Raw genomic sequence first — 51,335 nt, 5'->3', positions numbered from 1 at the left:
TCTTCATCTTTAAAACCAACTGCCCGCAGCATAGCTCGATTTGGCGATCGCTGCACCCCTTGCGTCACAACTTGGCTTCTTAAATTCTCCGACATAGTTACATCATCCTCTGACTTCCATGTATGAGTATCATAGATAGCAATTTTTGACATGTCCAATATATATTTATGAGTATTTGAGACTTATAAAATATCAAAACTATGGAACTGCGACACCTGCGCTACTTCATTGCTGTAGCTGAGGAACTACACTTTACTAGAGCCTCAGAGCGACTTCACATCGCTCAACCGCCCTTAAGCCAACAAATTCAGCAGCTAGAAGCATCCCTTGGGGTAGAACTTTTTCAACGCAAAACCAAACGCCAGGTACAGCTAACGGAAGCCGGACAAGTATTTTTGCAAGAAGCTTATCAATTGTTCGCTCAACTATCTAAGGCAATTGATCTGACTCAACGGACAGGTAGGGGTGAGAAAGGACAACTACGAGTAGGTTTCACCAGCTTAGTAACTTACGATTTGCTGCCTGTGATTTTGCGGCGGTTTCGAGAACAGTTTCCAGAGGTAGAGCTAGTATTGCAAGAATTAACGACAACTCAGCAAGAACAAGCGCTATTCAATCGCCGCATCCATGTAGGTTTTGCCCATCCACCTTTAGAAGACAATACTTTCAATCAAGAATGCATTCAGCAAGAAGGACTAATTGTAGCTTTGCTAGAAACTCATTTCTTAGCCAGACAAGAAAATATTTCAGTGCGATCGCTCTTGAGAGAAAATTTTATTATGTTCCCTCGCCATTTGGGCCCCGGACTTTACGATCAAATTCTGAGTCTTTGTCAGCAAGGGAGTTTCAGCCCAAAAGTGACTCAAGAAGCAATCCAAATGCAGACAATTGTCGGGCTAGTGTCAGCAGGAATGGGGATTGCGATCGTACCGTCTTCTTTGCAAAATCTTCAAAGGGCTGGTGTAGTTTATCGCACTTTAGAAGAAAAAACACCATTAGTAAAAACGGCTGTAGTGTGGCGACAAGAGGATATGACACCTGTTTTACGGGAGTTTTTACAAATCGTGAGAAGTGTCTGTGGTTAATTAATCAGTTAAAAAAGCGATCGCCTAACGCTTACAAGAATATGGTAAATATTTTTGTCCAACTACTTATAGAAGCATTGCGATCGTGTTTAATAACTAACTCTTGGATTCCTTGCAGTTTCCATCAGCACAGTATCCCGATTCATAAGTACTAGAACGCTTACCAAATATGGCGTAACGATTATCGCGGATTTGTTCGTAAAAGCGATCGCCTGCCCATTTCATCCCCGGTAAGGCTCGATAAGCATCTACAAATATACTTCCTACTGGCAATAACCGCCCAATTTCTTCTGCGGCATTACTGCCTTGCCAACGTCTTTGAGGTTCATTGCCATCAATTAAAATTATTCCCTGTTCGCAATCTTGGGCTGTAATTCCCCACTGTAAAAGTGTCTGTTCATCTTGCATGGGAGTGTAGCGAAATAACTTTCCCTTGTCTAAGGTTTCTAGCAATTGCACTAAAGGAACGCAGAGATTACAATTTCCGTCGTAGATTACGTAGTAGTTCATGGAAATAACAGCTTTTTGGCAATTGAGTTGTCGGATCTGTTTAAACACAACTTTGGTATTCTAGCTTAGAAAACCGTAGCGATCGCTCTTGCCTCACTAAAGTAATACGATTCATCTTCATATACTTAAGATTTTTGAAAGTGTCTGTAGGGTTCGTTAGACGGAACGTCGTAACGCACCATCAGCTTGGGATGGTGCGTTAGCGTAGTGTACCTGGCATAAAGTTGTGGATTAGCGACAAAGCAGAAAATACTGATTTATAGCACAAGCCTTGGTGGTTAGGACATCAACAGATGATGAAATTTAGACACAAAAAGACTTTTCACCCAGTCCCCAGTCCCTTGCCATATCTCAATTTTCTCTAAAATCTATTGCAACATTTTACCCTTACCGCGCCACTACACATATTTCAAAAATCAAATACTAGTCCTAATTCTGAAGTGTTAAATTTTCTAACTACCTTCTCGTGCTAAATTATTAAAGCTTGGAGTTGGGAAACTCCGGTGAAATTCCGGGACTGTGCCGCAGCTGTGATGGGATCGCCCAAGTCAGAATGCCAACTTTCAAGATGTCATCAAGACACAATCACCGTCTACTCCCTGCGTCGCACGGGGAAGGAGTTCTAAATTTGCTTTCTGGATTTGCCACTTGTCCTGGCTTGTTTTATACTACACCCGCCGCCGATGGGATATTATCTCGCATTAGAATACCAGGTGGAATTATTAGTACTCAGCAGTGCCATGCGATCGCAGACATAGCAGAACAGTCCGGTGGCGGCTATGTGGATGTGACTAATCGAGCTAACCTACAAGTCCGCGAAATCCGCACGGGGATAAATGCCGAGGTTTTGAAGCACTTACAGCTTATGGGATTGGGTTCTCACAATTCTGTTGTAGACCATATCCGTAATATTATGACCAGCCCAACTGCTGGTATCGATCCGCAAGAATTAATCGACACTCGCCCTTTTGTCGAAGATTGGGATAATTATATTACCGCACATCCAGCGCTTTCAGGACTATCGGCAAAATTTAGCGTTTGCTTTGATGGTGGTGGAATAATTCGCGTGTGCGATCGCTTAAATGATATTCTATTTGCTGCTGTCTTAGTCAATGCTGATGTTTACTTCCGCCTTTATCTCAGTGTCGGCGCAAAGGGCCAACCGCCTAGCGATATGGGAATTTTGTTAACACCACAGCAATGTTTACCTGTCTTGGCAGCTTTGGCAGAGGTCTATCTAGTTTATACTAATACTACAAATAAGCGTCGGCTACGTCTCTTAGAGTTATTAAACACTTTGGGTTGTGAAAATTATCTCCAAGAAGTTCAGCAACGTTTACCTTTCCCGCTTTTGGACGGTGAAACGGGAAAATACTTAACCCCCCAACCCCTAAAGGAATTCTCTACTATTTTGCAAGGAGAGGGCAAGTATCAGCATATTGGTATCCATCCCCAACGTCAGCGAGGCTTATTTTATATTGGTATCGTATTACCTCTGGGACGATTGGAAAGTACACAAATGAAGGGTTTAGCAGATTTGGCAGCAAAATATGGTAGCGGCACTCTTCGGTTAACTCCCTGGCAAAATTTGCTGATTGCAGACATTCCTCAGCAATGGGTTGATGATGTCCAAAGTGAAATTGCTTTTTTAGGATTAGATTTCTCTGCAACTAACATCAAGAGTGCATTGGTTGCCTGTTCGGGAAACAGGGGTTGTGCTTCTTCTGCTACGGACACTAAAAGTCATGCGTTGGCATTAGCTGAGTATCTGGAAACTCGCCTTACTCTGGATTGCCCAGTTAATATCCACTTCAGTGGCTGCGAAAAATCCTGCGCCCACCATAGCAAGAGTGATATTACTCTGCTCGGTGTCAACTTTGAGGCTGACGGTGGAATTGTAGAAGGCTATCACGTTTATGTTGGTGACGGCAAGCAGAAATTTGGACGGGAAATATATCAATATGTGACTTTTACCGAACTACCTGCATTAATAGAGCGGATGCTATATGTATATAAAATTCAACGTTTAAATCCCAATGAATCTTTTGGGGAATTTAGCAATAGATGTGCGATCGCTCAATTACAACTCTGATTCAATAAACACTTAGGTTCCCTTCTCAAGTCAATCCAAAATCTAAAATCCCAAATCGAATGCCCGACTACATCCGAGATGCCAACGAAATTTACCGTAATTCTTTTGCAATCATCCGGTCAGAAGCGAATTTAGATGTACTGCCACCAGATGTAGCGAAAGTTGCTGTGCGTCTCATTCATGCCTGTGGGATGACGGATATTGTTACTGACTTGGGATATTCACCAACAGCAGTACAATCTGCAAGGGCAGCCCTAGCAGAGGGAGCGCCAATTCTATGCGATTGCCGGATGGTTGCCGATGGCGTTACCAGACGACGGTTATCTGCAAACAATCAAGTTATCTGTACCCTCAACGAGCCGGAAGTGCCAGAAATTGCTAAAAAGATGGGTACTACAAGGTCGGCGGCAGCTTTGGAATTATGGCGATCGCACCTGGAGGGATCGGTAATCGCAATTGGGAATGCACCCACAGCACTATTTAGACTGTTAGAAATGCTCGATGAAGGAGCTACTAAACCTGCGATTATTTTAGGCTTCCCAGTTGGATTTGTCGGTGCAGCCGAATCGAAAGCAGCATTGGCGGCAGATAGCAGAAATGTACCATTTTTAACCTTACATGGTCGGCGCGGTGGAAGTGCGATCGCAGCAGCAGCAGTTAACGCCCTGGCAACGGAGGAAGAATGAATATGAAACCTAAAGGTCGTCTCTATGGAATAGGTGTTGGCCCAGGCGATCCAGAACTATTAACTTTGAAAGCGCTGCGGCTGTTACGTGCGGCTCCTGTAGTAGCTTATCAATCAGCCATAGGTAAAGAAAGTATTGCTAGAGCGATCGTGGCGCAATATCTTCCTGGTAATCAAATCGAGGTGTTATTTCATCTCCCCCGCGCTTTGGAACCAGAAAAGGCCAAGTCTATTTACGATAAAGAAATTGAACCAATCGCCGAACATTTAGCAGCAGGTCGAGATGTGGTGGTGTTGTGCGAGGGCGATCCATTTTTCTATGGCTCGTTCATGTACCTGTTCACACGATTATCTGACCAGTACCAAACAGAAGTTGTCCCCGGAGTTTCCTCGCTGATGGCTTGTCCGGGAGCTTTGGGTGTACCTTTCACTTACTACACCGATATTCTCACAGTCTTACCCGCCCCATTGCCAGCAGAAGAACTAACTACACATCTGTTGATAACTGATGCAGCAGCAATTATGAAACTAGGTCGTCACTTTACCAAAGTACGGGATATTCTGCATAAATTAGGGCTAGCATCACGAGCAAGATATATTGAGCGGGCATCAACGTCACAGCAACGAATTATACCCCTGGATGAAGTCGATCCAGATAAAGTACCCTATTTCTCAATGATTGTAATCCCAACTAAGAATCGATTGTAAAATTTTCTGCTCCCCTGCTCCCTCATACCCGGATTTCTCACCACATCTCTTAAAACCTTGTGCAGGGGAGGCAGGGGAGCAGGGGAGCAGGGGAGGCAGGGGAGGCAGGGGAGGCAGGGGGAGCAGGGGGAGCAGGGGGAGCAGAGGAGCAGAGGAGCAGAGGAGCAGAGGAGAGTTCAAATACCAAGTTCTTTCCCCTCTGCCCATCCTTCCCCTCAAGCTTGTGAGAAATGCGAGTATTAGTTTTTTCTTCCCTTGCTTCCCCTGCTTCCCCTGCCTCCCCTGCCCCTCTGCCCATCCTTCGCCTCAAGCTTGTGAGAAATGCGAGTATTAGTTTTTTCTTCCCCTGCCTCCCCTGCCTCCCCTGCTTCCCCTGCCTCCCCTGCTTCCCCTGCCTCCCCTGCCTCCCCTGCCCCTCTGCCCATCCTTCCCCTCAAGCTTGTGAGAAATGCGGGTCATAGCCCTGCAAACCACTCATATCCTTGATCCTCCCAATAACCTTTAAGAGGTAACAAATTGCTGACAAATGTAATTTGAGTTACCCACTTGCTTTGTTTGTAGCCCAGTTTAACTGGGGATGCTAGACGCATAGGCGCACCATTATCAACTGATAAAGGTTGTCCATTCTTTTGATAAGCCATCAGGGTTTGCGGATGGACAGCAGAGGCAAGATCCCAGCTTTCATAATAGCCATCAGCAGATTTAAAGTAGACATAGCGGACATTTGACTTAGGCTGTACCAGCGCTACCAAGTCTCGCAATCGCACACCTCCCCATTGAACGATCGCAGCCCAGCCTTCAACACAGACATGGCGAATTACCATTGAAGTTAAGGGAAGTTTTTCAATATCTGCCATACTCAATTGCATCGGGTTGCTAACCTCGCCATCAATCTTCAGGCGAAACTGTGCCGGATCGATTTGCGGCGTGAAGTCAAAGGTATTAACCAGCAATTTGTCTGTTTCTATGGCACTTACAGCAAATTCTGGAACTGGTTTCTGACTTAACAGGAGTGCTTCCAGACGTTGGTTTATTGGCTCAGATATTTGCCGCAGATTATCTGAGAACAAATTTGTCCCACAACCACCTAAAAGAAAGCCTACCCCTGAAAGTCCAGATACTTGCAGTAATCGACGACGGGATAGGGTGCGTTTGGGAAGAATCAGACTCATAAGACCTCTACAGGAACATAGACTTAACTAGACGGATGCTTCCTACCTTCAGGGCAAGTAAGGAATGAGCAATTGTAAACAGTATGACTGTAGGAACAGTAATAAAGTGAACAGTGCGGAGAGTTTGCCAACTACCAAACAGCCCCGAAAGCCAATGCAGTTGGGCAGGTTTGTACATCGCCAGACCACTCAAGATTGCCAGCAGCAACACGGGAATGATAGCAGTATAAACTAGCCGATGCCATGCGTAATTTTTGCGCTTTGGGTTCTGGCTGACTTGCAATGCTTTTAAATCACCGCCATCGGCAAAGCGACGCTGCCAACGACGAGTTACAAAGATATAGATTCCATACCAAAGTAAGTTTAGCGAAAATAGCCACATAGCAGCAAAATGCCAGTTTCTGCCACCCCCTAGCCAACCTCCCAGCAAGAAAAAGTCAGGAAATTGCCAACCTGCACGCCCACCAAATACTGGATTAGCATTATATATTTGCAATCCGCTACTAATCATCAAGATGAGACTGATGATATTAATCCAGTGAAAGGTCTTTGAGAGGAAAGTCTGATTTGGTGTTGAGCGGGATTTACGTTTAGATGAGATCATAATAATTCATAATTCGTAATTCGTAGTTAAAACTGCATGGATAAATCTATTTTGTATAAAATAAAGATGGTACGCATTTTTTGTTTTCTATAACTAAAACTATTTCCTCTGTCCTTCAATTACGAATTACGAATTATATCGGTTGAGTAGGAAAGAATGGAGCCAACCAAAGTTGTATCTGAACATCCCAACCGAGAAGTATAGCAATTGCTGTCGCTGCGATCGCAACACCACCTACACGCTGCAACACGGTACTATGGGGGCGGAGATTGAGCATTTGTTTACTAAGTGCTCGCCCACCGTAGGCGATCGCTAATAAAGGCAAACCTGCTCCGATTCCATAAACAACCAGCAGCCAAAATGCACCTGCGACTTGATGATTAACTGCCGCTAAGACTAAAATTCCTCCCAAAACTGGCCCAGCACAGGGAGTCCATAAAAGCCCCAACTGAGTCCCTAACCAGAACTCTCCCATAAGTCCGATTCGTGGGGGTTTCTTAGCCCAACTACCGACCGGAATATAAGTAAATATTCGGTAACTCCAGGTAGGGAAAATTGCGAGTAATCCTAAAAATAAAAGAAGTGCGATCGCGCCATTCCGTAATAAATTAGCCAAACCTGTAAACCAGGCTGATGTTACACCGATTAAACTACCTGCCAGTGCAAAACCAGCGATTAATCCCCCCACCAGCGCGACTGGGCCGTAAGTATGGGATTGGAGCGAGCGGCCTAATAACACAGGCAAAATCGGTAAAACACAGGGTGAAAGGACATTCAAAACTCCCCCCAGTAAAGCCAGACTAATTGATAAAGTAGAAGTCGTCATCATTGCTTCTACCCCAATAGCTGGCGGATAGTTTGCTCTATTTTTTCGTATGCCCCTTCACCAATATGGTCATATTGTATTAAACCTTGGCGATCGGCTAAAAACATATGGGGCCAATACTGATTTTCGTAGGCGTTCCAAGTTTTATATTCGTTATCCACTGGAACCGGATAAGTTATTTGGTGTTTTTGTAACGCCTTTTTTATATTGTTTGGATCTCGCTCAAAAGCAAACTCTGGTGTGTGGATACCAATCACCTTGAGTCCCTGCGCCTCATACTGCCGATGCCATTTAGTAATGTAGGGCAGGGTACGCTGACAGTTAATACAAGCAAAAGTCCAAAACTGGATCAAAACAACACTGCCTTTGAGATCGGCGATCGCCAAAGGAGTAGAATTAAGCCACTGACTAATACCCTGAAATTCTGGAAAACTCTTACCTGCGGGAGTTTTCACTGCAATAGTTTCCGAGTCTTGCGTATTATTACTTGTTGCCGGATATATAGAAGGGGCATTCACTTTTCTGAAGTTGGAAAGTGTTGTAGCCGCACCGATTCCGACAACCCCTAAGCCAATATAAAAAAGTAACTGACGACGGTGAAGCAGGTTGTGATTCATCAGAATTTATCCTGTTGATGTCAAAGCGCCAAAGTATAGGGATTGGCTTAAGATTTTCCTGGTAATACCAATTCTCTGTGAAGCTGCACATTATTTTTACCCCTCCCAGCCTCCCCGATGTCTTGGGGAGGTGCCGCAGGCGGTGGGGTTCTTTCTATGCGTGCTTTATATAGAAATGGTATAAGCAGCCCCTAATCTTACAAGAAAAGTGAGATGCAAGGCTGTGGCTAGGGCTTGGTGGAAGCCGGGGATTGCTTCATAGCATCGCCAGCTTTGTCTTTGCTCATCGCACCACCAGCCTTATCTTTACCCATCGCATCTTTACCCATCGCACCGCCAGCTTTATCTTTCCCCATCGCATCTTTGCCCATAGCACCGCCAGCTTTGTCTTTCCCCATCGCATCTTTACCCATCGCACCGCCAGCTTTGTCTTTCCCCATCGCATCTTTGCCCATTGCATCTTTGCCCATTGCATCGCCAGCTTTATCTTTGCTCATCGCAGGAGAGGCTTCAGGGGCAATTTGATTGTTGCTTGCAGGACTGCTAGAGCAAGCAGTGAGACTGGCGGTTAAACTTAAACCAGCAATTAAACAAAGTATTTTCCAGTTCATATTTTTCGTCCTTTGGATAGTTCTTTTTGTATTGATTGACTCAAGGAAATTAAGCTATAGCACATTATTAAAGGCTGTTGAGGTAAAAAAGATGCTTTTTTTATAGAGGATTTCATCAAACTTTTGGTACTGACATTTGATTTATCCCGAACATCCAAAGTATCTCTATGAGGACTGAGAGCTTATTGAAACTAAGCCATGATTTTCATAAATTTATCCCTTGAGAAAATTCAGTTAATTCTCAGCATTTTCTCAGGTATTTATGGTAGTTCAAAGCAGAACCTAATTTAGGTATGTATTATTTCAGCAAAACCTCATGCTGAAGTGCATGAGCTATCTGAATTTTAGAACATGCAAAAATTGGCGCTTAAGACTTGATATAAAATATCTACGGCAGCAAGCTACACAACCAAATTTTCTTTTGTAATATTTTGTTAGTGAAGAATATCTGCGCTTTAAATCCTAATACTAATTTATGGGCAACAGAGAAACAAAGCGACTTTTAGAAAATTTTAGAAATCTATATAAATCTGACCATCATGCCAGCGCTAACTAGCGATTAGGGTGGGTAACATTGCCCACCCTTACACTCTAACTTGCTACTGCTTCAGCAGGGGCTGCCTCAACAGCAGTTATAGGTAAATAAACACTAACTTTTTTACGGGTTTTGCCTTTTCTTTCAAACATTACAACACCGTCGATTAAGGCAAACAGAGTATCATCGCTACCAATACCGACGTTATTACCAGGGTGGAATTTAGTACCGCGCTGACGCACGAGAATGTTTCCTGCACGCACAACTTGACCGCCATAACGCTTGACACCCAAACGTTGAGCGTTAGAATCACGACCGTTACGTGTACTACCTGTTCCTTTCTTATGAGCCATGATTTCCTCTTTTTCTTTTGTATCTACTTCTTTTTATTATTCAGCAGCGACTTCAACTTCTTCAGCAGGAGTGTCATTTGCAACGGGAACTTCCTTCTCCGTTTCTCCTTGGGCAACAAACACTTCACCGTTAAGGGTGATGGAGTCAATCATCAGTCTGGTAATTTCTTGACGATGCCCCCGCTTTTTGCGGGTTTTCTTTTTCGGCTTCATCTTGTATACCAAGACTTTACGACCTCTGTAATGTCGCATTACAGTCCCTTCTACAGTCGCACCTGTCACTAGTGGCTGGCCAATGCTGACTTCGCCATCGTGCTGTACGAGTAATACGGAGTCTATTGTAACTTTTTCATCGGGTTCGGTAGGAAGCAGTTCAATATCATAAAACCGCCCTGGCTCTACTCGTATTTGTTTGCCGCCAGTTTCAATAATTGCGTAGGTCATTAAATTGTCCTTGAGGTTGCCGTACAGGTAGCTGGTTTTTATCTCCTGTAGAGAGGCTTTTGCCAGCTTTTGTAATATGTCTACCTGATCCGAGCAGGAATTAGACAGACAACCTAATATCCTATTTTATTCACAGGTGGTTAGTCAAGCTTTTATTTACCAAAATTCGTGATGGCGATCGCTTACCAAAAATCAGAATTCATGCTTATTGGTTCAATAATGCTTCCATCTTAGGGCTGACTTTTATAAACTAGTAGAAATATTTTAGATTCAAACTTATAGTTTCTTGTCAATATCCACACATTTTTCTGCTTTGTTTTAAGATTAAATTTACAGGCTTAATCTAATAGTTCTTTACAGAATTTAGTGAATAGACAAAAATCAAATTCATACATTCAAACCTGATATTCAAGACAGGAGATGGATTCTCATGACACAGCAAAATGCCACCCGACTTTTTCAAGCCGTAAAACAAGATCAAGCATTACAGCAAAGACTCAAAGCAACAGCCGATCCAGAAGCCTTCGTTAAGATTGCTAAAGAGCGTGGCTATGACTTTACAGTTGATGAACTAGAAAATGAAATCAACAATTTATCTGAAGAAGATTTAGCTGCGATCGTTAATCCAGGATGGGGAACTAGACGGCACCTTAATCCTAGATAATTTCTATTTTAGGAAACTGAAAGTATCGGAACAACTGAATTAACAAGTTTTGCTCCTCAAGGGATACCGTTGCATCATCTCCTTGAGGAGTATTTATTAAACTAAGCAACTCTGCTTCCCATCTTCTCACCTACTTAACTCATGAGTTAGGATGGCTATATTTTAATCAGGTGATATGGAAAGAATAGAAGTTGAGCAAAGAACCATTTTAATTGGTTTGGTGGGTAGCCACGGCTATGGCTTAAATCGCCCTGATTCAGACTTTGATCATCGGGGAGTATTTATCGCCCCCAAAAGATACTACTTGGGATTCGATCGCATAGAGCAAAAAGACACTGGTTGGGATGAACCAGGAATATTTCCATTCATTGATGGAAACAAAGACACAGTTATATATGAATTAAGAAAAATCCTCCAGTTATTAGCGGGTGCAAATCCCAATGTTTTAGAATTGCTCTGGTTAAATAACTATCCTTTTGTCAACGCAGTTGGACAGCATTTAATTAATCATAAGCAGGTATTTTTGAGCAAAAAGGTAAAACATACTTACACTGGTTATGCCTTTGCTCAAATCAAAAAGATGGAAACTCATCGTAAATGGTTATTAAAGCCACCGCAAAAAAAACCAATACCATCTGACTTTGCCATAGAAGACGAAGCACCTCTGGGCAAAGATGAGCTAAATGCTTTTCTGGAGTATCTTTATAACTTAATCAGAGGACGGATTGAGTTTTTAGAACAAGCAGAGCAATTATACCAATTGTTAACAGCAGATATTGATTTTAAAGGAGTGTTAAAACAATATGCTTTGCCTGATGAAACTTTAGAATATACTCAAAATTTAACTAATAGCCGTAAAGATTTTATCCGTCTGCTTCAGAAAAGCCAAAGTTATCAAATAGCTTTAAGAGAATGGAAAGCTTACTTATCTTGGCAGGAAAATAGAAATCCAGCTAGGGCACAAATGGAAAGACAGTCGGGTTTTGACCTTAAACATGGGATGCACTGCATTAGATTGTTACGCAGTGGAGTAGAAATATTGCGGCAAGGTGAAGTGATTGTAGATAGAAGAATAGCTGGTGATGTTGAGGATTTAAAAGCTATTTTAAAAGGTGAGTATTCTTATGAGCAAGTGATGAAAATGGCAGAAGATTTAGTTGCTGAAATGGAAGTTGTTTACGAACAGTCTGCTCTACCTCATAAACCTGAATTAGAGCAAATTAATGAGTTGTGTATGGAATTGGTAGAAATGCAGAATTGGTAAATTAAAAAGTGAGAGGATGTTTGAAAAGTCTTCTTGTCGGTATCAAAAGTTCTAGATCCCCCTAAATCCACGCCACATGCTCCACTTGGGGGTTTCCCCCATGAGCGACTGGCGTGGGTTAGGGGGGATCTAAAAGTGTCTAAAGTCACAGTGAAAAACTTGTTCATTCAACCTCTGAAGTGTTGGGAATTAGGAGTCTTTGATTCTGACATTTTTTAACCTGAAAATTAGGAAAGGGAAAATAATTCCCAATTCTCTCCCTTTCCTTAAAAGCTACTTCCTTTCTGGATGCGCTGCATTCTCTGGTGAAGGATTACCCTTCTGATTAATTGTGGCAATCATCTGATACAAGCGCCCCAAGTCGCGTTGATTGAAGTACAAAATGAGGCGAGGTAGTTCAGCAGTTTCATCTTGTGCTTCTTGAGGTAAAGCCTGACTTTTTTCAATCTGTCCTTTAATAATAATGTCACTGAAATCTTCATTGAGTTGCTTTACAAGAGCATCTGATATATCTGTCTTCAAGCGAATAACTAACTGATTGCTGACATAGCGACAGGAGTGATAAACCTGGTAAAAACGAGTAATGGCATCACAAGCGACATCCAGGTTATCTGTTACCGTGTAAAGGCTGGGGTCTTCACGACTGACAAGACCATTTTGCATTAATTGTTTATCAATATATTCGCTCCAAGAGCGCCAATAATCACCACCAGGGCGATCAATTAAAACCAGAGGTACTGGGCCAAATTTACCATTCTGGGTTAATGTCATACATTCAAAAGCTTCATCTTGAGTACCAAAGCCTCCCGGAAATAAGGCTATAGCATCACTTTCTTTGAGGAGAAACAGTTTGCGGGTAAAGAAATATTTGAAGTTAATTAGCTTGGGATCGCCCTCTATGAAAGGGTTTGCTTCCTGTTCAAAGGGTAACTGAATGTTTAATCCAAAGGAATTTTCTCGCCCAGCGCCTTCGTTACCCGCCTGCATAATCCCACCGCCGCCGCCGGTCATCACCATAAATCCTAATTGAGAAATAGTACGAGCAAACTCAAGGGCCATTTGGTACTCTGGTGTATCTGGTGCTAGACGAGCAGAACCGAAGATGGTGACTTTGCGAACGTGTCGGTAATCATAAAACAACTGGAAACCGCGTTCCATATCTGCTAATGCAGCCGACAAGATTTTCCAGTCAAGACGCTCAATCTCGGTATCAGCTAGACGAATAATAGTGGCAAGTGCTTGCTGAATAAGTTGCCGATTTTTTAATGTCGGTAAACGAGCGATCAATTCAGCGATATCCGCCTGTAAAGACTCTAATGTGTCAAATGACGCAGATGAAGTCATGAGAACTGCTGCAACAATGGCATTATATTCTACGTGAATGGCTCACACTCTAGCAAGCGGGATATAACCCTGTGATGTAGAGTTAGAACTCTCCGAACTTAGCGCTTTAAGCTCTTCTCTCTATGTTCTCTGTGTCTGGAGTGGTTTGTTTATTTGGATATTTGATAAGCTTTAACAAAATAACAGTTAAAAAATCTAACAATTTTAGTAAACATACTCACTACATTTGCCACCCTTGTATTTTTAGGTGAATGTAGTTTTTTAGGTATTTGTAAAGTGTTGGGGAGTCTAGCAGATGAAGATATTGGTACTGAGTTGGGAGTTTCCGCCCAGGATTGTTGGGGGAATTGCACGGCATGTAGCGGAGTTGTACCCAGAACTGGTAAAGCTAGGGCATGAAGTCCACCTGATTACAGCTGAATTTGGTGAGGCATCAATGTATGAGGTGGTTGAGGGAGTAAAGGTACATCGCGTGCCAGTGGCACATAGTAACGACTTTTTCCACTGGGTAGTCAATCTCAACCTGAGTATGGGAGATCACGGTGGTAAGTTGATTTTAGAGGAAGGGCCGTTTGATTTAATTCATGCCCATGATTGGTTAGTAGGAGATGCTGCGATCGCTCTCAAGCATAGTCTCAAAATACCACTAGTTGCTACAATTCACGCTACAGAATACGGACGTTATAACGGTATTCACACAGACATCCAAGGCTATATAAATGGTAAAGAAAACTTCCTGGCTTTCAACGCTTGGCGGATTATCGTTTGTAGCGATTATATGCGCCAAGAAATAGAACGAGCATTACACAGTCCTTGGGATAAAATCGATGTCATTTATAACGGTATCCGAGCCGAAAAGAAACAGCATCACGTAGATTTTCATGCATTGGATTTTCGCCGCCAATTTGCTACAGATAATGAGAAAATCGTTTATTACCTTGGTCGCATGACCTACGAAAAGGGTGTACCGATATTACTCAATGCTGCACCCAAGATCCTTTACCAAATGGGAGGTAATGTTAAATTTGTCGTCGTTGGTGGCGGGAATACTGACCATCTCAAGCGCCAAGCCTGGAATTTGGGAATTTGGGATCATTGCTATTTTACCGGTTTTCTCTCCGATGATTACTTAGATAAATTCCAAACTGTCGCTGATTGTGCCGTGTTTCCCAGCCTTTACGAACCCTTTGGGATTGTCGCTTTAGAAAGCTTTGCTTCCCGTGTCCCTGTAGTGGTTTCTGATACTGGTGGTTTTCCAGAAGTGGTGCAACATACCAAAACAGGTATTGTGACTTGGGCGAACAATCCCGATTCTTTAGCTTGGGGAATTTTGGAAGTTTTGAAAAATCCAGGTTATCGGCAATGGCTTGTGGATAACGCTTATGAGGATTTAGAGCGCCGCTTTAGTTGGCCGAAATTAGCTAGGCAAACTGAAAAAGTGTATGAGCGAGTTGTGCAGGAGCGATCGCAAATTCTTTGGTAATCAATCAAGTATACTGTTTATATCTGACATTATGTATCCCCAATGTCAGTGAATAAACGTAAATTTGGGTTAAACTTGCATAAAATCCTAATTAACTGTTGATAAATCCACAATGGGCACTGCTGTAATTTCTTCAACAGTGCAAATTTAGTCTGGTTTTGGCGTTGCTTAATTGCAGTATGTATCAATCCAGATGATAGAGACAGGATAGTTCACACCTCTACAAAGGTTTTGAAATCAAACTGAATCAGCAACGCCAAACTTTACTATTCAGTCATCTCCTAGAGATAAATTTAATTTATGGCGATCTCAACCGAACTAAGTGTTAACTCAGGTACGTCTCCGATCAAAGCCTCTACCCGTACTGGAATGGGGGCTATTCCCTACGAAGGAGGAACAACCTTTCGGGTTTGGGCGCCATTTGCTTCAGCAGTTTACGTGGCTGGAGATTTTAATAACAACTCTACAACCGAAAATCCCCTAGCCTCTGAAAACAATGGACACTGGTCTGTGGATGTTCTTGAAGCTAAAGAAGGTCAAAAGTACCGCTATGTGATTCAAGGCGATTTCATTCCTGCTGATTCTGTGTGGTGGCGTACCGATCCCTACTGCAAACATGTCCTCGACAATGACGGTGCAGATGGTGTAATTGTCGCAGATAAGTTTGACTGGGGAAGCGATACCTTCAAGATGCCACCCTGGAATGAATTGGTAATTTATGAGTTGCATGTAGCTTCTTTTAATAGAACCGAGAAGAAGCCCGGAGATTTCGGTTCAATTATCGAAAAACTAGGCATTTTAAAAGACTTAGGCATCAATGCCATTGAACTGATGCCGATTTTTGGTTTCCCAGGAGAATACTCTCTTGGCTATAACCCTGCTTTCCCCTTTGATATAGAAAGTAATTATGGCGATCCTGGTGAATTTAAAAACTTTGTCAAAAAAGCCCATGAATTTGGCATAGCCGTCATTCTCGATGTAGTTTATAACCATTTTGGTGATAAAGAACTAGATTACTCTCTACGACGGTTTGATGGTTGGAATCAAAATAACGGAGATGGTATCTATTTCTACAACGATCAACGTGTACAAACTGGTTTTGGCCCTCGCCCAGACTACGGCCGGACTGAAGTGCGGCAATATATCCGTGATAATGCTTTGATGTGGCTGGAAGAATATCACATAGACGGTTTACGGTTTGATTCCACTGTCAATATTCGTAATATTTACGGCAAAAACAACGAGCCGGCAAATGATATTCCTGAAGGTTGGAGTTTGATGCAACGGATCAACAATGAAATAAATAGCAAGATGCCGTGGAAGATTACCATTGCCGAAGACTTGCAAAATAACGAATGGATTAACCGTAGTACAGGAGCCGGGGGAGCCGGATTTGATTCTCAGTGGGGTAGTTTCTTTTATTATCCGATTTTTGAAGCGGTGGTGGCTCCCAGTGATAGCGCCCGTAATATGTACAGCGTTCGGGACGCAATTTTGCAAAGGTTTGACACTGATGCTTGGAAGCGAGTTATCTACAGCGAAAACCATGATGAAGTAGCGGATATTAACCACAAAGTCCGTCTCCCGGAAGCAATTTGGCGTGGGAATGCAGATAGTTGGTTTGCCCGCAAACGTTCTACCTTAGCAGCAGCTCTGGTTTTTACATCTCCTGGAATCCCGATGATTTTTCAAGGTCAGGAATTTCTGGAATGGGGAAGTTGGAAAGATTCTGGCACTTTAGATTGGAGCAAGAAAGATAAATTTAGTGGTATTTGGAATCTTTATCAGTCGCTAATTCGTTTACGCCGCAACTGGAATAACAATACCAGAGGTTTGCAGGGACAGCATGTAAATGTACATCATGTCAATAATAACGACAAAGTTATTGCTTTCCATCGTTGGGACAACGGCGGGATAGGGGATGATGTAGTTGTGATTGTGAATATGGGCGATCGCTCCTACGATAGCTATAGTCTGGGCTTTCCTCGTGGCGGAACTTGGAAGGTAAGATTTAATAGCGACTGGAATGGCTACAGCCCAGATTTTGGCAACCATCTTGGTTATGACACCTTTGCCGATCGCAATGACTCTGATGGAATGCCCTTCCGTGCCAATATTGGTATTGGCCCTTACAGCGTCTTGATTCTCTCTCAATAACAAGACTTACACAAAACTACATACGCTCTGGGGCAATTCTTAAACAATTCGTAATTCATAATTTGTAATTACGAATTACGAATTACAAATTACGAATTACGATAAATTGTCCCTACTTGAGAATAGGGGTTCTGGCTAAAGTTTTGCGTAAGTTCTGTGAGGAATACAGTCATGAAAGCGATCGTCATCCATGAAAGAGGAGATGCAGAAGTCCTGCACTACGAAACCTTTCCGACACCGAAACCGATCGCCAATGAGGTTTTAGTCAAGGTTCATGCTGCTACGGTAAATCACACAGATATATTTCACCGTTCAGGAAGGTTTTTTATTCAAAAAAGTTTGCCCCATATTTTGGGTATGGATGTAGCGGGGGAAATCGTAGAATTGGGTGCAGGGGTAAGAGATTGGCAAATAGGCGATCGCATAGTTGCCACTTTTGAAGCCTTGGGAAGAGAAAGAAATGGTGCTTATGCCGAATACACCACCCTCCCAACCAACCAACTCCACCGTATTCCCGATGGACTGAGTTATATTGATGCTGCCAGCATTGGTTTAGCTTTCACAACTGCTTGGATTGCCCTATTTTATAACGGTGTGCTAAAACAGGCAGAGCGAATTGTGATTCATGCAGCATCTAGTGGAGTAGGAACCTCTGCAATTCAAATTGCTCGTTGGCAGAATGCCCAAGCGATCGCCATCAGTGACAAAAACAAGGCAGAGCGATTACACCAACTGGGAGCCGATTTTGTCCTCGATCGCCACTCTCCTGACTTAGTAGAGCAGGTGATAGAGATAACCGAGGGACAAGGCGCTAGCCTCGTCCTTGACTTAGTAGGACGGACAACATTGCGATCGTCTATTAGTATGCTGGCAAACAAAGGACGGATTGTTTGTGCTGGGACTCTCAGTGGTGATGTGGCAGAAATTAATGTTATGGATCTACTGATGAAAAACGCCAGCATTCACGGTTCATTCGATCTGATTCAACCGCAAGATTTCGACCAAATTTTGCAACACTTCGCCAGCGGAATATTTCAACCTGTGATTGACTCCGTTTTGCCCCTACAAAAAGCAAGTGCTGCCCACAAGCGAATTGAGGAAAAACAGGCATTTGGTAAAATTATCCTCGTGCCTGATGCAGAATATCACGGTTGAAGAAGAATTCAGAAGAAAGACCAGCAAATCTATGATTTACTAGGAGTCTTGAACCCATTTATTCAGACGTTCGCAGACTTGCTATCCGTCAGTCATACAGAATACATTCTTCATTCTGACTCCTGAATTCTGTTTTGATAAAACTTAAGGATTTTTTCGGAAATTGTTAGTCAATTTTCCGGAAAGATTAAAGTTATCATTGTTTCCATAAACACAACTTTTTGTGTAGTCCAGCAAAGCAAGCTTGGATTGATTTTCAAATGCTAATTGCTGCTATTTGTTGTGATTGAATTTGGTCGATATTTATCTATCAGGAGAAAAATAATGGCTATTGAAATCTTGCAAACAGATGACCAATACGTACTAAACCACTGCACTAAATTTCTCGCCAGAGATAATACAGATCCTCGCCATAACTTTGGGCAATTGACTGACAACGATCCTCGGTCTCGGATTGCTGAACCTTGGCGATTTCCGATTATTGATAGTTACAGCGATGGTAGTGATTTTGTTAAGAGTTATTCTTCCAATGTAGTGACTTTCGTATATCAGCAACCAGGAGCAACAGCACCCAAAAATGTTGCTGTGATTGGGACTTTTGCCAACCTTTATGAGCCAATTCCACTCAAGCCAGTCAACTTCGTTGGAGAACCTACAGGATATTATGCTCTATCGATTATCGTACCGAAAGGACAATTTCACACCTACAAATTTATCGTCGATGGACAGGCAATAATAGACCCAGTAAATCCTCAGCGTACCCAGCTTGATAACGGTCAATTATGGTCACGATTTTTTACCCAATTGTGTACTGAGCCGTTAAACTTTGAAGATTGGGAATTTGACATTGTAGCTCGATTAGTAGATCATATTTTGCCTTTCCGAACTAAGGAAGGAGAAAACTTTTTGAACCGTTATTACAATTTTTTGGGTAAACAAGATAAACAGGTGCAATACGCCTATGCTTATCGTCTAGATGAATCAGTAGGAGCAGCAAACTTTATTGACAACATTTTAGCTAGGGAAGAGAATCATCATTTAATTGATTACAAAATTTGCTTAGGTCAAATTAGCCGGATATTACGGCAGCGCAATCCCTACGTTGAGCCAAAAGATGTCTCTAAAGAGTTGTACATCGACCTGTATGACGAAATGGCTACAAACAAAGTCAACGGTTGGAATTATCAACAATATCAAGAACCACTTTTCTTCCTGCAATTACTGCGCCGCCACACATTTACAGGTGCATTTTCTCATCCTAAATATGGTGGAAATGTGGGAGGAACAGGTTGGGCTTATCTATCAGAAAGGCTCACAGATAAGAGCGGCAAAACCTTATTTGATTGGCGCAGAGCGATAGAAGCACCCCTTGGACTTAACAGCGATTATCGAGGCTAATTGATTTTCCCAGGAGAATATATATGCAAACAGAATTTGATGTAGTGATTATTGGTAGTGGCGCTGGAGGTTCCCCCATTGCCTACACTTTAGTGAAGGCTGGGAAATCAGTGCTAATTCTGGAAAAAGGCCCACTATTTCGACCCCAGTATCAGAATCCTCAAGGGTTAAGTGACTTTAAGCGCGATGAATTGTTTGCTGATGGCCCAGAAAAGCGTATCCGCGTTCCTGGAGTTGCGAATCAGAACGAAGCCTTTTATTCTAGCCACGTCGAACCAGATATTAACGACGAGCCACATATCTACCGCGATCCCAACGGACAAGATCGAGCCACAATTGAAGGTTATACAGCCCAAGTAGTGGGCGGCGGTACTCAACTTTATGGTGGCGTTTCCCTGCGGTTCACCCCTACCGATTTACGCCTACAAAGCTTTAATGCTGGACGTAAAGACTTAAAGAATGACCCAAATGGGGATGTGCAAAGAGAAGCGCGTGATTGGCCTGTAACTTATGACGAGCTAGAACCTTACTATGTGAAAGCTGAATACCTTGTAGGTCTTAACGGCACTGCCGAAAACCAGCTGAAGCCTTTTAGTAAAGATAGCTATCAACCGCCCCTAGAACCTAACCCAATTAGCAACTATGCGAAATTTGGTATGGACAAGCTAGGCGAACAATTGGGTAATGGTCAGCCGATTAAGCCCTACCGCACACCTCTGGCGGTGATTACCCGCGATCATCAACCTAGTGGACGCAAAGTTCCCAAAGATCCCGAAACCATCAAAACCAGTTATGTGAACCGCTTTGGCTGTCCTCTGGGTGTGAAATCAAGTACTTGGGTATCTTTACTTAGCCCGATCGCTAACCAACCAAATTTTGAAATTCGGACAAACTGTGTAGTCACCCATCTCGAAAGTGAGGGATCGAAAGTTAGCCGAGTCGTGTACCGCGATCCGAGCGGCAAAACCCGGTTTGTTCAAGGAAAGTTGGTAATCGTCGCTTGTTCTGCCATTGAATCGATTCGGTTGCTGAAGCTATCAGGACAGCTGAGTTCCGAATTCAATCAACGCATCAACCAAAATGATTTATTAGGTAAATACTTCCTTACCCACTGTTTTGGAGGTGCTAGTGCCCTGATGCCCACCCGCAGCGATAAAACCTTAGCTCTTGATGCTGATTGGGCAACCGATGCTTGCGCCACTGACGACTTTCTTAAAAGTAGAGGACTTTGGGCTGGAGGGGCAATCTACAACAATACTTCCGATCAAGCCTTGCCCATCTCTCTGGGACGTACCCACGGTAGCCGGGATTTAGACACACTTTGGAAAGGCTTCATCGAAGATACCAATTTAGCGGCTCAAGGGTTGACGGACTTTTTGGACAACAACATGGGTAGGGGTTTATCCGTCAGCTTTATGGCCAATCAAGTACCCCTGAAGACCAATCGGATTGAACTCCATCCCACAATTAAAGATAAGTGGGGTCGTCCTGTGGCTCACATCATCAAAGAATGGCACAGCCACGACAGATACCTCATGGACACCTTGGCAGAAATGTGCGGCCAGGTTTTGAAACTAGGTGGTAATTCAGTTCCAGGCGAATTCAAATTTGAATTTCAAGGTCAAGGTGGCGTATACCTGGCAGAAAACGCCTTAGCACGGATTGCTAACCATATTCTTGGCGGAGCTAGGTTTGGTACTGACCGCAAAGATTCGGTGCTAGACCGCAATTGCAAAGTTTGGGACTTTGATAACCTTTACGTCACCGATGGCTCATTTATGCCGACATCGGGAGGCGCAAACCCCACGTTGACAATTCAGGCCAATTCTTTTCGGGTAGCTGACGAATTACTTAAGAGGCTTTAACTTTATGGATCCAGCATTTAACGACATTCAAACCAATCCGTGGAACGAGATTTTTAAAGTTGTCTTTTTTCCCGATCGCATTTACCATGCCGAATACCTCAACGCTACCCGCAGCCCCCGTTACCGTTACAACGTGCGAGAGGTTCGCAGCTACTTGGGGATCAATGCTCTGAAGGGAGAGGTATATCTGGATGGAAAGTTCATCAGTAATTTTCTGCGACTGGAATATAGATCCAGTCGTTTAGTAGAGCAAGTACGCGAGAAAAAGCGGCTGCTCAGTAGTGGGGTGATTGCTTGGGTGAAGTTGTTACCCGAAGATGAAAGCAATAAAGGAGAAAGCAGGGTAAAGCTGCACTATTGCCCGTGGATTGATGCTTACGAAGTGGAAATTTGGGAAACCTTAGAAGCTCCTAATACCAGCTACCATGATTTTCAAATTTTGGATCAAATGGGGCGCAATGGCCCAATTACGCGGGTCAAGGCATTTAACCCAGCTTTGCGAGATATCAAAGCACTAAAGCAGATCGAATTGGCATTTCGTGAAAACGATCGCAATTTACCCACTGGCTACCAAATTAGTGATGCTGATGCATGTTGGGATAATGACTATTCGCGATCGCACCAAGAACCCCGGACTCAAGACCCCAGTTCACAGCAAAACACGATTGCAGATCAAAACTACCTAATTAACTTCCAACGCGGTTGGTTCTTACAAGCACCAGACATTCAGCCTGTGCGCTATCGGAATGCAATGATGGATGGCGACAATCCAGACAGAGCAGACGACAACATTATTGATATGCGCTGGATTGTTCAACGAGAACTAGGCGGTTCCAACATCTTCTTTCACGAAGTGACAATTCCTCCCGGCAAAGTGGAAGGCACTCACCAACATATTGGTACAGAAGAATTGTACTACATCACCGAAGGAGAAGGCATTGCTTATATGCGTGTCGGTGACGATCCAGCCACAGACAAATACCCAACTGTAGAACGTCAAGTTATGGGACTGGGGAACCGCGAATTTAAAGAACTCCCGGTGAAATCAGGTAGCATCATTTTTACCAAGAGTGGTGGGATGCATGGCATTCGTAACCCTGGTACAAAACCCCTGAAGTTCGTTGCTTTCTTGTATCACACAATTTAATTTCCGTACCTAATTCTGAACAACTGTTGCCATGTTTATTGTTCATTCTGACAGTGTTTTTAAAGTCGATCCCAATACTCCGCCTGACTATAATCGGGGTAATCCGTTGTTGAAGTTGCTGAATTTTCTCGAACGCGCCCAACTAGCCGCTGAACGTGAATTTTATTTAACAGGGGAGTTCCAGTATTTATTTCCCTATGAGTCTCTGGTTTTATATGGCCCCCAGGGGAATGATGCTAATATTCTTGACCCGACTGTGCAAGATAATAAAACAGATTTCCAAAAGCAAAATGTCAAGGATTTTGTTAGTACCGATACCTTTTTAATTCGGGGTTTGGTAACTGTGGGAGATTGGACAGGGCCGTTTTTGCGAGTTTCTTATCGTGGCGGCCCTGACACTAAGCTATCCATTGCTGCTAACCATAAATTGGGGGAAAAGATTAAACTCTGGATTAAAGTCGCAGGTGTGGCAACTCCAGCGTTGATTTTAGTGCCGTATAATCCCTTAAGCGATCGCTATGAAGTTGAGTTTTGGGGTTATCCAGGCAACGATCTGCGAGATCAGCTAGACGACAAAGGACGCAATGCTCTAGATCGTGGTGAACTCCAGGTAAGAAATGATTTAGTACATGGCAGCATAGCAGACTTCAACCGGGAAGCATTGAGCGATCGCTATATACTAGATGTCGCCCCCACAAACACCATGCATCCTATATTACCTCTGCATGTAGAGCTTGCTTGGGCAGACTTTAGCGAGAAAATTTGGGATTCCCAGAATGGGGAAAACTACCAGTACGAATTCAATATGATTGTCCGGGGATGGGATCATTTTTTAGGAACAGGTATCAGTTCTAACCCTCACGGCGGTATTGGCTTTTTGGAGTATCGTAATTTAATGTCTAATTATGGACGCTACTCTAGTAAACCCGAATTGGGTCGCCAATTAAACTCATGGAACTTCAACGCCTTTGGTAGCAAAAATCATGGTAACGGTTTTGAACGATTCTTTGCCGTAGATTACATGGATTTGCACGTCCTCAATGCTAGTTGTGGGATTGGTTTACATCGCCATCGTGATAACCAGGAAGTTTTTCTGATGATGGATGGCCAAGGCTTTATGGTAGTAGGTGATTGGTGCAAAATGCCAGAGCGAGAACGCTGCTTTGAAATCCGTACACTACAAGCCGGACACTTTGCCATGCTCAAAGGTGGTAATCTTCATGCCTTAATGAATGCTACCGATGAACAAGTTTCTCTGTTTATGTTTGGGGGATATGATTAATGCAACTTTGATAACATTATGGACTTCCAACAAATAAATTATCTCACCCCCATTTCTCACAAGCTTGAGGGGCAGAGGGGCGGAGAGGCAGAGGGGCGGAGGGGAAAGAACTTGGTATTTGAACTCTCCTCTGCTCCCCTGCTCCCCTGCACAAGGTTTTGAGAGATGTGGTGAAAAATCCGGGCTAATCTTGTGGGGTATTTTTTTATTTGGAAGTCCCTAACGAAAACAGAATTAGATTTTTTGCCGGCATTCCCAGTTATTCAGAATATTTTAAATATTCTCAGCAACTACGGAATAATCTTAAGAGTGACAAGTAATACCTAGTCTATTTGAGATTTAATCTGACCAGAATTAAACACCACAAGCAATGTGGAGATTTTTGTATAGTAGCGCAGATAATTAATGATTACTCTGCGTTATTTTACGTTAAAAAACAGTACAAGCCCTGTACGCTGGAAATTTTACCCACTAAGGTGCGACAGTTAAGCTAATGCGCGTCTAAATTGCATATTTTTCGTTAAGACTGTCATTTGTCATTGGTTCTTCACAAAGGACAACTGACTAATCACAAAAGGCAAATTTCACGAATAAATAAGCAATTAAAATGTGTCACAGCCTAGCAATAATTGCAGTTTGCTCCAGAAGCTTAGTATGACAAAGGCATTCCCAAGCATAGCAAGGCGCTTGAAAAATATAGGAATCAAGTTGTTGAACATGGGAACCTTCCTAATAACCCGTTTTATCGAAAACTGGAAACGCTACTTCTTGGGTGACACTGTTGATGTCAGCCCTTCCCCCTCACCCTCCTTTGATGTGCGTCCTTCCTTAGCGGGCCCAGTCCTGAGTTTGGGAGGGGGTGGCCCCGATGTCGATGATGCTATCCAGTGGATGATTAACCAAGTTAGGGGAGGTAGTAACTCCGATACCAAGGTTAATGTTGTAGTTCTCCGCACGAATGGTAATCACGATTACAATCGGCTAGTTTATGCCATGAAGGGTGTAAACTTTGTGGAAACTCTTCTGATTCGCAATAGAGAAGAAGCAAACAAAGCCGAGATTTTTGAAAAAATCAAAAAAGCTGATGTAGTTTTCTTTGCTGGCGGCGATCAATGTCAATACATCCGCAACTGGAAAGATACCAAGCTTGAAGCTGCTGTTAAGTCAGTTTATCTTAAGGGAGGTGGTGTTGGTGGCACTAGTGCGGGGGCAATGATCCAAAGTGATTGTGTCTATGATGCTTGTGCTTCTTCTGAAAAAGGCATTGAAACTAGAGACGCACTTGAAGATCCTTACCGGGACATTACTTTTACTTACAACTTTTTCAATTGGAGTAATTTAAAAGGAACTATCGTAGATACACACTTCGATAGGCGGGAAAGAATGGGTCGAATTATGGCTTTCATTGCCCGTCAAATTAAGGATGGTATATCTAGCAGTGTTTTAGGCATAGCGGTTAGTGAAAGTACATCGGTTCTTGTGGATAAAAACGGCTTGGTGAAAGTTATGGGTAGGGGTGCGGCATACTTTGTACTTGGCAATCATACGCCAGAAGTATGCGAACCCCGAACGCCTTTGACCTTTTCCAATTACAAAATTTGGAGAGTTCGCAGTGGCGATACCTTTAACTTAAGAAACAGACCAACCTCTGGCTACTATCTCAGAAGTGTTAAAAGGGGACGGATTGATTCAAATCCTTATTAAGTGGGGCATGGGGAATGGGGAATTGGGAGTTAAAACTTGAAGGTTGAGCCTCAGAAGCTCAACGTCCACCTTCAGAAGCTCAACGTCCACCTTCAGAAGCTCAACGTCCACCCTCAGAAGCTCAACGTCCACCCTCAGAAGCTCAACGTCCACCTTCAGAAGCTCAACTTCCACCTTCAGAGGCTCAACGTCCAAGTTTTAACTCACCTTCCCTCCTACCCAATAGACCTCTTGCACAAATACAAAACTACCCTCAACCCCCAACCCCTTCTCGCAAGGATGGGAGAAAGGGAGGCAATTTAAAAGTCCCTCTCCCATCCTTGGGAGAGGGATTTAGGGTGAGGGCAATTGATTCATGCAAGAGGTCTAATGCCCAATTCTTAATTCCCAATTCCCAATTACCCTACCAGGGAACCACACCATTCTCATCAAAAAACCCTCCGCTAGAACCATCATCAGGTAGAGTAGCAAGTCTCACTGCTGCGATCGCTCCCTGCTCAATACTGCGATATCCTTGGTATTGATTAATGTCAGTTGCTGTGAAACCAGGATCAGCAGCATTGACTTTAATCGGGGTATCTTTAAGTTCAGCAGCCAACAGAACTGTGATCGCATTCACTGCTGTCTTTGATGAGTTATAAGCAAGATACTTAGAATCAGCGAACTCACTATTTGGATCAGAGTTTTGAGTCAGAGAACCTAAACCACTTGATAAATTCACTATTCGCCCTGCTGTTGACTTCTTCAAAAGTGGCAGCAGGGCTTTTGTAACTGCAAACACTCCAAATACATTGGTTTCATAGGTTTGTCGCAGTGTTTCAATGTCAACTTGACTGGGTGGAAGGCGATCGCCTTCAGCTAGTATCCCAGCATTGTTTACCAGAATGTCAAGTTTTCCAAATTCGCTCTCGATTTTTTGAGCCGTAGAGTCGATTGTTTTTTGAGCGATGACATCAAGTTGAACCGCTTGAGCATCAATCTCATTTAAACGAAGTTTATTCGCCGCTTCTTCACCACGTCCAATATCTCTTGAAGCAATAAGAACAGTAGCACCTCTAGAACCAAGTTGGCGGGCAATCTCATATCCGATACCTTTATTTGCACCTGTGATTAGCGCAACTTTGCCTTTTAAATCTTGTGACATCTTAGCCTCTCTATTTTGATAAACACTGATAATTTTTACTATTTTTGAGCAAGTCTAGTGTATATGTAGTGTGTATCAACACAACATTTAGGATTTAGTATAGTAATCCTACAGAAGTAGTGATTGGCTGTCGTGTTTCCACTAGTAGGGATTCACACTTCCGATAGCGGTTGAGAAAATATTTGCGGCTTACACTAGCAATTGACTCAAAAATCATTAAAGAAGGTAGATATGCAAACCAAACAGCTTGGTAATTCTGAACTTCACATTACCCCAATCGGCTTTGGAGCCTGGGCGATTGGTGGAGGTGGGTGGGCTTTTGGTTGGGGAGCGCAGGACGATCAAGAATCTATTGAAGCAATCAATCGCGCTCTCGATCTTGGCGTTAACTGGATTGACACCGCAGCTATCTATGGTTTGGGACATTCTGAGGAGGTTGTTGCTAAGGCGCTCAAAGGTCGATCTAGTCGCCCCTACATTTTCACTAAATGCTCAATGATTTGGGATGAAAAGGGCGAAATTGGTCGCAGTCTGAAGGCGGATTCTGTGCGGCGGGAGGTTGAAGCTAGTTTGCGCCGACTTGACATTGAAACTATTGATCTCTACCAAATCCACTGGCCTAACCCAGAATCAGAAATTGAAGAAGGCTGGACAACTCTCGCCAAGCTCAAAGATGAAGGTAAGGTTCGCTATATCGGCGTTTCAAACTTCAATGTTGAACAGTTGAAACGTATCCAGGAGATTGCACCAGTTACCTCATTGCAACCGCCTTATTCACTGGTTAAGCCTGATGTCGAAAAGGAAATTCTGCCTTTTTGTAAGGAAAATAACATCGGTGTAATTGTATATTCACCGATGCAATCTGGCTTGCTGACAGGAAAGATGACATCTGAGCGGATTGCAAATTTCCCAGATGATGATTGGCGCAAAGAAAGTAGTGAATTTCAAGAACCACGTCTATCTCGTAACCTGAAGCTAGTGGAGGTGTTGCAGCAAATTGGTAAGCAATACGATCGCTCCCCTGGTGAAGTTGCGATCGCTTGGACTTTAAATAATCCGGCGGTGACGGCTGCGATCGTTGGCGCACGCAATCCCAAGCAGGTGGAAGGAATCATCGCTGCTGGGGAATTTCGCCTCAATCAGCAGGAACTAGAGCAGATTGGGGCTTTCCTTGGCGAGAATCCATAAAAGAGGTTTTGCGTAAACTTTGAATAGTAGCGATCGCATGTTTCGCTACAATATCAATCTCCTCTTGGGTATTAAACCGGCCAATACCAAACCGCACTGAGGCATAAGCTAGCTGTTGGGAACTTCCCAGCGCTGTCAGAACGCTCGAAGGGGCAGTATTTGCCGAGGAGCAAGCAGAACCAGAAGAAACCGCCATTACTGGCTGCAATCCTAGCAAAAGTGCGGCTCCATCCACCCCCTCAACACTGATATTCAAGTTTCCCGCCAATCGCTGTTGAGGGTGTCCGTTGAGATGAATTCCTTCAAGTTGGGAAAGCTGTTCCCACAAACTTAGCCTTAACTGGTTGAGGCGTTGGGTTTCTGTTGCTTGTTCTGCCAAAGCGATTTCTACAGCTTTCCCAAAGCCAACAATTTGCGGTGTATACAATGTACCAGAACGCATCCCCCGCTCATGTCCGCCGCCGTGCAGCTGGGGAGATAATTGCACTCTGCGATCGCGTCTACGGACGTATAACGCCCCAATACCCTTTGGCCCAAATACTTTGTGTGCGGTTAGCGACATCAAATCAATTTTCATCGCTCGCACATCTAGGGGAATTTTACCAATAGCTTGGGCTGCATCGGTGTGGAAAATAATGTTGTAAGCATGGCATAGTTCCCCAATTTCAGCTATTGGCTGTAACACCCCAATTTCGTTATTTGCAGCCATCACCGATACCAAGATCGTCTCAGGACGGAAAGCTTTGTGTAACTCAGTTAAATCAATCAATCCATCTTTTTTAACTGGGAGAATAGTAATTTCAAAACCGAGAGTTTTTAAATAATTATAAGGGTCAATAACTGCATTATGTTCAGTGGCGACAGTAATAATATGCTGACCTTTTTTAAAATAAGCTTCAGCAACACCTTTAATAGCTAAATTATTAGCTTCTGTTGCCCCACTTGTAAAAACAATTTCTTCAGGAGTAGCATTAATTGCTGCTGCTAAAATCTCTCGCGTTTGTTTGACAGCAGCTTCTGCTTCCCAACCATAAACATGACCAATACTAGATGGGTTGCCAAACTTTTCTGTGAAGTAGGGGATCATTGCAGCTAATACCCGTTCGTCTACGGGTGTAGTAGCGTGACAATCAAGGTATATCGGACGATTGGACATAATTATTAACTCAAACTTTTACTCAAATTTTTTAATCCACTTAGAACCTGATACAGTTCGCTTTCTCGTTTCAAAAGTGTAAATTGATCAGAAATAGCATACTTTGGCTGATTTTGTTTGGCAAGCTTGAGGAAAATAAAATCACTGCCATTTGTTACTAATCCAAAAGTAGGTTTGTCTTCACTAGGATCGGCCAACATATAAACCAGTGCTTGGGGTATGGCTTCTAAAAGAGAAAAGCTAGACCTTTTAGACTCAATTACTAACAACCATAATTTTTATTGAATAACTAAAATATCAATTCTACCTCTAATAACTTCTTCTTCATCTTCCTCTGAGATTTCTATTGATTGCTCACCTCTTATATAAAAAGGCTCATCATAAAATCCAGCTAAATTGAGTAAAGGAGATAAAACTACCAATTTCACTGTTTCTTCTGACAAAGGAGGACGCTTGACTAAACGGAGAAAATGAAGTTTTACTCTGTCTAAATTCTTGCTTTTCTAAATCTGTAATTTCCGGTAAATTCTCAAACCATTCGATAAAGAACGCCTCCTCTTCGGCTAACTGTAGACCAAATCTTTCTTCCAGATAAGCAAGCCCGACATTTTGTGCTTGGATAAATTGAACCATAATTTCTTGAAAAGATTTAGAATCATTCTTATAAGAGCTCCTAGTATGGATAATAATTCTATTTACGTGGCTGCTAATTCCTGTAATTTAGTTAAAACTGCTTGAGCATGACCTTTGGCTTTTACATTCGGCCAAGCATAGGCAATCATTTTATCAGGTGAAATAAGAAATGTTGACCGAGCAACACCCATATATTCTTTGCCCATAAATTTTTTTAAGCGCCAAGCGCCGTAGGCTTCTGTCAAAATATGTTCTGGGTCACTCAGCAGGGTGATTAACAAGTTATGTTTGCTGATAAATTTACAATGGGACTTACCCGAATCTGGACTTACTCCTAAGATTTTTGCTCCAAGTGTGCTGAAGTCTTGATACAACTCGGTGAAATCTGTCGCTTCGGTGGTACAGCCTGGTGTGTCATCTTTGGGGTAGAAGTAGACGACAACCCACTGACTGCTGAGGTCTTCGAGAGTGACTGCATTGCCATTTTGGTCAGGAGTGGAGAAATCTGGCGCTGGTTGTCCGACTTGGGGAATGTTGCTCATGATGGGGTGTGAGAGGTAGCCTAAGCGTAGCTCGTCGTAGATATCGCTTTAGAATTGTACATATATTGGGCTATGCTTTCTAAACAAAAAACACCCAGAAAATAACCTTCTTCGAGTCATTAAATCCGAAAAATTTGTGGATGAAGACGGTAAAACATTTTACTGCATCCATAGCTAAGAGGATGTCTGAAAGTATAGCAAGGGACTGGGGACTGGGTGAAAAGTCTTCTTGTGTCTAAGTTTCATCATCTGTTGATGTCCTAACCACCAAGGCTTGTGCTATATCAAATATTCGTTGATCCCCCCTAACTCCCCTTAAAAAGGGGGGAATAAGAGTCTTAAAGTCCCCCTTTTGAAGGGGGATTTAGGGGGATCTCCAACTGTTAGGTGTATACAAAAAAACTTTTCAGACATCCTCTAATGACAAGCCATAACTTCTGGAATTTTTAAACATCCTCTAAGAATTACGAATTGCGTTGGCGACACGAGAAGGCGAGTCCGCGATCGCTTTTAGCGTCTTGTAAAGAGCGTCATTACCAATTATTTTTGGATGTGACGAATGACCTCAGCAACTGACCACGCTTGAGCGATCGCACCTCTGGGTGTATGAGGTGAGTCACCATCAAAAATCTCAGAAATAGAACCCAGACAAGCGTTAGATAGGAAGTGATCTAGTAAGGGTTGCCAATCAAAAGGCAACGATTGTTGTGGATAAAAACGTTGCCAAGCCCGAATGTATGACCCAATTAGCCAAGTCCAAACAGTGCCTTGATGATAGGCGCGATCGCGTTGCTCTTGATTACCCTCATATCTCCCTTTGTATTCAGGATCTCCTGGATCGAGACTGCGGAGACCATAAGGAGTCAGCAAGCTGGCAGTTACCAAATCTAGTACTTGACACCCTTGTTGTTCAGAAAATCCACAATGGTGCAGCGACAGCGCTAAAACCGCGTTGGGACGAATTTGAAAATTCCGGCGATCGTCTGGCTCAATAGTATCGTACAAATAACCTAGCTGAGGATTCCAGAACTTTTGCAGCGAGGTTTTAACCTTTTGTGCTTGTAAAGCATAGCGCTGTGCTTGCTTCTTGAGACGCGCTGGATTGCCAAATTTTAGCTGGCTCAAGTGGCTCAAGCGTTCTGCCCATTGACTCAGCCAACATAACGCGGAATACCACAGCGCATTGATTTCCACTGGTTTACCGTGACGGGGAGTGACAGGGTGGGCCCCAATTACCACATCCATCCAGGTGAGGGCTACACCACGAGCATCCCAACTAATTAATCCATCAATAGCATCAACCTGAATATTGTAGTATGTACCACCAACAAAGGCTTTGTGGATTTGTTGAACTATGGGAAATTGCTCTGCCAAAAACTCCCAGTCTTGGGTAGCTTCTAAATAAAGCCCTAAAGTTTCAATCCACCATAGCGCCGCATCAATGCTGTTATAAAGTGGTTCACCATCATCATCAGGAAATGCATTAGGCATCAAACCGTGGCGACAGTAATGCCCGAAAGTCCGTAATACTCTTTTTGCCAGGTCAAAACGTTGTGGAACTAGTGCCAACCCAGGTAAGGCAATTAATATGTCGCGTCCTCGCTCATTAAACCAGTGATAACCAGCAATGATTGTGGGGTCTGCTATTGAGCCTCGATAGACAATAAAGCGATCGCTTGCTTTGAGTAATTTTTGCCAGAGTGGGGATTGGGAGTTTAGTAACTCTTGCCTAGTCCCTTCTTCACTCCATCCAAAAATCTTGGAGAGCCGCTCTTGCTCTACCTCCACGGCTTCTGTAAAGGTTTCAGAGGTGAGAACACCTGCCATTGAGTCGGGAAAACCTACTCGTGCTTCTAGTGTTACCACATCTCCTGGTTGCAGTGTGACTATTAAGTAACCAGGACTGTAGAGGTCTTCTTTGTCACCTAATCCCCGTTTTGTCTCTTCAGACAATCCATAATTCCAATACCAAACTGCATCTGGTTGATATTTTCCTTGTGTCCAGCGCAAGTGCCAAGGTATACCGAAATTCCCAGATTTTTTTGCTTGCAGACAGACTTGCTGTTGCCCAAGTAATTCTGAGAACTGTAATCCTGAACTAGCAGTTTGCTGGTGGTGAAAATCACGTTCTGCTATCAGCAGTCGCAGCCGTAAAATTGCTGTATCACTTCCGTCATAGCGATATTGGATCAAAATTCGATGGCAAAATTGGGCATTCGGCATGGGGATTGGGGACTGGGTAATGGGTACTGGGTATTGGGAAGTATTCTTTCCTATTTCCATTTCCTCGTTCTTCGCTCCTAATCCCCAGTCCCCAGTCCCCACTAATCCATAAGGCATCACCAATTGTCTGGTTAACTGCCAGTTATTTTGACCCCAAGTCCATTTTGGAACTGGGTTAATATCAAAACACCGCAACAGTTGGTAGCCTGTCAGTTCAATCCGATCGTTGCCCCAAACATTTGTCCCTAACGCCACAACGCTCCCCGATACTTCTAAGCTAGCGTCTAAGTGCGAAAGCAGCAGATTTCGCCCAGAAGGCGGGTTTGTAGCGGTAAACAGCCAGCCGTGATAAGTGCGCGTGCGGACATCAGAAACTGTACCACTGGCAAAACTTCCTAAGCCATTGGTAAGCAACCATTCTCTTGTATCTAAATCAAGCATTTGCTACTCAAAATCGTTATGAGTATGATATAGTCGTAACAGATCGTAATTAAACTGTAAGAGCGTGGATGGGCGAGTTTTACTTGACCCAAATTCCAACGCTATTAAACCGATAAAGGAGAATTAGGTTAATGTCCCTTACTTACGGAACCGAAGGAAGCCTCCGCGTTGGCCAACAAGCTCCCGATTTCACAGCAACGGCTGTGGTAGATCAGGAATTTAAGACAATCAAACTTTCCGATTATCGTGGTAAGTATGTCGTCCTGTTTTTCTACCCACTAGACTTTACCTTTGTTTGTCCTACTGAAATCACAGCATTTAGCGATCGCTACGAAGAATTCAAGAAAATCAATACTGAAGTCCTTGGGGCTTCTGTTGACAGTGAATTCTCCCACCTCGCTTGGATTCAAACAGATCGTAAGTCTGGTGGTGTCGGCGACCTGAATTATCCTCTAGTCTCAGACATTAAGAAAGAGATTAGCGCCGCTTACAACGTTCTTGACCCAGCAGCCGGTATTGCCTTGCGTGGTCTGTTCATCATCGATAAAGATGGTATCATACAGCACGCTACCATCAACAACCTAGCTTTTGGTCGCAGCGTTGATGAAACCCTGCGGACATTACAAGCAATTCAGTATGTTCAGTCTCACCCCGATGAAGTTTGCCCAGCTGGTTGGCAACCTGGTGACAAGACAATGAATCCCGATCCAGTGAAGTCTAAAGTATACTTCTCTGCTGTCTAAATTTCGCTAGCGAGCAAACTCTAATTCAAGTTGTTGGAGTTGACAGCAAAATCAATGAAAACCACAGATAAACAGAGATACACATAAAACAGTGTCAACCTCCGGATCTATCTGTGGTTTTTCCATAAAATAGTATAGTAATCCGATTTGATTCCTGTTCGCGTAGCGTGGCGTAGCCATAATTATCTGCGTAGTAGGGAACAGGGAACTCTTAACAGAAAAGAAGGGTATAGATGTGTACTGAATCTTGTTCAAAAATAAAATATGAGTCCTATATTTAAATAATTAAGGTTAAAAAGATGCTGACTTCAACTGATTTTAGTGGCTTATTAAATGAACGCTTCTTCCGCAATTTTTTACCAGTTCCAGCTACAAATAAGCTTAGGTTGGGAGTAGGAACGCCTGATTTTCAACTTCCAGATATTACCAACGGGGCTTTAGTAAAATTGTCTGATTATAAAGGCAAGCAACCAGTTTTACTTACGTTTACTCGCATCTTTACTGAAAAACAATATTGTCCATTTTGTTTTCCTCATATCAAAGCCTTGAATGAGAACTACGAGCAATTTAAAAATCGTGGTATAGAAGTTTTAATGATTACTAGCACCGATGAACGGCAGAGTCAAATTGTTGTGAGAAATTTAAGCTTAAAAATGCCGTTATTGAGCGATCCTAGTTGTCGAGTATTTCGTGCCTATCAAGTAGGGCAAGCACTTGGAGCGCCTTTACCAGCCCAGTTTGTATTAGATAAAGAAGGAAAACTCAGCTACTGGCATTTATTTTCTTTTCTGGATCGCAATGCTAGTGTTGAGACTTTATTAGAACAATTCAATTGAGTATAAGGTGTAAAATTGGCAATGCCCACCCTACTGATAAAACTGTGAGGTTTTATGGCGCTGACTCTTTATCACTCACCGATTTCTCCTAACTCTCGCCGCGTCTGGATTACTCTGCTGGAAAAAGGACTTGAATTTGAATTAGTAGACATAAAACTGGATGGAGAGCAATTTAAACCAGATTTTTTGGCAATTAGCCCCTTCCACCACATTCCAGCTTTGGTGGATGACGGCTTTAATGTAGTGGAATCTTTAGCAATTCTGGACTACTTAGAGGCAAAATACCCCACGCCTGCGATGTTGCCTAAAGATGCCAAGGATTTAGCGATCGCGCGGATGGTACAACTGCTAACTGTGAATGAGCTTTTGCCAGCAACCACCACGTTTTTACCTCAGTTTCTCGGCTTACCTGGAGGAGATCCAGAAAAACTCAAGAATGCAGAGCAAAAAATTGCCACAGTGCTGAAGTTTTTTGAAAATTTACTTGACGATCGCCCTTACTTTGCTAGTCACAACCTCACTCTTGCCGAAGTTGTGGCTGGAACTGTAGTAACTGTGCTGCCAAGTATAGGAATTTCTTTAAGCGATTATCCAAAACTCAATGCTTGGCACGATCGCTTAATTGCACGTCCATCGTGGCAAGCTACCGAGCCTACACCAGAGACAATGGAAGCGTTTAAGTCTGTCATTGTAGCGAGAAATACGCGGCATCAGACCTAATCAATGTAGAAACGGTAAATTTACCGTTTCTACAATCCGAAATTTTTACAGCTTAACTTGCTGCAAATGACTGCGGGGGTTATAAGTACGGATAGCCCGGATTTTTTCATAATATTCTCGCTCTTGCTGGCTGAGGTCTTTTGGTGGTGCGATCGCCACCTTCACCAACTGATCGCCACGCCCACCCTTAGCGAGAGGCCAACCTTTGCCACGCAAACGCAGTGATTGGCCAGAACGCACTCCGGCTGGTAGTTTGACATTAACTGAACCATCAGGAGTGGGTACATCAATAGACGCTCCCAGAGTCGCTTCATCTGGTGTGATTGCTACTTCGCACACCAAGTTATCACCTTCCATTTGGAAGAACGAGTGCGGCTGAAGTTCCACTTTTAAGTATAAATCCCCTCGTTGTTGAGTCATTGGGTTGATTTGACCTTTACCCCGCACGCGCAGACGAGTACCAAGTTTAGCCCCAGATGGGATACGAACATCAATTGTTTCGTTACCTAAACTGAAGCGCTTCTGTACACCGTTAAATGCTTCAGCTAAACTTAGGGTGATTACAGCTTCACTATCCTGGGAAGTACCTGCACCTGGATCTTGAAATCCATAATCGCTAAAGCCGCCAAAACCACTTGGCGCAGCTGTTGGAGGGCGGTAAGAAGAGTAACTTTGTCGCCCACCGCCACCGCGAGGGGCAGCACCGCCAAAGCGCCCTAGCAACTCATTAATGAACTCATCAAAATTGCCGTATTGACTAAAGTCAAAGCCACCCATATCGGCACCAACACCGCCGCCTGGGAAACCTTCACCAGCTTGCTTCCAATATTGACCGAATTGGTCGTATTTTTTGCGTTTATCTACATCTGACACAACTTCGTAGGCTTCGCTAACTTCTTTAAAGCGTGCCTCTGCTTGTTTGTTATTTGGGTTGACATCAGGGTGATATTTGCGGGCTAGTTTACGAAAGGCTTGTTTAATCTCGTCTTGAGTGGCAGTCTTATTAACTCCCAAAATTGCGTAATAGTCTTTGAAGTCGGTTGCAGCCATCTACTAGCCTCCTATAGAAATTCCTGTTATGTTTTTTTTTTAAGATCGCAAGATATTTAATTGCTAGGTATAGTGCCAAAGCAAAACAATCTGATTTTAAATTAACAAAGAATATAGAAAATCAAGTGGGGTTCTTGCTCACCGCGCGATCGCAATTTCCGTACTCCGATTTTTCTGATAAGCGGATTAGCCCATCTAGCCCCTCTTCCAGGCTTGGGGGGGCATCCCGGAGTTGACGGTGCATCCGCAAAATAATTTCTTCAGGAACCTGGCGCGATCGCCTTTTATTACGTGCTAAACACAACCAGACTGGTGTATCCACCCAAATTGCCGTAATTTGGGTAAAGCCCAATTCACGGGCTAAAGCAATGACTTCACGGCGATGGCGACGCTGGGCATTGGTAGCATCGAAAATGGCTGTATTTGCTGTATAAATAGCTTGCTGAAATTGCCGTTCTACTTCCCGCCAAATCAGCAGCCACGGTCCCTGAAGGGCTTGGGAACCGAATAATTGCCCCCGGATGGCATCTGTAGAAATCAGCGACATCTGGGGGCATTCTGCCAGTAATTGTTTTGCAAAAGTTGACTTACCGCTACCTGGAAGGCCAATCAGCAGAATGAGTTTAGTCATTTGTCATTCGTCCTTTGTCTTTTGTGGTGTGTCATTAGTCATTTATCCTTGGTGAATAACTAATGACCAATGACTAATTACTAATGACCAATGACCAATGACCAATGACTAAATGATTGTTCCATCAGGAATTACAGCATTTTTCAGGACGACAACGATACCACTGCGGATGTAGAAACCTTGAGCTTCGCGTTCAGCTTCTTGCACATTATCTTTATTGATAATTTTCACATCGTGACCGATGCGGGCATTTTTATCGATGATGGCACCGCGAATGATTGTGTCTGTACCGATGCCTACGGGAATGTCATTTTCTGCTAAACTACATTGCCGTTCGACGGAAGCTTGGTAAAAATCTGCACCCATGAGCAAAGATTCTTCGATGACGCAGCCAGATTCAATCCGCGATCGCACTCCCAAAACTGAATGTTGAATGCGGCAATTTTTCAAAATACAACCTTCGCCAATAATTGATTCTGTGATTTGGCAATCTAAAAGTTTACTTGGAGGTAAGTAACGAGCGCGGGTATAAATTGGTGCCTTTTCATCGTAGAAACTAAAGGGTGGCTGAGGCTGCTGAGTTAGGGCTAAATTGGCATGGTAAAATGCTTCAATTGTTCCAATATCTTCCCAGTAGTCATCAAAAAGGTAAGCTTGAACGTTGTAATCTTTAGAGGCATCAGGAATAATTTCTTTGCCGAAATCAGTCCTTTCTACACCTTCTCTCAACAATTTGAACAAAACATCTTTTTTAAAGACATAAATCCCCATTGAGGCGATGTAAGGCTGTTGCTGGGCTTGTTCTTTTGATAATCCCAGTACACTTGTATCAACTTGCATTTGGTGTAACGCTTCACCTTTGGGTTTTTCGCTAAAATCGATTACCCTACCAGAATCGTCAATTTTCATCAAGCCAAAATCTGAGGCGCGGCGCTCATCAATGGGGATGACTGAGAGAGTAATATCAGCCCCCGTTTCCCTATGGCGCTCGATAAACTGGCGATAATCCATGCGGTAGAGGTGATCGCCTGAGAGAATTAGATATTCTTCTACATCCCATTCTTCCATTAACCACAGATATTGACGCACAGCATCGGCTGTACCTTGGAACCAGTTAGGGTTTTCTGGTGTTTGTTGTGCCGCTAGCACTTCCACAAACCCTTCATTGAAACCGGTAAAGTTGTAGGTACGGGCGATGTGACGATTCAAAGAAGCTGAGTTGAATTGTGTCAGGACGTAGATTTTGAAAATTTCGGAATTTATGCAGTTACTAACAGGGATATCGATTAGGCGGTACTTCCCCGCTACTGGTACTGCTGGTTTAGCGCGGAGTTTGGTTAGTGGGTAAAGTCGAGTACCCGCGCCACCACCAAGAATGATTGATAATACTTTCTTCACAAAATTTCTCCCGACTGCCTTTCAACTCTCATCTTAAGTTTAGGACTGTCTGCCACCACAGGTAAGGGGGATCGTCTGATTCTTTGGGATGAATTTTACAGAATGCTACTGGTGATGGATAGTGCGGCTGGCGAAGAACTAATTAGAACATTTGTATTAATTGGGGTGAAAAGTGTAGGAAGCTTCGACTACACATCCCTCGCGTAGAATTTTATCTCTGTGAGACAGTTTACAAGGGAAAAAGGTAAATAGTCTGTCACAAACCTCGTTATAAAAATAAATCTAAAAAATTTATAGGTGTAATCCGGAAAATATTATTTTTCTCGTGTATTAAATTACAACCAGCTAAAAGGCAGCTATTAAGTTAACTCCCTAAGATATTTAAAACAAGGTAACAGAAATATGTCGAATCCTCCAAAACCCAAACCTCAGCCAAAACCAGTTGCTAAAGAAGATCCCAATGAACATATTACAGATCCAAATATCAATGAACATAATCCAAATCCAGATGGAAAGCCTCAAGCAATTACAAAAAACTAAAGCAATAATTAAGGATAAAATTGACGATTAAAACAGCATTCTAAATAGTTAAGTTGTTCACTTTTCTTTAAAAGAGCAGATATCAGATTGGTAATTCAACCAATCTGGTATATTTTTTTTAGTTTGTAAATATTCTTCTAAAAAATTACAGCTATATTTCAACAAGTTTTCCACTTCGGGGGTAACATCTTTTCTATAACTGCTTTGCCATTTCCAGAGTCTTACAGTTCCATCATTACTGGAAGAAGCAATTATATTGCCATCACGACTAAACTCTAACCGATTAACTTGCTGAGTGTGTCCTTTCAAAGTTGCTATTAAAGAACTTTCTCCCTTAATAGCCTTATCTACATTCCACACCTTTACAGTTTCATCAACACCACCAGAAGCGAGCATTTTACCATCAGGACTAAAATCTAAGCCCCATATTATACTTGCGTGAGCATTCTTGATTATTGCTATCGGTTTTTTCTGTTTATTTTTAGTATTCCAGATAAATATATTACCATCCTCATCGGCAGAAGCTAGTAAGTTTTTTCTCTCCAAACTATACCTAACTATAAACAAAGCTTTTTGTCCATGTGTACCAATGTTTTCTGGGGAAGTATCCTTTTTTTGCCAATCCCAAATTCTGACACTACCATCATCATCGACGTAAGCAATTTTTGAACTGTCATTAGGGTCAATGTCTAGACTGTTAACTCGAGGTGGTTTATTTACATTATATCCCTCATTTTTAAGTAATTTTCTAACATCTAATGTGTTAATTGGTTGAGGTTGGTTCTCTTGAATATCAGTGTGCCAAACTTTTATGATTCCATCACGATCACCAGAAGCAATAATTTTATCATCTCGACTAAAGCTAACATCATAAACAGTATTTTTATGACCTTTAAAAGTTTTTATCAGTTTATTTTCTTTCGCATCTATATTCCAAAGCCTGAACGTTGTGTCTTGACTTGTAGAGGCTAAAATTTTACCATTATGGCTAAATCTTACACTCCAAACTCCACCAGTATGTCCAGGCAAAAGATCGTATAAGAACTTGCCATTTTTATCCCAAATCTTGATTGGAGTGTTGTAACCAGAAGAGGCTATTTTACCGTCAGGACTAAAACTCACGCCCCAAACGCTATTTTTATGATCTACTAATCGATTATGCTCTTTCACTGAGTCAATTACTACTTTCAGTTGATTAAGTGCTTTAGAATTGTCTCCACCCAAACGCTGCAAGTACTTGAGCGCTTGGGCACTAGCGATCATTGCCTCAAGCTGATTATTTTGAGCTAAAAGTAGCTTAGATTTTTCAACTACTAGTACAGAAGCGATCGCATCCCCTTGTTTCTTCTCTATTGTTTGTTGTTGCAACAGTAGTCCCAATCCCAGAGATAAAGCTACAAGTGTTGCAGAAGCGATCGCAAATCTAGTTCTCTGTGATTCAGCTTTAGCTTTGGCTTCTGCTTGCTGTTGGAGTTTTTTTGCTTGCTCTAATTCTGCCTGATTTTGGCGATCGCGTCTCTCCAAACTCTTATGCAAAAATTCTGATTCTAATGCCGTAAGTCTTGGCTGAGTCTTATTCACCCACTCAGAAATTACAGCTAAGTTTGCACCTGTTAACAGTGCATCATCCGATTTATTAAATCTTTGTACCCATTCCTGGCAATCTTGCTCTAAAGAACGACTCAGACGAATATTCTCCAGATTTTCAGCAATCCAAGTATTTAATAATTTCCACTCAGATAAAAGTGCTTCATGGGCAACTTCTACAGTATTTTGATCAGTGATAATTAAACGTTGTTGAGAACCTGCTAGTAATCCTACAACCCTTTGCAATTGTTGGGGAGAATCTGCAACTACTTCTAATCTCTCCCAGCTAGCACGCCGCCGCGTTACTTCTCCAGCTTCACCTAACTGCACCAATTCCATAAACAAGCAACGCGCAAAGGCTTGATCTACAGTTGTTAAACTTTGATACAAAATTGTCGCTCGTTTGTCTAAAGCTCCTTTAACTCCGCCAATTTCCTCATAACCTTTATGAGTTAAAAGCGGTTCTGGCGATTCAGGTTCTTCAATGCAAACTCGCCACAACTCTTTAAGCGCATATTGCAGTATGGGTAATACACCAGGACGGTTGACTACATCAGCGGAAATTTGAGAAACTAAACCACGCTCAAATGTGACACCATGTAATTTTGCTGGTTTTTCAATTGCTTCTTCTAACTCAGCAAAAGACATCGGTGTGATGATGAATGATGTGGGAGGAATATTATTAATGAGAGTAATAATTTCTCGATAGTCAGCACAACGATTTAAGAAATCGCCGCGAATTGTCAAAATTATCCGCGTTTCTACCTCAGCTTTTTTTACTTCCTGTGCTATTAAGCGGATAAAAGCTTTGCGTTCCTCATCGTCTTGACAAAGGGTAAATATTTCTTCAAACTGATCGATAAATAATAGATGCGGTTTATTTTGCTGCTGTTGTCGAGCTAAAATGTCAACCAATTTACCTAATGGATGTTCTCCTGGTGTAAAAGATGCGATCGCCCATTCACTGCTTCCTGGGAGGCGATCGCCTTTCAGTTGCGGTAATAAACCCGCTTTTACTAAAGAAGATTTACCACTACCTGAATAACCAATTACAGCCAAAAATCGACTCTCTGCTAAACGCGAAATTAGGGTACGAACTGCTTCATCTCGTCCACAAAAATATTGCGCTTGCTCTGATTCAAAAGCATAAAGTCCCCGATAAGGATTTTCCTGATTGAAAGCAATTTTTTCTCCTGTAGGAATATCTAATTGGGGATAAGTCACTAAAGTAATTGAACGTCCCCAACCCATGCGAATCGGTTCCTGTACAGAACCTTTAAGTTCGTTGCTGACAAAATCAAACAAGCGATCGCCACTTATTCGCCTACTACTACTTGCATTTTCTGCTGCTAATCCCTTAACAACTGCACCTGTGAAAATGCTATATTCTTCACTTTTAATCACTCCGGCGCGTTCAAAGCCGCGACACGCTGTAATTAAGTAATAATCCTTTTGTGTACTGAAAGCGTTAAGAGTTCTTTCTATTAACTGTCTTTCAAGAAAATAGCCGCTATGACAGCAATCGAGTAGCATTACCAAACTACTTAATTGCGACTCTTGAATTAAATCGTTGAGGCTATCCAGAGGAATACCATATTTTTGCTCAACATTTTCGTTTTCCTTAAATTCAATCTGACAATCGGAACTTGCCAAATATCCCTTTTGTTGTCCCAAATTGTCGGAAATAGTAAAACCGTGTCCGCTAAAATAAATCAGCGCTTCATTATTAGCAGCTTGCTCTAGTAAAAAAGTTCTCAAATCTTGGCCAAGTTGAGCGCCAGTAACTTTTTGTGCTGCCATTTCATAGCCGTTTTTATCTTTATTCCAGCGCTGCGGTAGTCTTTGCACAGACTGGAAATCACCATATTGCTCTAAGAGTTGCGCGATCGCTTCAGCATCATTTGTAGTCTTCGACAAAGGCGGTAATGATCGGCTGATATACTCGGCGATGCCAATAACAAGCGCGTATCGTGCCATTTAACACACCTTGGGTTAGTAAATGCGGGATAATCTTGACAGACACAATGATGGCTGTGTTACTAGAAACAATACCATTTGTTATTTTTCTGCAAGCAAGCTGAAATTTATTCAGATACGTTACAAAACTTAATTGAGGTAGCCCATGTCAGAAGTACAGCAACTATTTTTCCAAGCAGACGGGGAGATTGAGCAGATTGAGATTAACGTCACAGCTACCGAAATAACTCAGGAAATTGAGGAGGATGACGATGGCATAGAATACAAGGATGTCCGAACAGATGCGATCGCTCGGATGCAACAAGCTCGCCAAATGATTCGCTCTTATACTATCTATGCTCTAAGTGCTTTTAAAGACTTCAATACTGCTGAGATTGAAGAGGTAAAACTTACATTTGGCATTAAGTTGGGTGGGAAAGCTGGTATTCCTTACATTACCGAAGGTTCAGCCGAAAGTAATCTGCAAATTGAGGTGAAGTGTAAGTTTGCAGAAAAACAACAACCCGATCCAGAGTAACTGCAAAAAATTATCCGCGTAGCTTAGGGGTAGTCTATGCCCATTAAACACCCAACTTCCCTATACTTATTTTCCTATTAACCAAACCTAATTGCTGCGATCGCTTCAAATACTTCACCCAAGATTGCTCTGACAACTGGGAAATAGCATTTAGTGAGAGTGTTGCTGTGAAAATATCTTTGCTACTGGTAACACCACTTACACCTAAACTTTCTAAAACAGCAGTTGCAGCCGAGTTTAAAATTGGTTCAGTATGAATGAAAACCCCCAAACTCGATTCTTCTGAATTTTGAACATCATTCAGCGCTGTAGCAAGGGCGGCATCTAGTTTCTGATAATTCATTAGCAATTCCTTGGCAAAAAGGGTAGGCAGTTAATGCCTACCCAAATTTATCAAAGTTATAGGTTTTTATCCCCTATCCTTGTGCAGAAATAATATCTATCTTTCTCAATCTAATTACAGATTTAAAGCGTTAATCACTCCATAACCCCATTTGTCATCAAATGTGCCTGCGGGTTTTCTGGGAATTGCACTATTTTTACATAGCAGGTCTTTCACAGCAACCGGATCGAGTTTAGGATCGCGCTGCAACAGTAGTGCCACTAACCCAGTGACAAAAGGTGTCGCCATACTCGTACCAGCCATTACCACAAACTTGGAATTAATCATCGATGAGCGGTCAAAACTGGCATCGGCGGAAAGGGTGGAAACAATCATTGCTCCTGGTGCTGCTACATCGGGCTTCTGTCCATTATTGCGTAGAGGTCCTTCACTACTAAATTCCGTAATAGTATGCAATTCTAACCCCATTTCTCGCACTTGGTTATCAATATCTGTGTACTTACTTTTAGTTGTATAGGCTGCAACTGTAATTGCACTGCTGGCGGCTCCTGGTGAACCAATTTTTAATGTATCCTTCACACTTTTACCAGTAAAAAACACTGAGGAAGTGTCATCTAGTGTCCACACATCTAAACGTGTGTCAGTTGAAGAAGTGTTGCGGACTCGCAGTTGCCAAACACCTCCCATGACTGGCGAGGGGTCAATACCCCGGATTTGTACAAAGAAATTGCGATCGCCATTGGCTTGATCTGGCCCTGGTGTTGCTAATTGCACCCGTGCATCTGGTAACTGGTAATCTTGTGCAGCATTACCTTCAGTAATTATTTTTTGGTAAGGGGTGACAAAACCGTTAGGACTCCGCACAGACACTTCCAACTCACTATCTTTGGAATACCAAGCGTTTAACCAAACTATACCTATTTGATTCAAAGGAACATTAAAGCGCATACCACGAGTGCGTCCACTGGGTATTGTCGCTTGTCCATGAATGTTAGCGTTTCCTTCATTACCGGCAGCACAGCAAACAATTCTTCCTGGGCCAGTTTCGGCATCAATGACTTTAGATAGGGAATCACTACCATCATGGGCATCAGCATGTCCACCCACGCTGAGATTTACCACGGCTGCGCGTCCCAACTCTCTAGCAACTCGGAAAATGTAACGCACACCATCAGCAATGTGAGCATCCTGTAAATCCGATCTGACGATAACTAATTCTGCTTCTGGTGCTACACCGCTATAGTTAGTATCAGCACCGGCAGCAATTCCAGCAACGTGAGTCCCATGACCGGCTGTATCCTGAGAGATTGTCAGTTGCGCTTCTGTAAATTCTGCCCCATAGCCGCCCTCTGTTACTCCTGGCCCTGGCAGTGTTTGATCCCAAATGTGTAAAATTCGTCCAGCAAAGGCGGGGTGTTTCGGATCGATACCACTGTCTATAATGCCGATGATTACTCCTTTACCAGTCAGTTTGCTTTTTTTCTGGAAGTCCGGCAGTTTGACTGCTCCCATTGCACTGTCCATTCGCAAATGAAGTTTGCGTGATGGCTTAATTCGGTGAATCACATCTTCTTCAGATAAGACATCTAAACTTTCTATGGGTAAAAAAGCCGTCCGCACACTTCCAGAGTTTTGATTGACTTCAATGTTATATTGTGATAAGTAACTTAAGTCTGCATCAGGGTCGCAGTAGATAAAAACGACGCTCTTGCTAGGCTTGACTGGGCTTTTATGGGCAATGATGCCAAGCGATCGCTTGTGTGTAACTAAAGCTTTATCTCCTTCATTTTGATAGTCTTGAAATGCCAACAGTAGTCCAGGAGAAAGTTTTTCGTGTCTCATTTTTACCTCAAATTCAATTTATTAGGTGAAAGCAAAGTAGGTTATCAAGATAAGTCGCTCTATTATTAGTGCAGACTATATAGTTTTTTTGCTTTGATTATTTGATGCGACTATAGTTATCTATTTGTTTCATAGATAACATCAAATAAGCTTAGGAGGCGGGAAGTTATTCCTAAGACAATTACTAATTCGTAACTCATATTCCTAATCTGTACTCAGAAGACATCTTTGAGCAGCCGCATCTCAGAATTACCCAATACTGGGATAACAGGTAATTTTTATGAAGCTATTAAACTTATCCAGCGTCTGCCTAAATCATTACGGACAAAGTAAAGAAAAGAAAATTAAGAATAAATAAGAGTAATTAACTAACTAAGTATAATTTGTGTATAAAACATATTTAGTTAAATATGTTATCTTTATATTATTGTGCTATTTGCTACAAATATAAAATCCTAACCAACACACTGGCTTCTCTGAGTCTTTGTTGTTTATTAAAAAAAAATTGATTTTGCTAATGAATACTGACAAATAACAAATTTTCTATCATAAGTAGGAGCCATAAAGAAGCTAATATTTGCAACGATCGCTTCTGAAGGTACAAAGAGTTATCCATGCAAATTCAAACACCAGACTGGGTAAAGCACGCTGTTTTCTACCAAATCTTCCCAGATCGCTTTGCCAGAAGCAAACAGGCACGCAAACGGCTATTGCACGAAGCCCGTTGGGAAGATTGGGATGCTATGCCAACCCTCCAGGGTTATAAAGGTGGCGACTTATGGGGCATCATGGAGGATTTAGACTACATCCAGGATTTGGGGATTAACGCGATTTATTTTACACCCATCTTTCAATCCGCCTGCAATCATCGCTATCATACCCACGATTATTACCAAGTTGATCCGATGTTAGGGGGTAACGAGGCTTTTAAGGAATTGCTCGATGCAGCCCATCAACGGAATATCAAAGTTGTTCTGGATGGGGTATTTAACCATTCCAGTCGTGGTTTTTTCTTTTTCCACGACGTTTTAGAAAATGGCCCCCATTCGCCTTGGGTAAATTGGTTCAAAATACAAGGCTGGCCCCTTTCAGCTTATGATGGAAACTTACCTGCTAACTACGTAGGTTGGGTGGGAAATCGGGCTTTACCAGAATTTAACCACGATAATCCAGAAGTACGAGAATATATTATGGAGATTGCCGAATATTGGATTAAATTCGGCATCGACGGTTGGCGATTAGATGTACCATTTGAAATAAAAACTCCTGGTTTTTGGCAGGAATTCCGCGATCGCGTTAAGGCAGTCAATCCCGAAGCTTACATTGTGGGCGAAGTCTGGGGAGATTCGCGCCAATGGTTGGATGGAACGCAATTTGACGGCGTGATGAATTATCTATTTGCTGGGCCGACGATTGCCTTTGCAGCTGGCGATCGCGTAGTCTTAGAACAAGTTCAAGGCCGCGACTATCAACCCTATCCACCCTTATTTGCTGCCGAATACGCTACCAAAATTCAAGAAGTACTGCAACTTTACCCTTGGGAAATTCAGCTAACTCAACTCAATTTGTTAGCAAGTCACGATACAGCCCGATTGATGACCATTGCAGGCGGCGATGTAGCCAGTGTAGAGTTGTCTACTTTACTGTTACTCACCTTTCCCGGTGCGCCCAGCATTTACTATGGTGATGAAGTTGGTTTACCTGGTGGCATAGATCCCGACTCACGGCGCGGTTTTCCTTTAGAAGCCAAGTGGGAGCGAGAAATTTTCAATACTCATCGTCAATTAATTACCCTCCGCCAAACTTACCCAGCCTTGCGTACAGGTGATTATCAAGTTCTCCATGCTCAAGGACAAGTTTATATCTTTGCGCGAACTTTAGGAACAGAAGAATTGATTGTTGCCATCAACGCTGGCACAAGTTCGGCAATAGCGAATGCAGATGTGGTTAGTTTGCATACTCAACCCAATAAGCTGTTATATGGTAATGCTGAAGTTGAGTGGAATACTGAAGGAGAAACTCAGCATTTGTCATTAACTCTCCCCGCACGCAGTGGCTGCATTCTGGGAGTAGAGAAAATGTAGAGGTAGAGAGGCAATAGCAGGTAAAAGGGGAAAGATTTACTCCAACTTCTTCCCTGCCTCTTTGCCTTTTGTCCATACCTTATGCCTCTCTACCTCTTCAATTAAGCTGGCAGGGACAAACACAATTTGTCTTCAAGTTCGATTTCGCGCTCTTGAGTAGCGAGAATAGCCTGAGTAAGGACGCACTGGGTGTCAAAACCGACTGTGTGTAACTGCAACCACTGTTGAGCTTCATTGCCTTCTCGGAGGATTTTGTGCAATGGAGAAAGGAAACAGCTAAAGCCTTGTTGTTTAGCGATCGCCCAAACATCTTGGTACATTTCCGAAATCCAATCTCTGGCTAGAATGGTTCTACCATCTTGCCAATGTCTCAAAGGAGCATCGAGACTAGCAGCCGCCACAGCAGCTTCGTTTTCAGCAGTTAGGGTGAGAAGTTCTTCGCCAGAGAAAATACTTTGGGTTAAGGGATCGATGCTAGGATTTTCGATTATTTGCAACAAACGCGCTTCTAATAAGGCAGTTATAGCTAGCAAAGCAATGGGATCTGTGACTAAATCGCAAATTCGCAATTCTAGGCGATTTAGATCATAAGGACGGCGATCGCCATTTGGCCGAACTGATGTCCACAAATGCCGCACGTTTTGCATAGTTCCGGCAACGAGTTGATCTTCCACCCACTGGATATGATCGGCGTGGCTGGCAAATAATGGCACGTGGCTAGGCGTTTGCGGAAATAAGCCCCATCGGGTGGAGTGATAGCCAGTAGTTTTGCCATCTAGGAAGGGAGATGAGGCGCTGAGGGCAAGAAATAGAGGTGCTTCCATCCGAATCGCTCGACATGCCCGCATCAATACTTCTGGATCGCTGATGCCTATATTGATATGGACGCTGGCAGTGACTACTTTTGTCCCGTAAGTGTTCTCAATATAATCATGATAAGGATTGGCTGGATCGGAACGCTGAAAGCGATCGCCACCACCTAAAGATAAAGTACTTCCTGGTATCAAGGTGTAATCGCCCAAGCGATTCAGGTAGCTTCGCAACTCCCGCCTAGGACGCAGCAATGCACACAATAAATTATCGTAATTATGGGATGGTTGGGTTATATATTCGACGTTGCGGCTATCTGGCTCCCGCATAAATCCATCTAAAGCGGCAACAATTTTGTCGGAGAGGCCGACGATTTCACCTTGAGGCGTGCCAGTATACATCTCAATCTCAAAGCCTTTTAATAAGACCACCTTGTTCTCCTCGGCTCTCTCTACTTATAAATTGTATCGAATTAGACGTATCTCTGGATCTATCTTTAAGTCGATCATAAGGTTAAGAATCATTTTATTGCTAACTCACCTGAAATCAGGACAACAGATTTCTGGATTATTATCTGAAAAATTCCCGATTTACGCAATAAATAGCCGAAACCCTAGTATCATGCGGCGGAAATATACACACCATTTTTAAGCCTTGCAGTCTACTGAATTTTCATGGCTTTTAATGGTCTGCTTATTTTTGCCAAGCTGTACCCGCATTTTTCACAACCTTGAGGGGCGGAGGGGCAGAGGGGAAAGAACTTGGTATTTGAACTCTCCTCTGCTCCCCTGCTTCCCTGCTTCCCTGCTCCCCCTGCTCTCCCTGCTCCCCTGCTCCCCTGCTCAAGCGCAGGCGAGATGTGGTGAGAAATCCGGGTGTACTAGCCGCCAGGTATTGCTCCTACAGCATTGAGTTTTGCATAAGTCCTAAAATTATCAAGGCAATGCTAAAAACCTTTGAGAGTGTGTTCGACTCAATAATTTTTGACTATGTAACAAAATCCTTGAAATCACCACAATTTTCCAGAATTCATCCGAAAAAAGCATTTACCTACTTAATAACAGCTTTCTTAAAAGTCTGATTCTTTCTTTATAAATCATGCTTGATATTTCTTCGGCTCGCAAATGTAGCACTAAATACATTTTCGACGCTACATTTGAGTTTTAATACATATACAAATAAAAAGAACATGTATCTTTAGTTTGAAAAAATATCTATCTTAAAATATAGATGCTTAATGGAAAATTCCTAAAGAGCCACTAATAACAATCAATATTCACACGACTTTTTGAGTGGATTTATATCGTCATTCCTAGATATTTGCAGGGCTTGCAGACGAAAAATCAATCCACATTTTTCTCAACACGAGAGTTGCTTCAGGTGGAAAGCCAAAGGATGAAATACTGGATAAGTAAATTAGCAATCTTTATAATATTACTGTATAACTTGTTTCTCTCAAGTGATTACGCAGGAGCAAACCAACTTTTAAATGATGTGCAGCAAGTAAATGCACTCTCAGTAGTTGAAAACTTAGTAAGTACTAATAATCTTGATAAGAATAAAAAGCAGGATTTTTGTCGGACTAATAAGGTTGTCAAAGAGATAGATAAACTAGAGGGACTCTTCACACTTTATTGCACGGATAATTCGGGCAAAATTTACTTAGAAATCAAACCAGAGCAACTAAATAAAGATTACCTAGCTATAGTGACATTAGAATCAGGCGTTGGAGAAAGGGGAATTTATAGTGGATTACCTCTCTCTGATTTTCTCTTCTACTTCCAACGAGTAAATAATAGATTACATTTTGTTGTGCGAAATGTTAAATTCCGTGCAGAAAGTAGACCAGAACAGCGATCGCTTGCTCGCTCATTTAGCGACTCAGTTCTTTATTCACTCGAAATAGTTAATATCGATCCACAGAATGAAAATATTCTGATAAATCTGGATGAACTGCTAATGCAGGATTTTCCAGGATTAACTCCCTTCTTAAAATACTCTTTGCAAGCTGATTACCGCTTGGATGGACGCAAGTCATATTTTGGTGAAATTAACAGCTTCTCATAAAATGTAGAAATTGATTCTATTTATGGTTTTTCATCACTAGAAGGATCAAATTTAGTCACAGTACCCGATAGTAGAGACTTGACTCTGAAGGTACACTATAGTTTTTCTCAGCTTAGAGAAAACAATGGTTATATTCCCAGACTTGCCGATGATAGAGTGGGATATTTTATTACTGCTTTCCAAGACTTATCTAATAATAATCCTCACGAATCATTTGTCCGTTACATTAATCGCTGGCATCTAGAACCATCTAACCCTAATGTTGCTATATCTCCACCCAAAAAGCCAATTGTGTATTGGATTGAAAATGCTGTGCCACTAAAGTACCGCGATGCAATTCGTGAAGGCATTTTGATGTGGAACAAAGCATTTGAAAAAGCCGGATTTAAAAATGCTATTGAAGTGCAGCAAATGCCAGATGATGCTGATTGGCAACCCGCAGATGTACATTACAATACTATTCGCTGGTTCAACTCTTTGGATGAAGGTTTCGCTAGAGGGCCGATGCGCGTTAACCCATTCACCGGAGAAATATTGGATGCAGATATTATTGTGGATGCCAATATGGTGCGTTCAAGTCAGCAAGAATATCATGCATTGATGGAAGTCAATTCATCTTTAGTGGATAAAAAATCATGTCAAGTATTCTGGCGAAGGCAGAATACAGATGCTAAGAATTATCTTCTGCCAAACTCTGAGTTCTGCTATGGGATGGAATCTTCAAATCAAGCCCAGATGGGGGCACTGGCGTTGTCAATTTTGCCAAATATTACACCCAGCAGTGAAACAATGAAAGAGTATGTGCATCAATATTTGCGTTCTCTCATTGCTCACGAAGTTGGGCATACTCTCGGGTTACGCCACAATTTTCACGGCAGCACGATGTTAACGCCTGAAGAATTAAATAATACTAAAATCACTCACACCAAAGGTTTAGTGGGTTCAGTGATGGACTATCTACCTGTGAATATAGCACCACAAGGAGTACAGCAAGGTGACTATTTCCCAGGAGTTGTTGGGCCTTATGACGAATGGGCAATTGAGTATGGTTATAAAAAAAGCCCATCAGCAGCAATTGAGGGAATCATTCCAGAATCAGAAAAAAGTTTTTTAGAGCAGATTGCACTGGCATCGCCTCAACCAGAATTATCTTACGCA

General features: G+C 42.5%; 42 protein-coding genes, 2 pseudogenes and 1 riboswitch. Of the genes and pseudogenes, 22 read left to right on the top strand and 22 right to left on the bottom strand.

What is annotated here, in order from left to right; translation table 11 throughout:
• Nucleotides 1–200 precede the first annotated feature (200 nt).
• The gene (locus tag V7K42_RS10065) at nt 201–1,085 is read left to right on the top strand and encodes a LysR family transcriptional regulator (protein ID WP_334915768.1); all 885 of its coding nucleotides are present in this window, start codon (nt 201–203) and stop codon (nt 1,083–1,085) included.
• 96 nt (nt 1,086–1,181) lie between these two features.
• On the opposite strand, the gene V7K42_RS10060 is transcribed toward V7K42_RS10065, so the two are convergent.
• Complete coding sequence (locus V7K42_RS10060; RefSeq protein WP_334915772.1) at nt 1,182–1,595, bottom strand: thiol-disulfide oxidoreductase DCC family protein; 414 nt, start codon at nt 1,593–1,595, stop codon at nt 1,182–1,184.
• Nucleotides 1,596–2,071: 476 nt separating this feature from the next.
• Nucleotides 2,072–2,162: riboswitch (adenosylcobalamin-variant (AdoCbl-variant) riboswitch) on the top strand.
• A 1-nt stretch (nt 2,163) separates the two neighbouring features.
• On the opposite strand from V7K42_RS10060, the gene cobG reads away from it, so the two are divergent.
• The 3 genes from cobG to V7K42_RS10045 are packed head-to-tail and all read left to right on the top strand — an operon-like array spanning nt 2,164 to nt 5,080.
• Nucleotides 2,164–3,687: a precorrin-3B synthase gene (gene cobG / locus V7K42_RS10055; protein WP_334915766.1), complete on the top strand. Its 1,524-nt coding sequence runs from the start codon at nt 2,164–2,166 to the stop codon at nt 3,685–3,687.
• A gap of 59 nt (nt 3,688–3,746) precedes the next feature.
• Nucleotides 3,747–4,373 carry a precorrin-8X methylmutase gene (locus tag V7K42_RS10050; RefSeq protein ID WP_094329569.1) on the top strand — a complete coding sequence of 209 codons (627 nt, stop codon included), beginning with the start codon at nt 3,747–3,749 and terminating at the stop codon, nt 4,371–4,373.
• A 2-nt stretch (nt 4,374–4,375) separates the two neighbouring features.
• Complete coding sequence (locus V7K42_RS10045) at nt 4,376–5,080, top strand: precorrin-2 C(20)-methyltransferase (RefSeq protein ID WP_334915770.1); 705 nt, start codon at nt 4,376–4,378, stop codon at nt 5,078–5,080.
• A gap of 455 nt (nt 5,081–5,535) precedes the next feature.
• On the opposite strand, the gene V7K42_RS10040 is transcribed toward V7K42_RS10045, so the two are convergent.
• From V7K42_RS10040 to rplU, 7 genes are all read right to left on the bottom strand, one after another.
• Nucleotides 5,536–6,252, bottom strand: a complete 717-nt coding sequence (locus tag V7K42_RS10040; protein ID WP_334915764.1) for a molybdopterin-dependent oxidoreductase — start codon at nt 6,250–6,252, stop codon at nt 5,536–5,538.
• Nucleotides 6,253–6,259: 7 nt separating this feature from the next.
• The gene (locus V7K42_RS10035; RefSeq protein ID WP_334915763.1) at nt 6,260–6,856 is read right to left on the bottom strand and encodes a cytochrome b/b6 domain-containing protein; all 597 of its coding nucleotides are present in this window, start codon (nt 6,854–6,856) and stop codon (nt 6,260–6,262) included.
• Nucleotides 6,857–6,989: 133 nt separating this feature from the next.
• The gene (locus V7K42_RS10030; RefSeq protein WP_334915761.1) at nt 6,990–7,685 is read right to left on the bottom strand and encodes a cytochrome c biogenesis CcdA family protein; all 696 of its coding nucleotides are present in this window, start codon (nt 7,683–7,685) and stop codon (nt 6,990–6,992) included.
• A 5-nt stretch (nt 7,686–7,690) separates the two neighbouring features.
• Entirely contained in the window at nt 7,691–8,299 is a 609-nt protein-coding gene (locus V7K42_RS10025; protein ID WP_334915759.1) for a thioredoxin family protein, read from the bottom strand.
• 227 nt (nt 8,300–8,526) lie between these two features.
• Entirely contained in the window at nt 8,527–8,910 is a 384-nt protein-coding gene (locus V7K42_RS10020; protein WP_334915757.1) for a hypothetical protein, read from the bottom strand.
• Between the two features lie 591 nt (nt 8,911–9,501).
• Complete coding sequence (rpmA, locus tag V7K42_RS10015) at nt 9,502–9,798, bottom strand: 50S ribosomal protein L27 (protein WP_069071599.1); 297 nt, start codon at nt 9,796–9,798, stop codon at nt 9,502–9,504.
• Between the two features lie 36 nt (nt 9,799–9,834).
• Complete coding sequence (gene rplU / locus V7K42_RS10010) at nt 9,835–10,242, bottom strand: 50S ribosomal protein L21 (RefSeq protein WP_334915755.1); 408 nt, start codon at nt 10,240–10,242, stop codon at nt 9,835–9,837.
• Nucleotides 10,243–10,672: 430 nt separating this feature from the next.
• On the opposite strand from rplU, the gene V7K42_RS10005 reads away from it, so the two are divergent.
• The gene (locus V7K42_RS10005; protein ID WP_334915754.1) at nt 10,673–10,906 is read left to right on the top strand and encodes a Nif11-like leader peptide family natural product precursor; all 234 of its coding nucleotides are present in this window, start codon (nt 10,673–10,675) and stop codon (nt 10,904–10,906) included.
• Between the two features lie 175 nt (nt 10,907–11,081).
• Entirely contained in the window at nt 11,082–12,170 is a 1,089-nt protein-coding gene (locus V7K42_RS10000) for a nucleotidyltransferase domain-containing protein (RefSeq protein ID WP_334915752.1), read from the top strand.
• Between the two features lie 273 nt (nt 12,171–12,443).
• Here the strand turns inward: V7K42_RS10000 and V7K42_RS09995 are convergent, their stop codons facing one another.
• Nucleotides 12,444–13,514, bottom strand: coding sequence for an LOG family protein (locus tag V7K42_RS09995; RefSeq protein WP_334915750.1), 1,071 nt, complete (start codon nt 13,512–13,514; stop codon nt 12,444–12,446).
• 295 nt (nt 13,515–13,809) lie between these two features.
• Between V7K42_RS09995 and V7K42_RS09990 the strand changes: the two genes are divergently transcribed.
• From V7K42_RS09990 to V7K42_RS09955, 8 genes are all read left to right on the top strand, one after another.
• Complete coding sequence (locus V7K42_RS09990; protein ID WP_334915748.1) at nt 13,810–14,997, top strand: glycosyltransferase family 4 protein; 1,188 nt, start codon at nt 13,810–13,812, stop codon at nt 14,995–14,997.
• A gap of 300 nt (nt 14,998–15,297) precedes the next feature.
• Nucleotides 15,298–17,154: an alpha-amylase family glycosyl hydrolase gene (locus V7K42_RS09985; protein ID WP_334915746.1), complete on the top strand. Its 1,857-nt coding sequence runs from the start codon at nt 15,298–15,300 to the stop codon at nt 17,152–17,154.
• Nucleotides 17,155–17,310: 156 nt separating this feature from the next.
• Entirely contained in the window at nt 17,311–18,309 is a 999-nt protein-coding gene (locus tag V7K42_RS09980) for a quinone oxidoreductase family protein (protein WP_334915744.1), read from the top strand.
• 324 nt (nt 18,310–18,633) lie between these two features.
• Nucleotides 18,634–19,707 carry a gluconate 2-dehydrogenase subunit 3 family protein gene (locus V7K42_RS09975; RefSeq protein ID WP_334915742.1) on the top strand — a complete coding sequence of 358 codons (1,074 nt, stop codon included), beginning with the start codon at nt 18,634–18,636 and terminating at the stop codon, nt 19,705–19,707.
• A 23-nt stretch (nt 19,708–19,730) separates the two neighbouring features.
• Nucleotides 19,731–21,572, top strand: coding sequence for a GMC family oxidoreductase (locus V7K42_RS09970; RefSeq protein WP_334915740.1), 1,842 nt, complete (start codon nt 19,731–19,733; stop codon nt 21,570–21,572).
• A 4-nt stretch (nt 21,573–21,576) separates the two neighbouring features.
• Nucleotides 21,577–22,719: a cupin domain-containing protein gene (locus tag V7K42_RS09965; protein WP_334915738.1), complete on the top strand. Its 1,143-nt coding sequence runs from the start codon at nt 21,577–21,579 to the stop codon at nt 22,717–22,719.
• Between the two features lie 31 nt (nt 22,720–22,750).
• Nucleotides 22,751–24,001 carry a cupin domain-containing protein gene (locus tag V7K42_RS09960; RefSeq protein ID WP_334915736.1) on the top strand — a complete coding sequence of 417 codons (1,251 nt, stop codon included), beginning with the start codon at nt 22,751–22,753 and terminating at the stop codon, nt 23,999–24,001.
• Between the two features lie 654 nt (nt 24,002–24,655).
• Nucleotides 24,656–25,705 carry a cyanophycinase gene (locus tag V7K42_RS09955; RefSeq protein WP_334915734.1) on the top strand — a complete coding sequence of 350 codons (1,050 nt, stop codon included), beginning with the start codon at nt 24,656–24,658 and terminating at the stop codon, nt 25,703–25,705.
• Here V7K42_RS09955 and V7K42_RS09950 read toward each other — a convergent pair.
• On the bottom strand, nt 25,691–25,900 hold the full coding sequence (locus V7K42_RS09950) for a hypothetical protein (protein WP_334915733.1): 210 nt from the start codon (nt 25,898–25,900) through the stop codon (nt 25,691–25,693). The two genes, V7K42_RS09955 and V7K42_RS09950, sit on opposite strands and share 15 nt — an antisense overlap.
• 208 nt (nt 25,901–26,108) lie before the next feature.
• Nucleotides 26,109–26,849: an SDR family oxidoreductase gene (locus V7K42_RS09945; RefSeq protein ID WP_334915731.1), complete on the bottom strand. Its 741-nt coding sequence runs from the start codon at nt 26,847–26,849 to the stop codon at nt 26,109–26,111.
• A 231-nt stretch (nt 26,850–27,080) separates the two neighbouring features.
• Here V7K42_RS09945 and V7K42_RS09940 point away from each other — a divergent pair, with 231 nt between their 5' ends.
• The gene (locus tag V7K42_RS09940) at nt 27,081–28,037 is read left to right on the top strand and encodes an aldo/keto reductase (RefSeq protein WP_334915729.1); all 957 of its coding nucleotides are present in this window, start codon (nt 27,081–27,083) and stop codon (nt 28,035–28,037) included.
• On the opposite strand, the gene V7K42_RS09935 is transcribed toward V7K42_RS09940, so the two are convergent.
• The 4 genes and pseudogenes from V7K42_RS09935 to V7K42_RS09920 form a co-directional block, all read right to left on the bottom strand.
• A complete protein-coding gene (locus V7K42_RS09935; protein ID WP_334915727.1) occupies nt 27,985–29,193 on the bottom strand; it encodes a cysteine desulfurase family protein in 1,209 nt (402 codons plus the stop codon). The genes V7K42_RS09940 and V7K42_RS09935 overlap by 53 nt on opposite strands.
• A gap of 5 nt (nt 29,194–29,198) precedes the next feature.
• Nucleotides 29,199–29,826: pseudogene (locus V7K42_RS09930) on the bottom strand (type I restriction endonuclease).
• 62 nt (nt 29,827–29,888) lie between these two features.
• Nucleotides 29,889–30,368, bottom strand: coding sequence for a thioredoxin-dependent thiol peroxidase (gene bcp / locus V7K42_RS09925; protein WP_334915725.1), 480 nt, complete (start codon nt 30,366–30,368; stop codon nt 29,889–29,891).
• A gap of 540 nt (nt 30,369–30,908) precedes the next feature.
• Nucleotides 30,909–33,032, bottom strand: a complete 2,124-nt coding sequence (locus V7K42_RS09920) for an amylo-alpha-1,6-glucosidase (RefSeq protein ID WP_334915723.1) — start codon at nt 33,030–33,032, stop codon at nt 30,909–30,911.
• Between the two features lie 131 nt (nt 33,033–33,163).
• Here V7K42_RS09920 and V7K42_RS09915 point away from each other — a divergent pair, with 131 nt between their 5' ends.
• The 3 genes from V7K42_RS09915 (at nt 33,164) to V7K42_RS09905 (ending at nt 35,331) form a co-directional block, all read left to right on the top strand.
• Complete coding sequence (locus V7K42_RS09915; RefSeq protein ID WP_069068387.1) at nt 33,164–33,775, top strand: peroxiredoxin; 612 nt, start codon at nt 33,164–33,166, stop codon at nt 33,773–33,775.
• A 299-nt stretch (nt 33,776–34,074) separates the two neighbouring features.
• Complete coding sequence (locus V7K42_RS09910; RefSeq protein ID WP_334915721.1) at nt 34,075–34,611, top strand: peroxiredoxin family protein; 537 nt, start codon at nt 34,075–34,077, stop codon at nt 34,609–34,611.
• A gap of 54 nt (nt 34,612–34,665) precedes the next feature.
• Complete coding sequence (locus V7K42_RS09905) at nt 34,666–35,331, top strand: glutathione S-transferase family protein (RefSeq protein WP_334915719.1); 666 nt, start codon at nt 34,666–34,668, stop codon at nt 35,329–35,331.
• 45 nt (nt 35,332–35,376) lie between these two features.
• On the opposite strand, the gene V7K42_RS09900 is transcribed toward V7K42_RS09905, so the two are convergent.
• The 3 genes from V7K42_RS09900 to V7K42_RS09890 all read right to left on the bottom strand — a co-directional run bounded on the left by V7K42_RS09900 (nt 35,377) and on the right by V7K42_RS09890 (nt 38,410).
• Nucleotides 35,377–36,381, bottom strand: a complete 1,005-nt coding sequence (locus tag V7K42_RS09900) for a DnaJ C-terminal domain-containing protein (RefSeq protein WP_334915717.1) — start codon at nt 36,379–36,381, stop codon at nt 35,377–35,379.
• A 121-nt stretch (nt 36,382–36,502) separates the two neighbouring features.
• Nucleotides 36,503–37,012, bottom strand: coding sequence for an AAA family ATPase (locus V7K42_RS09895; protein WP_334915715.1), 510 nt, complete (start codon nt 37,010–37,012; stop codon nt 36,503–36,505).
• A 108-nt stretch (nt 37,013–37,120) separates the two neighbouring features.
• Entirely contained in the window at nt 37,121–38,410 is a 1,290-nt protein-coding gene (locus V7K42_RS09890) for a glucose-1-phosphate adenylyltransferase (protein WP_334915713.1), read from the bottom strand.
• Between the two features lie 402 nt (nt 38,411–38,812).
• On the opposite strand from V7K42_RS09890, the gene V7K42_RS09885 reads away from it, so the two are divergent.
• Nucleotides 38,813–38,950, top strand: a complete 138-nt coding sequence (locus tag V7K42_RS09885) for a hypothetical protein (RefSeq protein WP_334915711.1) — start codon at nt 38,813–38,815, stop codon at nt 38,948–38,950.
• A 57-nt stretch (nt 38,951–39,007) separates the two neighbouring features.
• On the opposite strand, the gene V7K42_RS09880 is transcribed toward V7K42_RS09885, so the two are convergent.
• The gene (locus V7K42_RS09880; RefSeq protein ID WP_334915709.1) at nt 39,008–42,514 is read right to left on the bottom strand and encodes an nSTAND1 domain-containing NTPase; all 3,507 of its coding nucleotides are present in this window, start codon (nt 42,512–42,514) and stop codon (nt 39,008–39,010) included.
• Nucleotides 42,515–42,659: 145 nt separating this feature from the next.
• Here V7K42_RS09880 and V7K42_RS09875 point away from each other — a divergent pair, with 145 nt between their 5' ends.
• Nucleotides 42,660–43,031, top strand: a complete 372-nt coding sequence (locus V7K42_RS09875) for a CU044_2847 family protein (protein ID WP_334889754.1) — start codon at nt 42,660–42,662, stop codon at nt 43,029–43,031.
• Between the two features lie 43 nt (nt 43,032–43,074).
• On the opposite strand, the gene V7K42_RS09870 is transcribed toward V7K42_RS09875, so the two are convergent.
• Together V7K42_RS09870 and V7K42_RS09865 are read right to left on the bottom strand one after the other, a co-directional pair.
• Nucleotides 43,075–43,374 carry a hypothetical protein gene (locus V7K42_RS09870; protein ID WP_334915707.1) on the bottom strand — a complete coding sequence of 100 codons (300 nt, stop codon included), beginning with the start codon at nt 43,372–43,374 and terminating at the stop codon, nt 43,075–43,077.
• A gap of 114 nt (nt 43,375–43,488) precedes the next feature.
• Entirely contained in the window at nt 43,489–45,216 is a 1,728-nt protein-coding gene (locus V7K42_RS09865; RefSeq protein ID WP_334915706.1) for a S8 family peptidase, read from the bottom strand.
• Between the two features lie 614 nt (nt 45,217–45,830).
• On the opposite strand from V7K42_RS09865, the gene V7K42_RS09860 reads away from it, so the two are divergent.
• A complete protein-coding gene (locus tag V7K42_RS09860) occupies nt 45,831–47,300 on the top strand; it encodes a glycoside hydrolase family 13 protein (RefSeq protein WP_334915704.1) in 1,470 nt (489 codons plus the stop codon).
• Between the two features lie 101 nt (nt 47,301–47,401).
• Here V7K42_RS09860 and gshA read toward each other — a convergent pair whose 3' ends face one another.
• Nucleotides 47,402–48,541 carry a glutamate--cysteine ligase gene (gshA, locus tag V7K42_RS09855; RefSeq protein WP_334915703.1) on the bottom strand — a complete coding sequence of 380 codons (1,140 nt, stop codon included), beginning with the start codon at nt 48,539–48,541 and terminating at the stop codon, nt 47,402–47,404.
• A 964-nt stretch (nt 48,542–49,505) separates the two neighbouring features.
• Here gshA and V7K42_RS09850 point away from each other — a divergent pair.
• Nucleotides 49,506–51,335: pseudogene (locus V7K42_RS09850) on the top strand (zinc-dependent metalloprotease); the annotation flags it as partial.

The organism is Nostoc sp. (assembly GCF_036917455.1).
Taxonomy (GTDB): Bacteria; Cyanobacteriota; Cyanobacteriia; order Cyanobacteriales; family Nostocaceae; genus Nostoc.
This window is presented reverse-complemented; position numbering and strand designations above follow the sequence as displayed.

Coding starts and splice junctions, on each gene's coding strand:
- V7K42_RS10065 (WP_334915768.1), top strand. CDS start 201: ATGGAACTGCGACACCTGCGCTACTTCATTGCTGTAGCTGAGGAACTA.
- V7K42_RS10060 (WP_334915772.1), bottom strand. CDS start 1,595: ATGAACTACTACGTAATCTACGACGGAAATTGTAATCTCTGCGTTCCT.
- cobG (WP_334915766.1), top strand. CDS start 2,164: ATGTCATCAAGACACAATCACCGTCTACTCCCTGCGTCGCACGGGGAA.
- V7K42_RS10050 (WP_094329569.1), top strand. CDS start 3,747: ATGCCCGACTACATCCGAGATGCCAACGAAATTTACCGTAATTCTTTT.
- V7K42_RS10045 (WP_334915770.1), top strand. CDS start 4,376: ATGAAACCTAAAGGTCGTCTCTATGGAATAGGTGTTGGCCCAGGCGAT.
- V7K42_RS10040 (WP_334915764.1), bottom strand. CDS start 6,252: ATGAGTCTGATTCTTCCCAAACGCACCCTATCCCGTCGTCGATTACTG.
- V7K42_RS10035 (WP_334915763.1), bottom strand. CDS start 6,856: ATGATCTCATCTAAACGTAAATCCCGCTCAACACCAAATCAGACTTTC.
- V7K42_RS10030 (WP_334915761.1), bottom strand. CDS start 7,685: ATGATGACGACTTCTACTTTATCAATTAGTCTGGCTTTACTGGGGGGA.
- V7K42_RS10025 (WP_334915759.1), bottom strand. CDS start 8,299: ATGAATCACAACCTGCTTCACCGTCGTCAGTTACTTTTTTATATTGGC.
- V7K42_RS10020 (WP_334915757.1), bottom strand. CDS start 8,910: ATGAACTGGAAAATACTTTGTTTAATTGCTGGTTTAAGTTTAACCGCC.
- rpmA (WP_069071599.1), bottom strand. CDS start 9,798: ATGGCTCATAAGAAAGGAACAGGTAGTACACGTAACGGTCGTGATTCT.
- rplU (WP_334915755.1), bottom strand. CDS start 10,242: ATGACCTACGCAATTATTGAAACTGGCGGCAAACAAATACGAGTAGAG.
- V7K42_RS10005 (WP_334915754.1), top strand. CDS start 10,673: ATGACACAGCAAAATGCCACCCGACTTTTTCAAGCCGTAAAACAAGAT.
- V7K42_RS10000 (WP_334915752.1), top strand. CDS start 11,082: ATGGAAAGAATAGAAGTTGAGCAAAGAACCATTTTAATTGGTTTGGTG.
- V7K42_RS09995 (WP_334915750.1), bottom strand. CDS start 13,514: ATGACTTCATCTGCGTCATTTGACACATTAGAGTCTTTACAGGCGGAT.
- V7K42_RS09990 (WP_334915748.1), top strand. CDS start 13,810: ATGAAGATATTGGTACTGAGTTGGGAGTTTCCGCCCAGGATTGTTGGG.
- V7K42_RS09985 (WP_334915746.1), top strand. CDS start 15,298: ATGGCGATCTCAACCGAACTAAGTGTTAACTCAGGTACGTCTCCGATC.
- V7K42_RS09975 (WP_334915742.1), top strand. CDS start 18,634: ATGGCTATTGAAATCTTGCAAACAGATGACCAATACGTACTAAACCAC.
- V7K42_RS09970 (WP_334915740.1), top strand. CDS start 19,731: ATGCAAACAGAATTTGATGTAGTGATTATTGGTAGTGGCGCTGGAGGT.
- V7K42_RS09965 (WP_334915738.1), top strand. CDS start 21,577: ATGGATCCAGCATTTAACGACATTCAAACCAATCCGTGGAACGAGATT.
- V7K42_RS09960 (WP_334915736.1), top strand. CDS start 22,751: ATGTTTATTGTTCATTCTGACAGTGTTTTTAAAGTCGATCCCAATACT.
- V7K42_RS09955 (WP_334915734.1), top strand. CDS start 24,656: ATGACAAAGGCATTCCCAAGCATAGCAAGGCGCTTGAAAAATATAGGA.
- V7K42_RS09945 (WP_334915731.1), bottom strand. CDS start 26,849: ATGTCACAAGATTTAAAAGGCAAAGTTGCGCTAATCACAGGTGCAAAT.
- V7K42_RS09940 (WP_334915729.1), top strand. CDS start 27,081: ATGCAAACCAAACAGCTTGGTAATTCTGAACTTCACATTACCCCAATC.
- V7K42_RS09935 (WP_334915727.1), bottom strand. CDS start 29,193: ATGTCCAATCGTCCGATATACCTTGATTGTCACGCTACTACACCCGTA.
- bcp (WP_334915725.1), bottom strand. CDS start 30,368: ATGAGCAACATTCCCCAAGTCGGACAACCAGCGCCAGATTTCTCCACT.
- V7K42_RS09920 (WP_334915723.1), bottom strand. CDS start 33,032: ATGCTTGATTTAGATACAAGAGAATGGTTGCTTACCAATGGCTTAGGA.
- V7K42_RS09915 (WP_069068387.1), top strand. CDS start 33,164: ATGTCCCTTACTTACGGAACCGAAGGAAGCCTCCGCGTTGGCCAACAA.
- V7K42_RS09910 (WP_334915721.1), top strand. CDS start 34,075: ATGCTGACTTCAACTGATTTTAGTGGCTTATTAAATGAACGCTTCTTC.
- V7K42_RS09905 (WP_334915719.1), top strand. CDS start 34,666: ATGGCGCTGACTCTTTATCACTCACCGATTTCTCCTAACTCTCGCCGC.
- V7K42_RS09900 (WP_334915717.1), bottom strand. CDS start 36,381: ATGGCTGCAACCGACTTCAAAGACTATTACGCAATTTTGGGAGTTAAT.
- V7K42_RS09895 (WP_334915715.1), bottom strand. CDS start 37,012: ATGACTAAACTCATTCTGCTGATTGGCCTTCCAGGTAGCGGTAAGTCA.
- V7K42_RS09885 (WP_334915711.1), top strand. CDS start 38,813: ATGTCGAATCCTCCAAAACCCAAACCTCAGCCAAAACCAGTTGCTAAA.
- V7K42_RS09880 (WP_334915709.1), bottom strand. CDS start 42,514: ATGGCACGATACGCGCTTGTTATTGGCATCGCCGAGTATATCAGCCGA.
- V7K42_RS09875 (WP_334889754.1), top strand. CDS start 42,660: ATGTCAGAAGTACAGCAACTATTTTTCCAAGCAGACGGGGAGATTGAG.
- V7K42_RS09870 (WP_334915707.1), bottom strand. CDS start 43,374: ATGAATTATCAGAAACTAGATGCCGCCCTTGCTACAGCGCTGAATGAT.
- V7K42_RS09865 (WP_334915706.1), bottom strand. CDS start 45,216: ATGAGACACGAAAAACTTTCTCCTGGACTACTGTTGGCATTTCAAGAC.
- V7K42_RS09860 (WP_334915704.1), top strand. CDS start 45,831: ATGCAAATTCAAACACCAGACTGGGTAAAGCACGCTGTTTTCTACCAA.